The sequence below is a fragment of the Burkholderia aenigmatica genome (genome assembly GCF_902499175.1).
Lineage (GTDB): Bacteria > Pseudomonadota > Gammaproteobacteria > Burkholderiales > Burkholderiaceae > Burkholderia > Burkholderia aenigmatica.
Window position 1 is genome coordinate 1 of sequence record NZ_CABVQC010000042.1, and the last position, 55,573, is coordinate 55,573.

The window sequence follows — 55,573 nt, forward strand, 5'->3', positions numbered from 1 at the left end:
TCCTGCTGACGGCCCGCGCTGTGCACGCCCGCGCGCTGCCATTCGTCGCCGAGCTTCGTGGCCATCGCGGCCAGCGAATCGTTCCATGCCGACAGGCGCTCTTCGTCGCGCGCAGCCAGTTGCGTCTGCAAGCCCGTGTGCGACTCGCGGATCGTCGACAGCAGATCGTTCGAGCGTTGTTCGAAGGTCGACGCCTGTGCCGTGAGGTCACGCGTCGTGTGTGCGAGTGCGTCGCAGATGTCCTGCTGACGGCCCGCGCTGTGCACGCCCGCGCGTTGCCATTCGTCGCCGAGCTTCGCCGCCATCGCCGCGAGCGAGTCGTGCCATGCGGTGAGGCGCTGTTCGTCGCGCGCCGCCAGGTCGGTCTGCAGCCCCGCGTGCGACTCGCGCATCGCGGCAAGCGTCGCGCCCGAATGGCGTTCGAACGTCGCGGCGGCCTCGCCCAGCGCGCGCGCATGCTGGCCGGCCAGCGTCTCGCCGACCTGCTCCTGGCGCGACAACGCATCGCGCCATGCGTCCGACAGGCGGCTTTCAGTCGATTCGAGGCGCGTCGCCACGCCGTCGAGCAGATCCGTCGAACGCTGCGTGAACGTGTCGGTGAACTGGCCGAGCGTCGTCTGCAGCTGCTGCGCGACGGCATCGCCCGCGCGGCGCTGTTCGTCGAGCGCGCGGTTCCAGACGGCCGTCACGTTGCCGGTGGTCTTCTCGAAGCCGTCCGTCAGCCCGTCGAGCTGACGCTGCACGGCGCCAGTCACGGTGTCGCGCAACGCGGCCATCTCCTGCGCGAGCCCCGTCATCGTCGCGGCGACGACCGGCTGCAGCGCGGCACCCGCCACGCGCGCGCTTTCGACGGCGCTTTCCTTCAGCGCGTCGCCAACATTCGACGCAAGGCCCGCATACGCGCGCTCGGTCCGCTCAAAAAACGCCTGCTGGCTTTCGATCTGGCGATCGTGCAGCGCGACGCTGCGCGCCTCGAGCGTCGTCATCATCGTCTGCAGCCGGTCGACCAGCGCCGGCATCACGTCAGCCTGGCGCTGCAGCAGCCGGAACGATTCGTCGCGCTGGTGCGCGGACGAATGCACGCGCAACGTCGTCGCGATCTTCGCGTCGAGCTGCTGGGCCGCGTCGATCCGTTCGCGGCGCACGAGCGCGGACAGCAGCCCGAGCATCGCGGACGTCGCGACGCCGGCGATCGACGTGCCGAACGCGAACCCGAGGCCCTTCACCGGCGCGATCAGCGACGCGCGGATCGCGTCGAGATCGGTCGCGCTTTCGAGCGCGGCGCCCGTGCCCTTCAGCGTGACGACCATCCCGAGCAGCGTGCCGAGCATGCCGAGCAGCACGAGCAGGCCGACGAGGTAAGGCGTGAGCGACGGGCCCGGCAGCGCGACGCGCGCGCCTTCGACCCGCGCACGCACCGCGCTGCGCAGGCCCGGGTGCAGCGCGTCGAGCCACGTGTCGAGCTTCGCGGGCGGCTCGGTGAGGCCGGCGACCGCGCGCGACAGCGTCGCGGTGGCCTGCCGGTAGCGCAGCAGCTCCCATGCGCCGGCGACATAGCACGCGGCAATCAGCAGCGTGACGGCCGACGCCAGCGGGTTCGACGCGACATAGCCGACGCCGATCCAGCCCACAGCGAGCAGACCGGCGACGAAGACAACGAGATCAAGGCGAATTCTGGACATAGCGTGTTGATTAGCTGGTGCGAAGGGCCGCGAGCAGCCCGTCTACCGTTTGAAACCGGACTTCGAGTTCGGCAAGCAGGATGCTTTGCATCTCGTCGCGAAACGTATCGAGCCATGCGCCGGGCACGATCGCCGCAACGGCCGTGCCGTCGGCCACCACCGCGCCGTCATAGGCCGGGGTGGCTGCGGCAGCGGATTCGGCGGCAGCGGCAGCGGATTCGGCATCGGCCAGCGCCTGCCGCTCCGCGTCGCGCAGCCGCCCGAAACGCGTGCCGAGCAGCGCGGGGATGGCCGACAGCAGGCTGCGCTCGCGCGCGCCGAGTACGCGCTCCATGATCGCGTCGAGCGTCGCGAGCCGCGCCATCCCGGACGAGCGCGCGGTGACCGCGACCCGCAGGCGGCCACGCAACTGGCCGATCGCCGTTTCCATGTCCTGCTGCAGGGACAGGTAACGCTGGCGGAAGTCCGCGAAATCGGCCGTGTCGGCGCCTGGCGGCGGCGGATCGCCGGGCCGGCGCCGCGCACGCGGCCGGTTGGTGGCCGTGATCGCCTGCGCGAGCTCGTGGCGCACGCGCGCGAAGTCGCGCTCCGCGTCGTAGCCGCGCACGCCGGCCGCGACGCCGGGCGGGCTCGCGTTCAGCGCGGACGACAGCGTGATCGCGTCGGTCCAGCCGAGCCACTGGCTCAGCCGGTCGGACAGCGTCTGCCGGGATTCCGCGACGTCGGCATCGGCCAGGCGCGCGAGCAGCCGGACGAGCGTCGGTCCGCTCAGCGCCGGGCGCGGAGGTGCTTGCACCATGCTGCAAACCGTCAAAAAAGGCAGCAGTTTACACGTCGCCGGGAGGTCGGCCGCCAGAATCGGGGAAGCGGCGCCGTTCGGTGCGGCGCGCAACATACGCGAACGCCCGCCGCGCAAGGCTTGGCGGGCGACCGGGGGCTGCCGCGGCGACGGTCCTGCCGCACCCTTGCCCTCGCCCTTGCCCTCGCCCTTGCCCTTGCCCTTGCCCTTGCCCTTGCCCTTGCCCTCGCCCTTGCCCTCGCCCTCGCCCTCGCCCTCGCCCTCGCCCTCGCCCTCGCCCTCGCCCTCGCCCTCGCCCTCGCCCTCGCCCTCGCCCGCAGCAGTGTCGCCCGCCGATCGCGAATATCCTCCGACGATACCTGCCGCGTTGCGCTACCATCGCAGCACCCGTCGAGCCACGCGTGCCGGCCGCGGGCTGCGCCGCCGAGACCGGGCGCCACCGACCCACAACGACAACAGACGGGCCCGTCCCGACCGCCTACGATGCTTGCCAATCTCGTCACGCGCCTGCGCGACCGTTTCGGCAAACCGCCGACCCCGCGGGCTTTCGCCGAACGTCTGATCGCCGCGCTGCACGCATCGGGCGACACACGCACCTGGCGCCACGAGGACGAGAAGGGCTGTCTCGTCCAGTCGGATGCCCCGTCGAACATCATCAACCTGAACAATCTGTTCCGCGACTACGCGGCCGCGAAGCCGTCCGAACGGGACACCGTGCTGAAGCGCCAGGCGAACGCGATGATGCAGCACGAGATCCCGGCGGATTTCGCCGCCGCGCGCGCCAGGCTGCGCCCCGTGATCCGCAGCGCGGCCGAACGCTGCGTGACCGCGCTGCAAACGGCCGGGCAGTTCGGCATCACGGAGCTGGCGTTCCGGCCGCTGTGCGAGAACATCGAGATCGGCATCGCGTACGACGGCGAGTTCAACATCGCGCGCCTGCCGACCGCGACGCTCGACCAATGGGGCGTCTCGTTCGACGACACATGCGACATCGCGATCGACAACCTGCGGGCCGCATCGTCGAAGCCATGGGCCGCGCTGCCGAACGGGGTATTCCTGTCGCAATTCGACGACTCCTACGACGCGGCGCGGCTGCTGCTGACCGACCTGCTCCACCGGCAGCCGATCGCCGGCGCGCCGGTCGTGATGGCACCGAACCGAGCGGTGCTGCTGCTCACCGGCGACCGCAATCCGGCCGGGCTCGCCGCCATGGTCGACCTTGCCGAACAGGCGCAGGCGCAGCCGCGCCCGCTACCGCCGCTGATGCTGCGCTGGGACGGCGCCGCCTGGCGGCGCTTCGTGCCGGAAGGGCTCGAATCGAAACTCCACGCGCTGCGCATCGGCGAGCTCGCGGGCGACTACCAGGATCAGCGGATGCTGCTCAACGACCTGCATGAGCGCGACGGCACCGACATCTTCGTGGCGACCTACTCGGTATACAAGCGCCAGGACGGCAGCCTGTTCAGCATCGGCGTGTGGAGCGACGGCGTGCCGTCCCTGCTGCCCGAGACGGATATCGTCGCGCTCCATCGCGCGTCGACCGGACAGTCGGCCTACGTGCCGATGGCCGAGTTGCTGCGCACGTGCGGCGACCTGATGACGGCCACCGGGCATCACCCGGTGCGGTATGAAGTGAAGGAATTTCCGGACGACACGCGGTTCGCGGCGCTGCTGGAGCGGTTCAGCGAAGCCTGATGCCGATGCGCGTACGCGCGGTGCGCGCCAGCAGCCAGCCACGGGAATGGCCGGCCGCCGTGCAATGCAGATCGGGAATGGAAGCGGTCAGATCCCCGCTTTCGGCGCGTTCAGGATCAATCGCAACCCGAGCAGCGTGATCGCGCCGGCCGCGACGCGGTCGACCCACTTCTTCGCGCGCAGGTAAAGCTCGCGCGGCCGGCGCGTGGAAAAGCACAGCGCGACGATCGTGTACCAGCCGAACTCGACGCCGAACACGAGCGGCGGCAGCGCCAGATAGCACCACAGCGGCGGATGCTGCGGGAGCAGCGCCGCGAAGATGCTGCCGTACCAGATCGCCGTCTTCGGGTTGCTGAGCTGGGTCGTGAGGCCCGTCCAGAACGACTTGCGCGCGCTGCCTTCGGCCATCGCCTGCGGATCGTCCATCGCGATCGGCCGGTCGGCGCCGCGCCAGATCTTCGACGCCATGTAGATCAGGTACGCGCCGCCCGCCACCTTGAGGCCCACGTACAGCCATTCGACCGCCTGCAGCAGCGTATAGAGCCCGGCCAGCGCGACGCCGCCGAACACGATGCCGCCGATGCCCATGCCGAGCGCGGTGGCCAGCCCGTCGCGGCGCGACAGCCCGATCGAATTGCGGGCAACCAGCACGAAGCTCGGGCCCGGAATCATCGCGCCGAGAAACAGCGCAGCCAGGATGGCGAGTACGGCAGCCGATGCAGTCATCGAAGTCTCCTTGTTGAGCGACGCCGAATCGCCGACGCCTGCGCGTCGTTTCCGACGGTCGAGCCGCTGATTCTGGCACGCTTCGCGCATGGCCGAAAGCCGCCTTGCGCTGCTATGCTGGCCCTCTTTCCCGTCATTCGCGCAGCCACCCATGATCGAGATCCGCGCCGCCCGTCGCGTTCAATCCGATGCCGGGCACCGAATTTCTCGGGCGGGATCGGTCGGTAGCCCCGCGCGCTCGGCACCCCCTTCCTCCTTTCGACCGGACACCCCGTCATGCGCGTTTCCCGACTGCCCTTCGTGCTCCTCCCGCTGCTCGCCGCGTTGTCGCTCGACGCCCGCGCCGGCGACCTGCCGAAATCGATCGCCGCGCAATTGCCCGCCTGCTACCAGCCGCTGCTCGCGCAGGCCGGGCCGGATCTCGACAACGGGCGGCACAGCTTTCTCGTGGTCGTGCATCGGGCGGTTGATACTCGCGAGCAGCCGTCGCCGCGTCCGTTGCTGATCTTCGAGGAACAACCGGATCACGCGTTCCGGCTCGTCGCGCGCAACGACCAGGTCGTGCTGCGCGCGAACGAAGGCGGCCAGTGCGACCCGTTCGATCCCGAAGATGCCGCCGACAACGGCTTTGCCGTAAAAGGCCGCTATTTCACCGTGCAGAACTTCGTCGCGTGCGGGCAGCACTGGAGCGACTACGTGACGTTCCGCTACGACTCGCACACGCACGGGTGGCTATTTTCGAACCGGATCGTCACCGAATCGTTTCCGCTCGACGACCAGCCCGACCACGTCACCGTCACGCGCGCCGACGCGCACCGGCCGGTGTCGTTCAGTCAGTGGCAACGCAAGGACTGACGCGGCCGGGGCAACGCGACGCGACCGGTTGCATCGCACGCCGGCCGGTGCGGGCACGACCCGACGCCGTCATACCCCGCTTCAGCCGCCCTGCCCGCACTCGCGAGCGCAGGCCAACAGGGCTACCATAGGCGCTCGCCGTCGCGCGACCGTGCGCCGGCATCGCACGCGGCTCGCCCGCACGCGTTCCCTCGCTGCACCCGCACAGGAGGACGTCATGACGCAACACTTCGACGCGATCGTCATCGGCACCGGGCAGGCCGGGCCGCCACTCGCCGCGCGGCTGTCCGCCGCCGGGATGAAGGTCGCGATCATCGAGCGCGGCCGCTTCGGCGGCACCTGCGTGAACACCGGCTGCATTCCGACCAAGACGCTGATCGCGAGCGCATACGCCGCGCAGCTCGCGCGACGCGCCGGCGAATACGGCGTGTCGGTCGGCCCCGTCACCGTCGACATGAAAGCCGTGAAGGCGCGCAAGGACCAGATCTCCGGCCGCTCGAACCACGGCGTCGAGCAATGGGTGCGCGGCCTCGCGAACACGACCGTGTTTCAGGGGCACGCCCGGTTCGAGCGCGCCGATGCGGTGCGCGTGGGCGACGCACTGCTCGAAGCGGAACGCATCTTCATCAACGTCGGCGGGCGCGCACAGGTGCCGGCCATGCCGGGCCTCGACTCGGTGTCGTACCTGACCAACTCGACGATGATGGACGTCGACTTCCTGCCCGAGCATCTCGTGATCGTCGGCGGCAGCTATGTCGGGCTCGAATTCGGCCAGATGTATCGCCGCTTCGGGTCGCGGGTCACGATCGTCGAGAAGGGCGAGCGCCTGATCCGCCGCGAGGACGAGGACGTGTCGCAGGCCGTGCGCGAGATTCTCGAAAACGAAGGGATCGACGTGCAGCTCGATGCGACCTGCCTGAGCGCACGGCGCGACGGCGACGGCATCGCGGTCGGCCTCGACTGCGCGGGCGGCGGCCGCGAGGTCGCGGGCTCGCACCTGCTGCTCGCGGTCGGACGCGTGCCGAACACCGACGATCTCGGGCTCGACCGTGCGGGCGTCGCGATCGACGCACGCGGCTATATCGAGGTCGACGAGCAGTTGCGCACCAACGTGCCCGGCATCTGGGCGCTCGGCGACTGCAACGGGCGCGGCGCGTTCACGCACACCGCGTACAACGACTACGAAATCGTCGCGGCCAACCTGCTCGACGGCGATCCGCGCAAGGTGTCCGACCGCATCACCGCGTACGCGATGTATATCGATCCGCCGCTCGGCCGCGTCGGCATGACGCTCGCGGAAGCGAAGCAGACGGGCCGCCGGCTGCTCGTCGGCACGCGCCCGATGACGCGCGTCGGCCGCGCGGTGGAAAAAGGCGAGAGCCAGGGTTTCATGAAGGTGATCGTCGACGCGGACAGCCATGCGATCCTCGGCGCGTCGATCCTCGGCGTGACGGGCGACGAAGTCGTGCACGGGATGCTCGACGTGATGGCCGCGGGTGCGCCGTACACGACGATCAGCCGCGCGATGCACATCCACCCGACGGTGTCGGAGCTCGTGCCGACGCTGCTGCAGGATCTGCATCCGGTGGAATGACGCGCGGCCCGCATGGGTGTCATGCGGGCCGCGGGCGTGCCTGTCGTCAGCGACGGCACGCCCCCCAACCGCCCGCTCAGCCTTCGAAATACCGCGGCCGGTCGATATCGGCCAGCAGCCCCGGCTGCGTCGGCGCCCAGTCGAGCGATGCACGCGTGCGCGCGCTCGTTGCGGGCGCATCCATCCCCGCGAACATCGCGAACCAGCCGAAGTGTTCGCCGGCTTCAGCCGCCGTTTTCGCGACGACCGGCACGTTCAGCCGCCGGCCGATCACGTCCGCAATGTCGCGGAACCGCACGCCCGTATCGTCGACCGCGTGATAGCGCGCGCCGGCCGCACCGCGTTCGACCGCGAGCCGGTACACACGCGCCGCATCGAGCCGGTGCACGGCCGGCCAGCGGTTGTCGCCCTCGCCGAGATAGGCCGATGCGCCCTTCTCCCGCGCGAATGCAATCAGGCGCGGCACGAAGCCGTGATCGCCGTCGCCGTGCACGGACGGCGGCAGACGCACGACCGACGCGTGCACGCCGCGCGCTTCCAGCGCGACCGCGGTCGCTTCGGACGCGCGCGGATAGGCCGACGACACCGGCACGTGCGGATCGTCTTCCGTCGCCGCGCGTCCGGGTGCGACGAGCGCGAGCCCCGACGTGACGACCAGCGGCCGCGCCGAGCCCGCGAGCGCCGCACCGATCGTCTCGATCGCGCGACGATCGAGCTCGCAGTTCTGCGCGAAGCGCGAGAAGTCGTGATTGAATCCCGTATGGATCACCGCATCGGCGGCTTCGGCGCCGCGCGTGAGGCTGTCGAGATCCTCCAGCGACCCGCGAAGGACGTCGGCGCCAGCCGCCGCGACCGACTCGGCGGCCGCATCGGACCGCGCAAGGCCGAGCACCGAGTGCCCGGCGGCAACGAGTTCGGCCACGACGGCCGAGCCGACGAACCCCGACGCTCCAGTAACAAAGACACGCATGTTCAACCCCTCCGGATGGCATGGAGGCTTACTATCTGTCGACCGCCGCGCACGGTGAAGTCGTGACGGTTTACCGGTAAACGAACTAACAGGCTATGCCAGACGCCCCCGACAACCTGCTCGGCGCGTACCTGCGGGACCGCCGCGAGAAACTCGACCCGGCCGCGCTCGGGCTGCCGGCCACGCGCCGCCGCACGCCGGGCCTGCGGCGCGAGGAAGTCGCGCAGCGCGCGCACGTGAGCACCGCGTGGTACACGTGGCTCGAACAGGGGCGCGGCGGCGCGCCGTCGGCCGACGTGCTCGACCGGCTCGCCCGCGCGCTGCTGCTGAACGACGCCGAGCGCGAGCACCTGTTCCTGATCGGCCTCGGCCACCTGCCGGAAGTGCGCTATCACGCGACCGACCATGTGTCGCCGCGCGTGCAGCACGTGCTCGATTCGCTCGAGGCGAGCCCCGCGATCGTGCGCTCGTCGACGTGGGACGTCGTCGCGTGGAACGACGCGGCGGCCGCGACGCTGACCGACTACACGACGCTGCCGCCGGAACGGCGCAACATCCTGCGGCTCATCTTCGTCGATCCGCACGTGCGCGGCGTGCAGGCGAACTGGGCGCGCGTCGCGCGGTTCGCGGTGGGCGCGTTTCGCGCCGACGTCGCGCGCGGCGGCGCGACGCAGGCCGTGCAGGCGTTCGTCGACGAGATGCGCGCGACGAGCGCCGAGTTCGACGCGCTGTGGCGCGACCACGATGTCCGCTCGCACGAAGAAGGGACCAAGGAGCTCCACCATCCCGCAGTCGGGCGAATCGCACTCGAATACTCGGCGTTCGCGGTGAGCGGCCGGCCCGACCAGACGCTCGTGATCTTTACGCCGGAAACGGCGGCCGATCGCGCGCTGGTCCGGACGCTGGTGGCCGCACGCGAGCAAGCCCGGGCCGAGCAGATACCCGTCGCATGACGGTGCGCGTTTCGTCTGACAAACGCGCCGTCGCGCGGTATCGTCCGCCGCCGCCGGCCGCCCCCCTCCGTCCCCGTCGCCCCGTGCGAACCCATCGCATTCCGCACTGATTCCCAGTCGAATATTTAATTTTCACCTGGCGTAGCGCGCGCTTACCCTTTCGGCATCGCATCACAGGGCCACCGGCCCCTCCCTGGAGCATCCCGATGTCCGAACCCGGCACCGCGCAAGCCGTCCACCGCCCGCATGCGGCTTCCGTGTCCTATGACGCGCTCGCGCTGCTGGTGCTGACCGGCCTCAACCTGCGCCCGTTCCTGACCGCCTTCGGCCCCGTGCTCGACGTCGTGCGCGCCGACACGGGCCTCGGCTTTCGCGCGGCCGCGCTGCTGACCACGCTGCCGTTCGTGCTGATGGGTGTCGTCGCCGGGATCGGCGTCGGGCTCGCGCGGCGCGTCGGCGAGCAGCGCGCGCTGACCGTCGCGCTGGCGCTGATCGCGGCCGGCTGCACGGCGCGCCTGTGGACCGGCGGCAGCGCGGGCCTGATCGCGACCGCGATCGTCGCGGGTGCCGGCGTCGCCGTGGTCCAGGCGCTCGTGCCCGGCCTCGCGAAGCGCTGGTTCGTCGACCGGCTGCCGCTCGCGATGGGCCTCTATTCGGCCGCGCTGGTCGGCGGCGGCGCCTTCGGCGCGGTCGCGAGCCCGTGGCTCGCCGCGCACGGCGGCTGGCATCTGTCGCTCGCCGTGTGGGCCGTGCCCGCGCTCGTCACGCTCGCACTGTGGCGCGCGAAGGCACCGCGCGACGCCGTGCACGCAACGGCCGTGTCGGCGCCGATCCTCGCGTTCGCCCGCATTCCGCGCGCGTGGCAGCTCGCGCTGTTCTTCGGGCTCAGCAACAGCGGCTACGCCAGCCTCGTCGCGTGGCTGCCCGCGTTCTACCGCAGCATCGGGATGAGTCCGCAAGCGAGCGGCAACCTGCTCGCGTGGATGGCGCTGTTCCAGGCGACCGGCGCGCTCGCGATGCCGATGCTCGCGAAGCGTTCGCCCGACCGCCGCGCCGTGCTGTGGCTCACGCTCGCACTGCAGGCGGCCGGCTTCGCCGGGTTCGCGACGCTGCCCGCAATCGCGCCGTGGCTGTGGGTCGCGAGCGTCGGCCTCGGTCTCGGCGGCTTCTTCTCGATGAGCTTGATCGTCACGCTCGACCACCTGCCCGATGCGCGGCTCGCAGGCGCGCTCGCCGCGTTCGTGCAGGGCATCGGCTTCCTGACCGTCGCGGCGAGCCCCTGGCTGATCGGCTGGCTGCGCGACACGGGCGGCGGCTTCGCGATCGCGTGGTGGATGCATCTCGGCGTGATCGCCGCGATGGCCACGCTGAACACCGCGTTTTCGCCTGCCGGCTACCGGCACAGCATGGCGCGCATCACCGGCGCCGCCCGCTAACGCTCCCTTTCGAATCCGGACTTTTCGCCGGCAGCTTCCGGCGCACAGTCCAGCCGCCCGCGTATGGCCGGGCGCGGGTAGTCACGCCCGACGGCCGCTGATTCGCATTACGACCAACCACATCGATCGAAGATCGAAAATCAAAAATGGAGACAGTCATGAAAAAGCTCGTTCTGGCCGTTGCGCTCGCGCTGACGGCTAGCGTCGCCGCCGCGAAGGATCCGGCGGTCCTGCGCCTCGGCGTCGACCCCAGCTATGCGCCGTTCGAATCGCTCGCGCCCGACGGCAAGCTCGTCGGCTTCGACATCGATCTCGGCAACGCGATCTGCGAACGGATGAAGGTGCGCTGCGTGTGGGTCGAGAACGCATTCGACGGGATGATCCCGGCGCTGAAGGCGCGCAAGTTCGACGGCGTGCTGTCGTCGATGAGCGTGACCGAGAAGCGCCTCGCGCAGATCGCGTTCACGGACAAGATCAACAACGTGCCGCCCCGGCTCGTCGCGCGGCGCGGCGCGAACCTGCAGCCGACGCCCGAATCGCTGCAGGGCAAGAGCGTCGGCGTCGAGCAGGGTTCGACGCAGGAGACGTATGCGCGCACGTACTGGGAGCCGAAGGGCGTGGTCGTCCGCACGTACCAGACGCAGGATCTCGTCTACCAGGACCTGCTGTCGGGGCGGCTCGACGCATCGCTGCAATCGTCGGTGCAGGCCGACCTCGGTTTCCTGAAAACGCCGAAGGGGGCGAACTTCGAATTCGCCGGGCCGCCGCTGCATGACCCGAAGACGCTCGGCGTGGGTTCGGCGATCGGCATGCGCAAGGATGACGACGCGCTGCGTACGCAGATCAACCAGGCGCTTGCGAGCCTGATCCAGGACGGGACGTACCAGCGGATCGCGAAGAAGTATTTCTCGTTCGATATCTACAACTGACGGACGAAAGCGGAAAACGCGAAGGGGCGTCGTGCGCGAATGCACGACGCCCCTTCTTCACTTTCTCGACTTGTCGACGCCGATCGTCAGGCGGCTTTTTCGTAGGACAAACGGCGCGCCGGCAATCCGTGCTCGCGATACGAAGCCATCCCGCACGGCGGGCCTAACCGTTCGTACTTCGATTTCCTAAACTGTTTGGAGGAGTTCACGATCCGCTGTCTCGCAGCGTCCCCACTGCCGGATCGCGCACAGGATCGGTCCCGGGAGAAAACACGATGCGAACGCGCTGCCTTGTTGCCGGATTCATCGGATCCGGCCTCCTTCTATGCGGCTGCACGCCCCCCATCGGTCAGCAAGCCGCTTCCGCACGAGCACCGCTGGAATATGTGCAGGCCGCCGACCAGTACACGATCCCCGTACCGCTCGCCCCGGCCGTCAAAGCCGGCAATCTTCTGTTCGTTTCGGGCATTCCCGCTTATGACCGGAACGGCAAGCTCGCCGTCGGCGACTTCAGCCGACAGATGAATCAGGCGATGGAGAACGTCACGGGCATCCTCAAGGCCGCGGGCACGGGATGGGATCGCGTGGTGAAGGTGGACGTGATGCTGGTGCGGCGTGAAGACTTCAAGGAGATGAACCGCATTTACGCGGGATACTTCCAGGCCGGGAAATTCCCGGCCCGAAGTACCGCTATCGTGGCGTCATTGCCGAATCCGGACTTCCTCGTGGAAATCGACTGTATCGCCGTACTGGACAAGCGATGACACATGTCGCGAACGATCGCGACATGCACGGGCTGTCAGCATCGAATGGGGTGACTATGCCGCTCGCTGCAACAGGTCGGTGGCGAACGACTTCGCGTGCGCGACGGCTTCCTGTTCGTCGCCGAATACACCGAGCTGATCCCAGTGCTCTTCGGCCGCGTACGTTCCTCTCACGGCGAGCGCCCGCTGAACGCTCAACTGCGCCGCGTATTGGCCATCCTCCAGCGGTCGAGCCGTCGCAACGACCTTATGCGGAGGGCTGGCTCGCTCCGGCTGAACCAGCTCGACAGCGCCGCCGGCCCCGTCGACATGCATCAACTCGTTCCTGGCTTTGCAGTCCGGGCAGTAGAAGCACCAGCCCCCGTCCTCTTGATGGGGCCTGACCTGCCCACGCGCGAGCACGGCGCGGCATTCAACGTTTTCGCAGATGAACGGCATGGCAGTCTCCGAAGTTATTTGTCGGAAATCCTAGCATGTCCGTCGGCGGTCAACCACCGGCATCCGCATGAATGCAGTGCGGGTGATCAAGGTCGAGCGCAAAAGCCCTTTGCACGCCGCGCACGCAGGTCAACCAGACGATCGCAAACCTCTCGTCACCCGGGATAAACTGTCTGCCCGACCGACGAACCGAACCCTCCTCCATGTTGATCCGCGTTGCCACCCTGTCCGATGCCATCCCGCTTGCCGAACTGAAGCGCGACACGTTTCGCGAAACCTTTCTGCACGACGGATTCGGCATCGACTACCCGCCGAATGATCTGGCTGCGTACGAGGCCGCGACCTACTCGGTCGAAACGATCACGGGCCAGCTCAACGATCCCGAGTGTCGCACGTGGGTCGCCGAAAGCGACGACGGCCAGCTGGTGGGGTATGCACAAGCGGGGCCGTGCAAGCTCCCGCACCCGGAAGTCGCCGACGGTTCGGGCGAGATCCATCAGATCTACCTTCGGCGGGGAACGCAAGGGACCGGCGCCGGGCGCGCCTTGTTCGACACCGCACTGGACTATCTGGCGACGGAACGCCCCGGCCCGATCTGGCTCGGCGTGTGGTCGGGCAACGCGAAGGCCATCGCCTTCTATGAGAAGGCCGGTTTCCAGCGCGTCGGCACGTACGATTTCAAGGTCGGCGACGCGACCGATCTGGAATTCATCTACCGCCGCGACGCCACGGATGAACCAGCCGCCGCCATTGGCGCATCGCGACCGATCGGGTTATCTTGAATTTATGCAGCTCAATCTGATTCCCGTCGCGAGCACGATTACAACGACGACCATCGGCAACGGTGGGTCGTCCGGGATGCGCACGCGGTAAGGTAATCTTCGCAGCTGCATGTCAACAGGGCCCCGCCGGCAGACGACGGGGCTCGTTGCGTTTACCGCGCCTCGCTTTTCCGGCATCACGTCACATCAGCGAGGAGTCGCCATGAACGAAGTCGATCATCAAGACCGGAGCAACGAAGACGAGGTGCTGCTCGTCATCTCGATCCAGACCCGGCCCGGAAAGCGTCACGAGCAGATTGCCGCGTATGAACACCTCGCGCCCGTCGTTCGGGCGGAACCGGGGTGTCTTCAGTACGACCTTCATCCCGTCGCCGGCGACGAGAACCGGTTCGTGCTGATCGAGCGCTGGGCGTCGGCGGCGGCGCTGGCCGCTCACGATGCGACGCCGCATATGATCGCCAACGATGCACGCAGCCCGGGATTCAGGGCGGCACCGGCGACGGTGGTGCGGTTGATGCCCGAGAGCGTCGCATAGGCGGAAACGGGTTCGTCGCGGATGTCCGGGGGCGCATTGCATTTTCCCGTGTTCGGCCGTGAAGGGCCGTTCGCGTGTTCATGCCGAGCGCCCCCGGCCGGACGAACAACGGCCCTTCGGTGCGTGGCGTTCGAATCTCGCCGCGCCCCGGAAGATCAGGTGTACCCGGATGTGGTCAGGAAGGATCGGCGCATCCTCAGCGACTGCGCGGATAAGGCGCTGGCGTCATGCGCGGATCGTCGGCGGGCATGTCGACACCCAGCAAGGACAGCAGCGGTGCGTCAAAGCAATGTTGCGGGAAGAAGTGATTGAAATAGGCGACGTCCTCGCGTCGGTCCGCCCTCTCGAACATGGCTTCGATCGGCCCCCAATAGTATTGCCAGGACAGCCGGTCCATCTCGCGCTGTCGATCGCCCGGAAGCGCATCGTTCGCCATCGTGGTCAGCCCGTCGTGCGTGAATCGATAGACGCGCCAGAACCCGTCGCTCAGGAAATTCGGCGCACTCGGCGAGAACGCGACATAGTCCGCGCCGACTTCATCCCGATACCCTGCAATGCGGGCCAATGCCTGAAAGGACGGGACGCCGGCCATGCTGTCCGGATCGCGTAGTTCAAGCTGATACAAATAGAACAGCGTCTCCGTGGCTTCGTCATACCGGATCACCAGCTTGTTGCCGGGATGGTGATACCACCCGGTCGCCGGATCCACGAACCCGCCATGACTGTCTGGCTGCAGCCCCGGCTTCCTGCCCAGGATGCATCGAACATCGTCGATCAGTGCATCACCCCAGTCGGCATAGAACTGGTTCAGCCGTGTCTTGCCGATCGATACAGCAGCATAGATGCCTACCGGCTCCATGTGTTTGCTCCGTCAACGTTGGCCCAAATCATCACCGCCCTCGCCGATTGCGGCCTTCAGGCCGACTGGATCCGGGATGGTCATGTGTTCCGGATGTCGGCTGCGTCGCGGCAGGAAACGTGTCGTGGCGTCGAACCGCGCGACTGGACCACGCTCTGTCGGTCGTGAAGAAAGTAAGCCGACAATCGCGTTCGACGCCGGGCCCGGGCAGTCTTCCGAAGCGGTGCCGCCGTGCGTGGGACCGCGTTGCCCTTCGCGCACGCTTGCGATCCACGTCAGCCGACGAGGCTCGCCAGATCATCCCACGCAAAGACGAGATTGTGCGACTGCCAGACCGGCCCCGAGTCGACATACTCGCCGATCTGCCGCCCGTTCAGCGATCGATAAAACGCGATCGCGGGCGCGTTTTCCCGGACGACGCTCAACGCGGCGCCCCGATACTTCGCGTTGGTCAAATGAATCGCGAGCCGCGACAGCAACAGGCGGCCGATGCCGCGACGCTTGAAATCGGAATCGACATACAGCGACCTGATCGCGCCGCGACCACCGTATTCGGGTTTCGACGATCCGCCGGCGGCGCCCATGCCGACTATCCTGCCTGCCGTCTCCGCCACGAGCACGATCAGCGTGCGGTCATCGGCGGACAGCTTGCGCGTCCACATCTTGCGTCGATAGGGCACGTCGAGGATCGCATACGCGTGTGGCGGCGCCAGATTCCGATAGGTATGCCGCCATGACCTGACGTGAAATTCGGCGACCGCCTGCACATCGTCGAGACCGGTCGATCGGATGGCTATTTCATTCATCGGGCATGCTCCCGGGCAGAGCCGCCACGCTGGGGGCGGCAGACCGACGCATTGTCGATGATCCGGGCGACGTTGTCGAACGGACGGGCCGCCCCTGTCGACCCGCCACCGCACCATTGCTTCGGCCAGCCCGTTCGGGCGCCGATGGCGACCGATGCATGACGGGCCGTCAATCGGCCGGCGTCACTTGTAGTTGAACGCGTCCGGGTGGTTCTCGAGGCTGCCCGTCAGTGCCGCATACAGGATCGTCCGTCCGTCGATCGATTCGCTACCGCCGCCGATATTGAGCCATGTCAGCTTCTCGGCGCCCTCCTTCGGACCTGCGACGGACAGCACACCGTACATGACCTTCTTCTGCGGGTCGTACAGCACCGCGATGCGCTCCGATCCGCAGTCGTGCGGCTTGCAGGCCGTCATCACGTAGACGTCGTGCCCGCCGAACACGACGGTGGATCCCGGAGATTCGGTGCCGCGCGTCACCCATGCCGGCACCGCGTGACCTTTCTTCATCGCGGCGAACGCTTCGCTCGCCGCGCGATCACCAGGGATTGTGCTCATCGTCCATGTTTTCGCCGGTGAGGGGCCCGCGGCCCATGCGGCCTGGACGAGGATCAGTGCGGCAGCGGCGAGAGGAATCCTGACGTTCACTTGTACATACTCCTGTCAATGTGGCGATTCATTAGTCGTCGCACCACCGAAAAGAGTTCGTCCCGTCGTGTCAACTTTTGTCAATCAGTAGTGGCTGCGCCCCCACAGCGTCTTCGGCTCGTCGAGCAGGTGACGCAACCCGCCGCGCTCGATCGTGATCGCCGCGACTTCGTTCACCCGTTCGAGAATCGCCTCCTCATCGACCGACAACACGCGCCGCTCCTCCATCAGCACCCTTCCGCCGACCATCGTCATGCACACGTCGGCCGCATTCGCGAAACACGTCACGCGATACACGGGCATGTTCATCGGCATCATGTGCGGCCGGAACAGGTCGACGAGGATGAGGTCGGCAAGCTTGCCGGCTTCGAGCGAACCGACCTCGTGATCGACCGACAGCGCCTTCGCCGCGTCGATCGTCACCATCTCCAGCACCTTGCCGTGCGGCAGCACGTCCGGATCGCGGAAATGCCGGCGGTGGTAATGCATGCATTGCCACATGTGGCGGAACATGTCGTAGCCGCGATCGGGTGCCGCGCCGTCCGACGCGATCGCCACCGTCACGCCCGCATCGATCAGCTCGGGCACCGGGCAGCGCCCGATGATCGACATGATCGCGCTCGGGTTGTGGACGATCGCGGTGCCCGTCTCGACGCACGCCGCGATGTCGTCGTCGGTCAGGTCGATGCTGTGCGACATGAACGACGTCGGGCCGAGCAAGCCGAGCTCGCGATGCGCGAACGCGAGCGTGCCCGCGCGGTGGCCGTCCTGCGTGAAGGTCAGCCCGTGCCCGCGCGCCAGTGCGCCGTAGCGCGCGGCCTGGTCGCGAAAATCGCGCTCGTACTGCGCGAGTTCGGGATCGTGCTCGGGCCCGTACACGGGCAGCGTGAGCGCGATGCGGATCCGGCCGTCGGCGTCACCGTGGCATTCGTCGATAATGCGTTCGCACACGTCGTACATCGTGTCGAAATCGATGTCACGCGTGTCGCTGCCGTCCGGCGTGTGGCGCGTGTACGCACGCGGCGCGGGCGGACGCGACGGGCCGACCGCGACGATCGAACGCGTGCCGGTGCGCACCACCGCATCGCAATGACGCCGTGCATAGACCGGATCGTCGACGCGCATGATCGAATTGCCGCCGCCGAGCAACGACACGCCCGTCGTCACGCCGGCCTTCAACCGTTCGAGCGCCGCGAGATGCGATTCGGTTTCCCAGAACGCCTCGTCCGACGCGCGCGTGTAGATCGTCTCGGCCGCGGCCGACCATGCGTCGCCATCCGCGCCGCCGATCGTGCGCAGCATCGCGTGGCCCGCGTGCGCATGCGCATCGATCAGGCCCGGCAGCACGGCCTTGCGGCGTGCGTCGATCGTGCGCGCGGCGCGGTAACGGGTCTGCAGTTCATCGGTGCCGCCCACGGCGACGATACGATCGCCCTTCACGGCGACCGCGCCGTTCTCGATCACGCGCCGCTGCGGGTCCATCGTGATCACGCAGCCATGCGCGATCAGCGTGTCGATCGCTTCGCGGTTGTCCGCCCGGTTGTCCTCGGTAGTCATCGCACAGTGTCCTGTTGTCGTTCGATTGATGGTGTTGCCGCCCGATAGCCCGGCGGCCCGGCCGCGGCGTCATGCAGAAAAGCCGTCACGCGGAACCGACCGGCGCCGCGACCCGGGCCTTCAGCTTGCGCTGCCCCGCGCTGATCGCGATGAACACCACCGCATTCACCGCGAGCGCGACGAGCCCGGGGTTGATCGACGTCAGCGTATTCGACGCGCCGGGGAACAGCGACGCGAGCGTCACGCCATAGTAGTTCGTCATCGCGATCACGATCGCACCGGCTGCAATGCCCGCGAATGCGCCTTCGCGCGTGCCGAACGGTCGCTTCAGGAAGCTCGATGCGAGCATCGGCACGAGCTGCGTGAGCAGGCTCGACGAGAAGATCGCGAGCGTGACGAAGGTCGCGCCGCCGCGCAGCACGAAGTAGACCACCACCAGCGTGAAGATCGGCAGCGCGATTCGCGCGACGCGCGTCACCTCGCGGTCGGTCGCGTTCGGCGCGAAGCCTTCGCGGTAGATGTTGCGCGCGATCGTCGTCGACGCGTTCAGCATGATCAGCGAACCCGGCACCAGCGCGGTCAGCAGGCCCGTGCCGCCGACGATGCCGACGAACCACGCCGGGAACGTCTGCTTCACGAGCCGCAGCAGCGCGAGATCGGTCTGCGCGCCTTCGAGCCCGTGCACAGTCATCACGGCCGCGAAACCGACCAGGAACAGGAACGCGATCAGCACCTGGTACAGCGGCATCAGGATCACGTTGCGGCGCAGCGCGCGCTCGTCCTTCGCGACGTAGATCGCCGTGAAGCCGTGCGGATACAGGTAATAGCCGAGCGACGTGAGCAGGATCGTCGAGTTGTACCAGCTCAGGTTGAAGCCATGTTCCGGCATCCGAAGCAGTTCCGGATGCACGGCGTCGATCTTCGCGAACATCGCACCGAGGCCACCGTAGTAGTGGATCGGCAGGTACAGGCCGAGGAAGATCGCGATGCCGAGGATCAGCACGTCCTTGACGATCGCGATGTTCGCCGAGCCGTGAATGCCCGACACGACCATGTAGACGGCCATCAGCGTCGCGGCGATCCAGATCGCGGCCGCTTGCGGGATCAGCCCGTACGACATCTCCGACACGATCACGCCAAGCCCGCGCAGCTGAATCATCAGCAGCGACACCATCGCGAACACCGCGACGACCGACACCAGCACGCCGATCGCGCGGCTGTCGTACTTCGACGCGAAGTAGTCGGCGAACGACACGAGCCCGCGCGCTTTCGCGTGGCGCCAGATCGCGGGCAGCATCCAGTAGCCGATCACGCACGCGAGACAGCCGTACGTCAGGATGTAGAACGCGGGCACGCCCTTGCTGTAGGTCCAGCCGCTCGCGCCGAGGAACGAGAACGTCGAGAACGCCTCGCCGGCCATCAGCAGGAACGTCAGCAGCGAACCGAAGCCGCGCCCGCCGACCGCCCACTGCTCGAGCGTGAGCTTGCGGCCGCGGCGCGCCATCACGCCAATGGCGAGCGCGAACACGGCGAACGCCACGATGATGATGATCGAAGCGTTCATCGCGCGTCTCCCGGGCGGCCGTCGCGTGCTGCGTCGCGTTCGTCGAGACGGAACAGGATCGCGAGGATCGCGGCGGTTGCCGCCATCCAGATCAGGTTCCACACGAGCAGGAACGGCAAGCCGAACAGCAGCGGCCGCGCCTCGGCGAGCGAGCCGCCGGCATACATCCCGACGAACGGCAACGCCGCCAGCAACAGTTTGAGTTTCATGAGTGTCTCCTCCGGAAGACGCGCGAACGCGTCAGAACATCAGAACTTCTGGCGGATGCCGACCACCACCGCCACCTGCGACGTCGTCGACGACGCGCTGTCGGTGCCGTCGATCCACGCCTGGCCGACACCCGACGACGCCTTCTGGTAGAAGCCGTTCACGTACACGTCGGTGCGCTTGGACAGCAGGTACTGCACGCCGGCCGATACCTGGTGGTAGTGGCCGCTGTCGCTGCCGCGCGCGACCTGCGTATAGGTGTAGCCGGCCGCGGCCATCAGCGCTGGCGTCACCATGTAGCGCAGGCTGCCTTCATAGTTGTTGAAGCGCAGCGCGCCACCCGTTGCCTGCCCGAAGTTCGAGCCCGTATAGAGCAGGCCGAGCGTCGCCGGCCCGATCGCGTAGCTGCCGCCCGCGCCCCAGATCTGCTGGCGGATCGCGTTCCCGAGGCGCGCACCGAACAGCGATGCCGACGCCGGATAGTAGTTGTCCGAAGCCACAGCACCGGTCGCGCTGACCGCCGGATGGTTCACGCGCGCATACGCGGCCCCCGCGTTGAGCGGCCCGTTCGCGTACGTGACGCCGGCGCTCCAGCTGTTGTCGTTCGCGAAGCCGGTCGAGTTCGAGAAGCCGTACACGAGGTTCGCCTGCAGGCCCGCGATCGTCGGCGACACGTACTTCACCGCGTTGTTGGTACGGAACGTGTTGTTGATGTCGTCGTTGTCGAACGGGTGCGTCGAGTACTGCGCGAGGAAGCTGCTCATCTGCAGCGAGCCGAGGATGTCCTGCACCGAGTTGTACTGGCGACCAAGCGTCACCGCGCCCCAGTTCACGCCGCTCAGGCCGACCCACGCCGAACGCCCGAACATCCGGCCACCCTGCCCGAGCGCGCCGTTCGCGACGTTGAAGCCGTTCTCGAGGCGGAAGTTCGCCTTCAGGCCACCGCCGAGATCCTCGGTGCCGATCAAGCCCCAGCGCGGGCCCGATTCGTTGCCGCCCGTGAATTGCCACAATGCATGGCCCTTCGCGTTGTTCGTGTAGGTCACGCCCGCGTCGACGATCCCGTACAGCGTCACCGTCGACTGCGCGTGCGCGGCGCCGGCGAACAGCATGGCGACCGCCGCGCCCACGCCTGCGGCGCCCGTTTTCCCACCCTTCATTCGCACCATCTCCGTCTCCTCCTCTCCAAACCTGTTTATCGATGTGTTGTGTTTTTTTTTGATCTTGCCCATACGCGCCGATCGGCTTGTCTAGACAGTGGCTCGATGGTATCCAGCCGCAACCGCATCAAGAAATGAAATGTTCAACTGGGCGACAGTTGAAAATCGAATAGCGGGAAGATGAGCAGGGACGGTGTGCCCCTGCAAGAGAAACGAAAGCGCGCGAGTCCACTGGACGCGGGGCGTTTTGATCGGACGTGAATGGCCTGCGTAAGCAAGCTGACGAAACGGCGACGGGCGATGTGCCGATGTGGTTTTCCCTGACAGCCCGTGCATCGCACTCTCGCAGTGCGAAGTGAGCCCGATAGCCGACGCGATCGAGGAGCGGCGGCGCAACGCCGCCCCGCTCGTCGGGCACCCCCAGTTGCGGCGCGCTAGCGCAGCCGGTCGGCAACGGCGCGCGCCACCATGCTCAACGCATCGCCGCATTCGAGCGCCGCGCGTGGCCGTGTCGCTTCGCCGTGCGCGTCGAGCGCGCGCGGTGCGAAGTCCGGCGACGACGAGAATTTCACGATCGTCAGCGCGTGCTTCGGATCGACGAGGATCGACTGGCCGAACCGCCCCGCAGCCGCGAACGAACCGTCGCCATCGTTCACCTGGTACCAGTAGTCACGATACGCATAGCCGTCCTTGCCCGCGATCACGTTGCCCTTCGCGAACAGCGCCGCGTTGTGTGCGGGCTGCAGTGCCGCCCGAATCGTCGCGGCGGGCAGCGTGCCACGTGCGCCGCCGAGCCCCGTGCGCACGCGCTCGGCAAAACGCGCGGCATCGCGCAACGTCGTGTAGAGCCCGCCGCTCGCCATCGCCATCGCGTTGCGGTCGACGACGACGTACGCATCGTCTTCCGCGAAATCGCGCCACAACCACCGCTCGACCAGCGCACTCCACGACTGCCCCGTCGCGCGCTGCATCGCCCACGCAACGGCTTCCGGCGAACCGTTCTGATAGAACCACGTGCTGCCGGGCGCCACGTCCGGTACACGCTGCACGGTCAGCAGGAAGTCGGCGATGCTGGCCGGCGCGCCTTCACGGTGCGGCACCAGCCCGACCGCGCCGAACAGGCCGAGATCGGGCGGGACGCCCGGCGTGTACGCGGTCGGCACTTCCATGTCCAGGTTCTGCTGCAGCGTCGCGCTGCCGAACGGTGTGTCGGTAAGTTCCGGCACCGTGCGCGCAAGCGGCGCGCCTGCGTCGAGCACGCCGGATTCGATCATCTGCGCGGCCAGCAGGCCCGTCACCGATTTCGTCATCGACGCCCACGCGTGCGGCTGGTCGGGCCGGAAACCGTCGAAGTAGCGCTCGTAGACGATCCGGCCGCGCTGCACGACGATGAATCCGTCCGTATGCGTTGCGCGCAGGTATGCGTCGAGCGGTAGCGTCTCGCCGCCGATCGTCACGGGCAGCGTGTCGAGGCCGGATGCCGGCTGCTCGGGCAACGGCATCGGCATGGCCGCGTGCCGGATCCCGGCCGTCGGCGCGAGCAGCCGCGTATTGCCCAACGCCCAGCGCAGGCGCGCAGGCGTGAATGCGTTCGCCTTGTTGACGACCTGGTCGGCCGATGGCGGAAAGCCTTGCATCATGCCGGGTGTGACGGCGTCGGGTGCAGCGTGCGCGATCGTGGCGAGCGCGAGCCCGCCGGCCAGTACGAAGGTGTCGGCCAGCCGGCGAGTGCGCCGGGTCGCGGTAAAGCGTCGATGAATTCGCATCGAATCATGTCTCGTAGTGGAAAGAAAGCGCCTTTGTGCCCGGCGATCAAGGCTGCTGGCCATCGATGCGCAGCAGGTTCGATACCGACACGACCCCGTCGACGCGCCGCGCAACCGCCGCCGCGAGATTCACCTGGTTCGTATCGGTGACCGAGCCGCTGAGCGTCACGCTGCCGTTGCGCACCCGCACGAGGATGCGCGTGACGTTGAGGTTTTTCGTGCGCGCGAGCGCCGTGCTGACGCGGCGTTTCAGCTTGCGGTCGGCCGCCTTGCGTTGTGCCGGCGACAGGTCGGCTGACGCCGGCACCTGCGCCGATGCCTGCACGGCCGCGTCCGCCGATGCCGGGATCGCCGTGCTCGCGGCATCGGGTTGCGCGTGGGCGGCGACGGTCCAGCATGCCGCCGTCAGCAGCGCCGCAGCCAGTCGGGATGAAGTACGCATGATCGAATCACACTCCTGAAAAATCGTTGAAAAAACTCAGAACTGCGTCATCAGCCCGATCGACACACCGGTCGTCGCGCTCGCACCGCGCCGCAGGTTCAGCGCCGCGATCGTCGCCGGATCGCGCATATACGCGCCGGTCATCCCGTTGCGATCGACCTCGACATACAGCTCGGTGCGCTTCGACAGGAAGTACTCGGCGATCGCGTAGGTCGTCAGCTTGTGACCGTCCGCGCCCGACACGTTGCCGAGATTGCGCGCGCGGTCGTAGAACGCGGCCGCGCTCAGCTGCACCGACGGCAGCGGCTGCACGACGACACCGAACGACGGGATATCGTCGCGCCGCGACGGCGCGCCGGCCTTGTTCGCGCGCACGTTCAGCGACGCATAGCTCAGGTAGAAGCGCGCACGGCCGAGCTGCAGCGTGCCGCCCGCCTGGATCGTCTGCGCCGACTGCGAGCCGTCCGGGCTGTATGTCTTCGCATACGACACGCCACCCATCAGGTCCGAATACGTGTACATCGCGGCCGTCGAATAGCTGGTGCCCGCATGCGAGCTGCCCGCGACGCCGCCGGGCGAATAGTTCGCACCGAACCGCAGGCCGCCTGCCTGCCCGAGATACTTGATCGTGTTGTTGAAGCGCGAGTCGAGCGTGAAGAAGTTGCCGTCGAACAGCACGCCCGGCTCGACCGCGAGCGATTGCCCGCGCCCGCCGAGCGGATCGAGCGCAATGCCGAGGTCTTCCGCGACGTTGAACTGGCGGCCGAGCGTCAGGCGGCCGAAATCGCCGGCCAGGCCGACATACGCGGCCTGCGAAAACAGCGTGCCGGACGTTTTCAGCGCACCGGTGCCGCTGTTGAACGCGCCGTCGAGCACGAACAGCGCCTTCAGCCCGCCGCCCAGATCCTCCTTGCCGCGAATACCAAACTCGTTGCCCGCGATGATGTTGTTGTTGAACCCGACCTGGCTGCCGCCCGGCAGCCCGTTGACCCAGCGCACGCCGCCGCCGATCCGGCCGAACAGCGTCACGCTCGACTGCGCATGCGCACTCCCCCACAGCGCGCCGATCAGCGCCACCGCGATCATCTTCTTCATGTCTCCTCCTGCCGCGTCGTCGCGCGGCGTATCGTGGTACTGCTTCCCGTCGAAAGGCGCCGCGGCCCGGCTGGCGGGCCGTACGCCGAATGCGATGCAACAGGTCCGGCGGCGCTAGCGGCCGCACGCGCCGACCGGCGGTACGGGGCGCGCCGTCTCGCCCGCGAGGCGCCGCAGCGAGCGCTGCGGATCGAGGCACCAGGCGCCGAGCACGCCGCAGGCGATCAGCACGACGCCGCACACGACGCTCGCCTGCTCGAAACCGCGCGCCACCGACGCGCCGCTCGCCTCGATCAGCATCCCGGTGACGACCGGTGCGCCGAGGCCCGCGAGCGACGCGAAGCCGTTGCTGAGCGCGAGCACGCCGCCACGCTGCGCGTCCGGCGTCACCTCGGCGAGCATCGCCGGGCCGATCGAATACATCGTCAGCGTCAGGCCGCTGCCAAGCGTGAGCAGCACGAGCTTTGCCGCGCGCGGCACCTCCGCGATCGGCAGCATGGCCAGCATCGCGCCGGCGATGGCGAGCGTGACGGCGATGAACGTGCCGCGCCCGTGACGCGACGGCATGCCGCGCGCGAGCAGCGTCTGCGACAGCCATGCCAGTGCGAGACTGAGCGGCGACGTGACCGCGACGAACAGCGCGAACATGCGCCCCGCCTCGTGCGGCCCGAAGCCGAGCCCGAGCTGCAGGTAGGTCGGCATCCACGTGAGCGTCATCGCGAGAATCCAGTTCGCCGCGAAATGGCCGAGGAAGTTGCCGAGCACCGTGCGATCGGTCAGCAGCCTCCCGTACGGCACGCGCTCGCCGCCGGCCGCGCGCGGGCCGCGCGACAGCGTGCCCTCCTCGCCGACTATGGCCCACGCGATGCACCACACGGCCCCGAGCAGCGCCAGCACCGCGAAGTTCGCGCGCCAGCCCCAGTGCGACGTGACGACCGGAATCGCGAGCCCCGCGATCAGCAGGCCGAGCGCGCTGCCCTGGTGCAGCAGCGCGACCGGGAGATTGCGCCGCGTATCGGGAAACCATTTGTAGATCGCATGCGTCGCGACCGGCGACGCGGGCCCTTCGCCGATGCCGAGCAGCACACGGCACGCGATAACGACCCAGATCGAACTCGCGGCGAGCATCGGCAGTTGCAGCAGCGCCCATGCGGCCGCCATCGCGAACAGCAGCCATTTCGCGGGCCAGCGGTTCGCGGCGATGCCGCCTGCGACCGCCGCGACCGCGAACAGCCAGTTGAGGCTGCCGCCGATCACGCCGAACTGCGTCGGGCTCAGATGCAGGTCGCGCATCATCGGCACCGACACGAGGCCGAGCACGACCTTGTCGAGAAAATTCACCAGCATCATCAGCGCGAGCATCGTCGCGATGGACCACGCCCGTCCGGGGCGGTACTGCGCACCATTCGTCATGGCTGTCTCCTGTCTATTTATCGTGGGCGGCCAGTGGCGTCGCGCTATCCGCCGCCGTGCTCGCCGGGCGCCGGTACACGGTCGTCGCCGTCCGGCAGGCCAAGCGAGAATTTCACCGGGAAGCGCACCGCGAGCGACCGGTCGGCCGCCACCTCGCGGGCGACGCCGCGGGCGCGCACGTGCGGATCGTCGAACACCGCGCCCGCGGCGGGCACGCGCGACACCGGCAACCCGAGGGCGCCGAGCACGCGCATCCAGTCGTCCTGCGTGCGCGTCGCGAAAGTCGCGCGCAACAGCGCGCCAAGCGCGTGCCGGTGCTGCTGCCGGCCCGCGCGCTGTGCGAAACGCGGTTCGCGCAGCGCCGGATACGCGTCGCCGAGCGCATCCGCGAACGCGGCCCAGAACTTGTCCTCGAGCGTCGCAAGCACGATGTGCCGGCCGTCGGCAGTCTCGAACAGGTCGTTGTCGGGCATCACCCAGCGTGCCGCGTCGCGCGTATCGCGGCCGGTGCGCAGCGCCCACGCGGCCGGTGCGGTCCACGCGAATATCGCGTCGTGGATCGACACGTCGAGATGCTGGCCGCGCCCGCTCGCGCGCGCGCTCATCACGGCGACCGCCAGCGCAAGCGCGGCGTGCAGCGCAGCGGCGTGATCGGCCAGGCGCACGCGCGGCCGCGCGACGGTATCGTGCAGTTGCGCGGGCACCGACCAGTAACCGGCGTCGGCCAGGAAGTTCAGGTCGTGGCCGGGACGGTTCGCATACGGGCCGTCCTGCCCGTAGCCGGTGATCGAGCACAGCACGATGCGCGGGTTCGTGTGCGCCAGCACGTCGTAGCCGAGCCCGAGCCGAGCCATCACGCCGGGCCGGTTGCCTTCGACCACCGCATCGGCATCGCGCACGAGATCGAGAAAGCGTGCGCGGCCGTCCGGCGTCTTCAGGTCGAGCACGATCGAGCGCTTGCCGCGATTGAACTGCGCAAACGTGTCGGCGCCGAACTGCCGCAACGCGTCGCCGCCCGGCGGCTCGACCTTGATCACGTCGGCGCCGAGCTGGCGCAGCAACGCACACGCATGCGGGCCGGGCAGCAGTTGGCCGGCATCGACGATCCGCACGCCGCGCAGGCACGACCAGGCCGGCGCGTCGCCATCGGCGGCGGGCCATGCGTCGCGTGCGTCATCGCGGGCCGTCATGCACCGCCCCCCGCGCCGGCCGGTTCGAGAATCGCCTTCGCGATCGTATTGCGCTGGATCTCGCTGGTACCGGTCAGGATCCGGAACATCCGCAGCTTGCGGAACGTCTGCTCGACCGGATGGCCGCGCGTGACGCCGACGTTGCCGTGGATCTGCACGGCCTTGTCCGCGACCTCGAAGCAGCGCTCCGACACGTACAGCTTGCATGCGGCCGCCGTCATCCGCAGGTCGGCGCCTGAATCGGCGAGCGCGGCCGTATGCGCGATCATGCTTTCGCATGCCCACAGCGCGGCGGCCATGTCGGCCAGCATGTGCTGGATCGCCTGGAACCGCGCGATCGGGCCACCGAACTGCCGGCGCGTGCGCGCGTAATCGAGCGACGCCCGATACGCCGACATTGCGAGGCCGAGCATCGTCGGGCAATGCAGCAGCCGGTTCACGTTGATGCGCGACATGCCGAGCCGGAAGCCGTTGCCGAGCCCGCCGAACACGTTCTCGCGCGGCACGCGCACGTCGACGAAGCGGATGTCCGCGTCGATGTGCTGGCCGGACATCGGCACGTACTCGTGCTCGACGGTCACGCCGGGCAGGTCGAGATCGACCAGCACGGCCGTGATCTGCGGCGGCGTCGCGGACGCATCGGTCACGCACATCACGATCGCGAAATCGGCGAACGGGGCGCCACTGATGTAATGCTTCGTGCCGTTGATCACGAGCGCATCGCCGTCCTCGACCGCCGTGGTGCGGATGCTCATCGCGTCCGAGCCCGAGTGTGGCTCGGTCAGTGCGAAGCACGTCGATTTCTCGCCGCGCATCACCGGCTTGAAATAGCGATCGAGCTGCGCGGGCGTCGCGTACTTCAGCATGTTGCCGACGCGCGGCGGCCCGCCGAGTTCGCCGAGCACGTGCGGCGCGAGCGCCGCGCCGCACGCGGCGAGGTCGGCCTTCAGCGCGCACACCTCGGCGATCGACAGCCCCTGCCCGCCGATCTCGACGGGCAGGCTCGCGGTATAGAAGCCGAGCGCGGCCGAGCGTTGCCAGACGCGGCGCAGCACGTCGCGCGGCCATACATCCTCGGAGTCGAGCTGCAGCTCGCGCTCGATCGGACGCAGTTCGTCGTCGACGAAGCGCAGCACGGCCGCGCGCAGCGCGACGAATTCAGGGCGTTGCAGATGATCGAACATGACGGGCTCCTTCAGTTGACGCGGCGCGCGACACCGCGCCAGTACTGCTCGCGCACGAGCTTGCGGGCGATCTTGCCGTTCGCGTTCTTCGGCAGCTCGGCGACGAAATCGATGGAGCGCGGCAGCTTGTAGTCGGCGAGCTGCGCGCGGCAGTGCGCGACGAGATCGTTCGCCTGCGCATCACGGCCGGCACGCAGCACGACCACCGCCTTGACGGCCTCGCCCCACTTGTCGTCGGGCACGCCGACCACGCAGGCCTCGAGCACGCCTTCGTGCCGGTAAAGCGCCGCTTCGACTTCGGTCGGATACACGTTGAAGCCGCCCGAGATGATCATGTCGTGCTTGCGGTCGACCAGATAGATGAAGCCTTCGCGATCGGTGCGCGCGAGGTCGCCCGTGTGCAGCCACCCGTCGACCAGCACCTCGCGCGTCAACTCCGGCGCGTTCCAGTAGCCCTGGAACACGTCCGCGCCGCGAATCACGATCTCGCCGATCGCGTCGCCTTCGACTTCGCGCCCGTCGGCATCGACCACACGCACCTCGGTTTCGCCGAGCGGCCGGCCGCACGACGCGAGACGCTCGCGGTCGTGCAGCAGCGCGTGCGCATGGTCGGCGATGCCGAACCGCGTGACGCCGGATGTCGATTCGCTCGCGCCATAGCCTTGCGACAGCACGGGGCCGATGCGCGCCCACGCTTCCTCGATGCGCGCCGGCGCCATCGGCGCCGCGCCGTAGCCGAGTACCTTCAGGCTGCGCAGGTCGGCCTGCGCGAGCTCGGGCGCGTTCAACAGCATGTTGACCATCGCCGGCACCATGAACGTGTGCGTGATGCGCTGACGCGCGACGTCGGCGAGGAAATGCGCGGGCTCGAACGCGTCGAACAGCACGAGCGTGGCGCCGCAGAACAGGTACGGCTGCATCAGCATCCCGGACGCATGCGTGATCGGGCCGATCAGCGCGAGCCGGTCGCCGGGCTGCGCGGGGCGGTCCATCCCCAGCACGATCTTGCGCAGCGACGCGAGCCGGTTGCCGTAGCTCTGCATCGCGGCCTTGATGCGCCCCGTCGAGCCGGACGAGAAATGCAGCACGGCAAGATCGTCCGGCGCCGGCAGGTAGTCGGGCGGTGTCTCGCCGCCCTTGGCAAGCAGCATTTCGTAGTCGAGATAGCCGGACACCGCGCCGCCGATCGATACGAACCGCTCGACCGACGCGAAGCCCGGCGAATCGGGCGTGTAATCCGTGTAGCCGCGCCCGCCGATGAACGCGGCGGGCGCGCAGTTGCCGACGACGTCGGCGGCCTCGGCCGCCGTGAAGCGCGGATTCAGCGCGGCTTTCACGAGGCCAGCCTTGTACAGCGCGCATTCGATCTCGACGAGCTCGATGCAGTTGCGCGCCTGCACGGCGATGCGTGTGCCGGGCGCGAAGCCGAGGCCGCGCAGCGCATTCGCGAGCCTGGTCGAGCGCTCGTCGAGCTGACGGTAGGTGACGACGCGGTCGCGGTGGATCACGGCGGGCTGGCTGCCCCAGTAACGGGCCGCGCGCCGCAGGAAGTAGGCGAAGCTCAAAACGATTCTCCTGGTCGAACAGTGCCGCCAGTCTGTAAGATGCCCAGGCATCACCACAATGCATCACCGGATATAAAGTCATAACCGACAGGAATCCCCCGATGGACACGCGCGATCTGGAGTACCTGCTGGCCGTGGAGCGGCACGGCAGCATCGGCAAGGCTGCGGAGGCGCTGGGGCTGTCGCAGCCGGCGCTCACGAAAGCCGTGCAGCGGCTGGAAGCGCAAGTCGGCGTGACGCTGTTCGAGCGCACCGCGAACGGGATGACGCCGACACCGGCCGGCGCACGCTTCGTCGCGCGCGCGCAGCGGATCGCGCTCGAGTTCGATGACGCGATGCAGGAGATGCGCGCGATTCGCGGCGGCGAACAGGGCGTGGTGCGGATCGGCTACTCGCCGACCGTGCCCAATGCGTTCGTGCTCGGTGCGTGCCGGCAGTTGATCCGCGAACGGCCGGCCGCGCGACTGCGGTTGCGCTGTCGGCTCGCGCGCGAACTGCTCGACCTGCTCTCGGCCGGCGAGCTCGATCTGGTGGTGGCGCCCGAGCCGCAGGAGCCGGACGCCGCGCTCGCAACCATCGCGCTGTTCGACGACCGGCTGACGGTGCTCGCCGACGCCGCGCACCCGCTGCAACGCAAGCGCGGGCTGACGCTCGCCGATCTCGCCGATCAGGAATGGCTGCTGCCGGAAGCGACGATTCCCGTGCGGCACCGGATCGACGACGCGTTCCGCGCACGCGACCTACCGGCGCCGCGTCTGCGCATCGAGACCGACTTCGGCAATACGTCGCTGCTGCAGCTGTTGCGCGGCACGCCGCTGCTGTGCGTTGGCGGCATGGATGCGCTCGACCAGATAACCGGATTACGCGCGCTCGACCTGCGGGCCGGCGAGCTCGAACTCGACCGGCGCATCGGCGCCATGCACCGGGCGGGCGCGTACGTGCCGCCGCTGGCGCAGCGGATGATCGCGCTGCTGCGGGAAAGCGTGGAATAGGCGCGGGGAAGCGCCGCGACCATCATCAGCCGGAGTGATGACCCTCCCCTTTTTCTGCGGATTTGACCGGGGGCACGGTGCCGACAACACTAGCCCGCAGTGCTGCAAAGACGGCACGCGCCCGCCTCCCCTTCAGAGTCCGCCATGGTCCCGACCGACACCGTGCAATTCCCGAGCGCCGCCCGGCCGCTCGCCGACCGGCAGCTGCGCCGGATCGTCATCGCTTCCGTCGCCGGCAACGCGATGGAGTGGTACGACTTCTTCGTGTACGGCACGGCCGCGGCGCTCGTGTTCGGCCATGTGTTCTTCCCGCCCGGCGCGTCGCCGCTCGCAGGCAGCCTCGCCGCGTTCGCGGCCTTCGCGCTAGGCTTCGTCGCGCGGCCGCTGGGCGGAATCGTGTTCGGCCACGTCGGCGATCGTTACGGGCGCAAGGCGTCGCTCGTGTGGACGCTGCTGATCATGGGCGCGTCGACCTTCGCGATCGGCCTGCTGCCGACCTATGCGCAGGTCGGCGTGTGGGCGCCGGCCGCGCTCGTCGCGCTGCGCCTGCTGCAAGGCATCGCGTCCGGCGGCGAATGGGGCGGCGGCGTGCTGATGATCAGCGAAAACGCACCGCCGGAACAGCGTGGCTACTACGCCGCGTGGAGCCAGCTCGGCGTGGGCGGCGGCTTCGTGCTGTCGTCGGCCGCGTTTCTCGCCGCGCAGGCGCTGCCCGACGACGCGTTCCGCACGTGGGGCTGGCGGCTGCCGTTCCTCGCGAGCATCGTCATCTTCGCGATCGGCATCTATATCCGCCGCCATCTGCCGGAAAGCCGCGACTTCGAGCAGGCCGGCAAGCGCGGCGCGCACACGCATCTGCCGATCGTCGAATGCGTCCGTCGCCACCCGAAGGAAATCCTGCTCGCGATGGGGCTGCGCGTGGCCGAGAACGGCGGCGCGTACATCTTCCTCGCGTTCTCGCTCGTCTACGGCAAGTACGTCGGCATTCCGAACGGTGTGATGCTGACCGGCGTGATGATCGCGATGATCGTCGAGATGGGCGCGATGCTCGCGTGGGGCCGGCTGTCCGACCGGATCGGCCGCAAGCCCGTGTACCTGATCGGCGCGCTGAGCCTCGTCGCGTGCGCGTTCCCGTTCTTCTGGCTGCTCGACACACGCGTGACGCCGCTCGTGTGGCTCGCGCTCACGGTCGGTACGGCGGTGAGTCACGGCGCGATGATCGGCACGCTGCCCGCGCTCGTCGGCGAGCTGTTCAGCACCGAGGTGCGTTACTCGGGCGTCGCGCTCGGGCATGAAGTCGCATCGATCTTCGCGGGCGGGATGTCGCCGCTGATCGCAACGGCGCTGCTCGCGCACTATCACGCGTCGTGGCCCGTGTCGCTGTTCCTCATCGCGCTCGGCCTCGTGACCGTCGCGACGCTGTGCGTGATGCGCGAGACGCGCACCGCCCCGGCCGCCGACTCGCGCGGCGAGGCGGCATGAGCGCGCGGCCCGTGCCGGCCGCCACGCCCGTGCCTTTGCCGACGGGCGAGCGCCCCGCCGGTTCACAGTGCCACGTGCGCGCTTTCATGGCACCGCAAGCTCACGCGCCTGCGACGTCCGGGCTACGCGTCCGGGTTGCGCCGCGCGCCGTCGAACACCGGCGCCAGCCCGAGATGATCGAGCAGCCGCGCGAATTCGCCGAGCCGCTGCCGCATGTACGCGGGCACATCCACGTTCGCATAGTCGTGGAAGCCGGTCCCCGTGCGCACGCCGTCGCGCCCGGTTTCCATGTTGCGTACGACGCTCGCGGCCGGTGCGAAGCGCGGGCCGATCTCGCCGGCGAGATACTTCGACGCGTAGTACAGGATGTCGCAGCCGCCCCAGTCGATGAATTCGAGCAGCCCGAGCACCGCGAAACGCGGGCCGAAGCCGGTGCGGATGGCCGTGTCGATGTCCTCCGCGCTCGCGACACCTTCCTCGACCATCCGCGCTGCCTCGTTCATCGCGAGCGCCTGGATGCGCGGCACGATGTAGCCGGGCGCCGGCCCGCAGATCACCGGCTTCTTGCCGACGCGTTCGAGCAGCGCGGCAAGCGCGCCGACCACCGACTGGTCGGTCGCATCGCTACGGCTGATCTCGACGAGCGGCATCAGCAGCGCGGGATTCAGCCAGTGCGCGTTCAGCATCCGCTCCGGATGCGCGACATGGCGCTGCAATTCGGTGACGACGAACGTCGACGTGGTCGACGCAATCGTTGCGCGCGCATCGACATGCTCGCCGAGCCAGCGCAGCGCGTCGGCCTTCGCATCGAGCACTTCGGGCAGCGCCTCGAACACGACGGCTGCATCGCGCACGGCCTCCGCCGCACCTTCCCGCGAGACGAGCGCGATGCGCGCGACGACCGCATCGGCCTGCGCGGCATCGATACGGCCGAGCGCGACCTGCGCGTGCAGCGGCCTGGCGATCTCGTCGCGCGTGCGATCGTCGAACTCGCTTTGGCCAGCCGCATCGCGCCGCTTGAAGTCGATCAGCGTCACGTCGAGGCCCGCGAACGCGAATACAAGCGCGATCCCCTGCCCCATGCGCCCTGCGCCGAGCACGTGCACGCGCGTCACTTCGGCGACCGCGCTCATGCCGCGCCTCCAACGACTCCCTTGTCGAGCAGCACACGCATCGCATCCTTCGACAGCGCCGCGATCCCGAGCCGCTCCAGCGTGCGCCCTTCCGCATACAGGTCGCGCATCGAGACCGCACTTGCGATGCTCAGCAGCCCCTGCGCGACCGGCGTCGGCACACCGGCCCAGCGCCCGCACGACACGATGAACGACAGCCCGAGCCGGGTGTCCTCGAGCATGTAGCGATGGGTGCGCAGATCGATCTTCTCGCGCCAGTCGCCGCTATCGGTCAGCTTGCCGTGCGCGCCGCGCCCGTACATCCATTCGTCGCCTTCGGCCGCGTAGTGATCCGCGAGCGGAAAATGCGGCGCGCGGTAGCCGAGCGCTTCGCGCACCGCGATGCGTTCGGCGTCGAGCGCGTTCGTCACGCGACGGATCGACGGCTGCGTGCCTTCGTTGTGGATGTCCCATGCGTCGAAGTGTTCGAGCGGTCCGGCGTTCATCAGGATCAGCGGCGGATGGATCACGGGCCCCGCGTTCATCAACGCGCCCGACAACGCATCCTCGACCGGCTCGACCGACGGATAGCCCGCGCGCAACACGTCGAACGCCCAACCGGCGGCATTCGCCGGAAACATGCCGGTCGGCAAGCGCGTCGCGTAGGCACTGATCACGACGTCGTTGTCGCCATGCTTGCGCACCAGGTACGGCAACGTGCCCGTCTCGGCGAATGCGACGCGCGAACGGTTGCCGGCGTCGGCCGCCGCCTGCGCGAACACGAAGCTGCCGAACGTGCCTGGCGGCAGGAATACGACCTGGCCGTCCTCCAGCAACGGCGCGACCTGCGCGGCGAGCGCGTCGTGCGACGTGGCGGGCAGCGGCACCACGACGAGTTGCGCGCCGCGCAGTGCGGCCGCGAGATCGCCGGTCAGGCGGATCGCACCCGGCGCATCGCCGAGCGGCACCGTGCGCTTGCCGCGATAGTCGGTCACGTTCAGCACGCCGAGTTCGCGCAGCCGCGCATGCGGCTCGCGGTCGCGCCGCCACCACGTCACGTCATGGCCCTTCTCGAGCAGGTCGATGGCCGCCGCATGGCAGCCGTGGCCGCCGCCCAGAACACATACCTTCATCGTCTTCTCCCGGTGATTGAGTGTTGTCGAGACTACGCGGCGGCCCCCGCCGCGTCGCTTCAAAACGCGCAACGGCACGCCCGTTCGCGCAACGCAATCGCGGCGATGCGCCTGCCGCCGCGCCCCTGCATCCGCTACGAGGTCCGTGAATGGATATCGCCCTGTCCCGCCATGCGCCGAACCGGCTCGGCACGCTGCACGCCCCCGACGAAGTCGAACGCGCGGTCGCGCACCGGCTCGGGCCGCACCGGATGGCCTCGCGCGGCCGCGATCCGTTTCATGCGGAGCTGTACGAGGTGCCGCTGCATCACGGCGCGCTGCTCGAACTCTGCTACGGCCGCGAAACGCGCATCGATTTCGGCGGCGATACCGATCACTTCCTGTTCCGGCTGACGCTTGCGGGTGCCTGCGAGCTGCAGGCCGGCAGCGTCGTCGCGCGCGCCGGCCCCGGCGAGCTGACCGTGTCGTCGCCCGCACTCGCGAGCCGCCTGAGCACGAGCCCCGATTGCCGCAACCTCGTGCTGCGGCTCGAACGCGGCGCGCTCGAACGCAAGCTGCAGGACATGCTGCAGGCCACGCTCACGCGGCCGCTGCAGTTCGATCTCGCGGCCGGCGGCGCCGGCGCGGGCGCCGCGCTGCTGCTGCCGACCTTCGAGTACCTGTGCCGGCTCGGGGCGCAGCCGGGCATCGGCACGGCCGCGACGACCTTCGGCGCCGACCTCACCGCGTGGCTGATGTCGCTGCTGCTCACGCACCTGCCGCATTCGTACAGCGATGCGCTCGCGCGCGGCACGCCGCCCTTGCCGGCCCACGTGCGTCGCGCGTGCGATCACGTCGAGGCGCACCTCGGCGAACCGCTCGCACTCGCCGCGCTCGCGGCGGTCGCGGGCGTCGCGCCACGCACGCTGCAGCACGCTTTTCGTGCGTTCCTGCACACCACGCCGGCCGCCTACGTGCGCGAACGCCGGCTCGCCGCCGTGCACACGGCGCTGCAACGCGGCGACGCGCGCAGCGTGACCGACGTGCTGATCGCGCACGGCATCCATGGCTTCGGCCATTTCGCGAAGGCGTATGCGCGGCGTTACGGCCACGCGCCTTCCGTCACCGCGAGGCAACCCCGATGACGCACTCCGCAACCGGCCGCCCGGCGGCCCCGGCCCGCGTCGAATCCGCGCCGCACGACGGCGACCCGTCCGAACTGCGCGTGCAGGATCTCGATCTCAACTTGCTGAAGACGTTTCGCGCGGTCTACGAGGAGCGGCACGTCGGCCGCGCGGCGCTGCGGCTCGGTGTCACGCAGCCGTCCGTCAGCTATGCGCTCGGCCGGCTGCGGCTGATGTTCCGCGACGCGCTGTTCGTGCGCACCGGCACCGGCGTCGAGCCGACGCCGCGCGCGCAGCGGCTCGCGCTATCTGTCGACAAGGCGCTCGCGATCCTGCAGGACGTGCTCGACGAAGGCTCGCGCTTCACGCCCGACAGCACGCAGCGCGTGTTCCGCCTGCACATGAGCGATTTCGCGGCGAGCGCGTTCCTGCCGACGCTGCTCGCCGAATTCGCCCGTCGCGCGCCGGGTGCGGTGATCGAGACGCTGCACGTCGACGAATGCCAGCTCAACGTCGCGCTCGAATCGGGGCGCATCGACTTCGCTCTCGGGCATTTCGCCGACGCGTCGAGCCATTTCCAGCGCGCCGCGCTGCTGCACGAGCGCTGCGTGCTGCTGATGCCGCGCCGCACCGCGCAGCGCGTCGCGCTGCCCGACGACTACGTGCTCGATGGCGAAGCGCCCGACGCGCTGCGTTTCGTCGCGGTCACGTCGCATCCGCAATCGATGCAGCTGCTGGAGCGGCACGGGCTGATGCCGCGCGTGCGCGCGGCGTTACCCGATTTCATGGTGGTGCCCGCGTTGCTGCAGGACGGCGACTACGCGCTGATCCTGCCGGAGACGATCGCGATCACGTTTGCGGCGCGGCAGCCGTGCACGCTGTACGAGATCGCCGGCGCAAGCGAATGGGCGGTCAACGCGTACTGGCACCGGCGCTTCGACGCCGACCCCGGCCATCGCTGGCTGCGCGCGCTGCTGCTCGAACTGTTCAACATCGGCGAGCTGGCGCCGTTCGACGCATGGCTCGCGCCGCAGCCGCCCGCCTGCGCATAACGACGCGAACGCCGCGAGCGGCGCACGCAGCGCGAGCGGGCACCGGCGCGGGCCGGTCAGAACGCCGTGAGGATGCCCGCGACGATCGAGCTGGCGGTCGCGCCCGGCTTCGCGACCGCGACGCCGCCACCGGCCGCGCCGTTGACGACGAAGCGCGCATGCGCGCCGTTGCGCACCATCGCGGCGCCCGTGTACAACACCGTGCGCTTCGACAGCGGATAGTCGAAGCGGATGCCATACGAATCGGCGTTGCCGTCGCTGTCCGCGACCTTGCGGTAATGGCCGACGCTCAGCAGCAGCGACGCACGCCCGATCGGCACCGTCGCGCTCAGCTCCATGATGTCGCTGTGCGGATACGCGCTCTGGCTGTCGATCGCGGTCGCGACGTCGGGGCCGCCGCGATGGCGCATGTACAGCGCGGCCACCTTCACGACGCTGAAATCGTACGAAATCGCGCCCAGCGTGTAGTTGCCGTTCGCGGCCGGGCTCGAGTCGCCGAGCGCGGACGCGGCCACCGGGCTGAACTTCTGCTGCATGTAGTCGACGTCGACCGACAGGCCGCCACGCACGTAGTTGAGCCCCGCGCCGTAGGTATCGCCGAGCGTCGCCGGCTGTCCGGCCGCGCCATTGGTACCGCGCGCGGCCATCGCCCGCAGCATGAAGCCCGCGTAGCGTGGCGACGTATAGCGCATCGAGTTGCGCACGCGCAGGAACGCGGGCCCGACGAAGTTGTTGGTCGCGTTACCCCACGCGAGCCCCGCGCCGAGGCCCGGCAGGCTGTACGTGACGAGCGTCGTGTGCAGGATCGTGTAGAGCTCGCCGAACTGCACGCCGCCGAACGGCCCCGTGATGCCGACCCACGCCTCGCGGCCGAACAGTGCGCTGCTGTTCGACAGCGCACCGCTGCCCGCATTGAAGCCGTCTTCCAGCTTGAAGATCGTCGCGTAGCCGCCGCCGAGATCCTCGACGCCCCTCAGCCCCCACTGCGACGCCCACAGGTTGCCGCTGCCCATGCGCGTCACGTGGTTCGGCCCGGCGTTCGCGTATTCGATCGCGGTGTCGATGCGGCCGTAGAGCGTCACGCTCGATTGTGCGAAGGCGGGCAGCGCCGCGCAGGCAAGCAGCGCGGCAAGCGGTACGGCAAGCCGGTCGGCCCGCCCGTTCGGTTGGTTCATCGTCGTCGTCCCGTAGAGTTTCCGGCGCCTGTCGGCCTCGCGCCGCGTGGAGTGAAGCGCGTTCGCCGCGAAGGGCCAACGCTGCCGATCAAAACCGGGCCGAGTCTAGGAACGACAATTTCGGACGTCGACGCAATGCGCTCTATAACGCTTATAGATGCGCCGCATGATGCGTGCGCGCCCCGCCACAAGCGCACCGCGCGGCGGCCGGCGCGCGCGCCCCTGGTGTTTTCTTTATCCGGGTCGGTAAATGCCCGTGTGGCGCGGCTGTCACTCCGGCTATGGCGGCCGAAATTGGCCGACTACGCTGCGTCTCCGACACGTGCCCCCCGCACGCTTTCGCGCCGCGACGGCGCCCGGCCCGCAAGGCCGCCGCCGCGCGTTTCCACCGCCCGCTCCTGGAGAATCCGCATGTCCGCATCCACGGCCCGCGCTGCCGACGGCAAGCGCTATACGTACGAATGGTATGTCGTCGTCATCTGCATGCTCGCGTACATCTTTTCGTTCGTCGACCGCCAGGTCCTCGTGCTGATGATCGAGCCGATCAAGCGCGACCTGCACCTGTCCGATACGCAGTTCAGCCTGCTGAACGGCTTTGCGTTCTCGCTGTTCTATGCGGTGATGGGGCTGCCCGTCGCGTATCTCGCCGATCGCTACGCACGCCCGCGGATCATCTCGCTCGGCATTGCGCTGTGGAGCGTCGCGACCGCCGCGTGCGGGCTCAGCCAGCATTTCGCGCAGATGTTCATCGCACGGATGGGCGTCGGCGTCGGCGAGGCCGCGCTGTCGCCCGGCGCGTATTCGATGCTCGCCGACTACTTCCCGAAGGAGAAGCTCGGGCGCGCGATCGCCGTGTATTCGCTCGGCTCGTTCATCGGCGGCGGCATCGCGTTCCTGATCGGCGGCTACGTGATCGCGCTGCTCAAGCATGCGAGCGCATTCACGCTGCCGGTGGTCGGGCAGGTGCATGCGTGGCAGGTCACGTTCCTGATCGTCGGGCTGCCCGGGCTGCTGGTCGCCCTGCTGTTCGCCGCGACCGTGCGCGACCCGCAGCGCAAGGGGCTCGCGCAGGATCGCTCGGGCGCCGTGCGGCGCGTGTCGATGCGCGATTCGCTGCGCTTCGTCGGCACGCATCGCGCGACCTTCACGTGCCACTACCTCGGCTTCTCGTTTTACGCGATGACGCTGTACTGCCTGCTGAGCTGGACGCCCGCGTTCTATATCCGCCACTTCGGGATGACGGCCGTCGAAGCCGGCTACACGCTCGGCATCGTGCTGCTGGTGGCGAACACGGCCGGCGTGTTCTGCGGCGGCTGGCTCAACGACTGGCTGCTGCGGCGCGGCCGCCACGATGCACCGATGCGTGCCGGCGCGATCGGCGCCGCGTGCATGGTGATCCCCGCGACGCTGTTCACGCAGCTCGACTCGCTGCCCGCGTCGCTTGCAATGCTCGTCGTCGCGATGTTCTTCGCGTCGTTCCCGATGCCGACGTCGACCGCCGCGATGCAGACGCTCGCGCCGAACCAGATGCGCGCGCAGATCTCCGCGCTGTTCCTGCTCGTGTCGAACCTGATCGCGCTCGGGATCGGCACGACCGTCGTCGCGCTGTTCACCGATCGCGTGTTCGGCGCGCCGGCGGCGGTCGGCCATTCGATGTCGATCGTCAACGTCGCGGCGGCCACGCTCGCCGCACTGCTGCTCGCCGCAGGGTGCCGGCACTATCGCCGCAGCCTCGATCGCGAACGTGGCCATGCGTCGGCAGCGGCACCGCAGGCGGCCGAAGCGGGCAATCCGATCGCCGCGCGCTGAACGTCGAGCGCATTCCGTCGCCCGACCATCATCCATCCCACTGATTCAGGCATCGCTTTTTAATCGATTTGATTTATGCGATGCCCATCCCTATTCTCGATCGCATGACGGCGCGGTGTCTGCCGCGCCGCGTTTCCCCTACCCCACGGATTTCCCCATGCAAGCGAACCGCCACCAAGTCCGGATCGACGCGCTGATCGACGCGGCGCAGGACATCCGCTGTTTCCGGGTTTCGCGCGTCGACGGCCAGCCGTTCGACGCATACGAACCGGGCGCCCATATCGATGTGACCGCGCCGTCCGGCATCACGCGGCAGTACTCGCTGTGCGGCAACCCCGACGAACGCGGCAGCTACCTGTTCGCGGTGAAGAAGGAAGCGCAGTCGCGCGGCGGCTCGCGTTCGCTGCACGACGACGTGCAGGTCGGCGCCGAGCTGTCGATCGGCGCGCCGCGCAACCTGTTTCGTCTGACGGATGACGCGAGCGAGCACGTGCTGATCGCGGCCGGCATCGGCATCACGCCGCTGCTGTCGATGGCGTATGCGCTGCACCAGCGCGGCGCGCGTTACCGGCTGCACTATTTCGCCCGCAGCCGCGAGCATGCGGCCTTCGTCGACGAACTGTCGGCCGAGCCGTTCGCGTCGCACGTGACGTTCCACTACGGCATCGAGCCCGACGCGCTCGCGGCCGAGCTGGGCCGCTGCGTCGAATCGGTCGACGCGCACGCCCACGTCTATACGTGCGGCCCGGGGCCGTTCATGGATGCGGTCGTCGCGGCAGCCGCGACGCGCTTGCCCGACGATTCGATCCATCTCGAACGCTTCGCGGTGGAACCGGCCGCCGCCGATGCGGGCGCCGGCCCGGCCGACGGCTTCGAAGTGCGTCTGCAGCGCAGCGGACAATCGGTACGCGTCACGCCCGACACGTCGATCGTCGACGCGCTCGCGCGCATCGGCATCGAGGTCGACACGTCATGCGGCGAAGGCGTGTGCGGCACCTGCATGGTGCCTGTGATCGACGGCGAGCCCGATCATCGCGATCACTGTCTCAGCAAGGCCGAGCGCGCGAGCAACACGGTGATCTGCTGCTGCGTGTCGCGTGCGCGTTCGGCGGTGCTCGTTCTGGATCTCTGATCACTGATTCGCGCGGCACGAGCAACGCCCGTTCAGGACGTCTCGCGCCGTCGAATGGCTCGACACACGCGGCCAGCAACGCGCACCTCCGCGCATTGCCCTCCGCCTCATGGGTCACGCGTCGTCGAAACGACCGACGAGCTCGGCCAGCATCGTGCGCATCCCGCGCGTTGCCTTCGTCCCCATCGGTCACGCATCGTCGAACCGCTCGACGAACTCGATCAGCAGCGTGCGCATCCATGCGTTGCCCTCACCTCGTGGGGCCACGAGTCGCCCAATCGCTCGCCGATCTCGGCCGACAACGCGCGCACCTACGCATTGCCCTCCGCCTCATGGATCACGCGTCATCGAACCGCTCGACGAGTTCGACCAGCAGCGTGCGCATCCACGCGTTGCCCTCGTCCTCATGGAAATGCTCGTGCCAGTGCATCGTCACCGGCGCGGGCGGCAACGTGACGGGCAGGTCATACAGGCGAAACGCATTGTCGCGGTTCAGGATCTGCGCGAGCCGCTTCGGCAGCGTCGCATAGAGATCGGTGACCGACAGCACGCTCGGCAGCGCGACGAAGTGCGGCACTTCGAGCGCGATGTTGCGGCCCACGCCCTGCGTGCGCAGCGCATCGTCGAGCGCGTGGTGGCTGTGCTCGACCGACTTCACGTTGACGTGCGCCGCGCGCACGAACTGGTCGAGGCTCAGCGCGGCGCCGCTCGGCAACCCGCGCCGGCGGCCCGTCATGCACACATAGGTTTCCTCGAACAGCACCTGGTGGCGCGTGCGCGGCATCAGTTCCGGCAGGTTGCCGATCGCGAAATCCAGCCGGCTCGCACGCAGCGCTTCCTCGATCTCCTCCACCGGCAGCGGCTGCACGCTCAGCGTCACGCGCGGCGCGCGCTCGCGCAGCGCCTGGCAGATCGCCGGCAGGTACGCCATCTCGCCCGCATCCGACAGCGACAGCCGGAACGTGCGCGTGCTGGTGGCCGGATCGAAGCGCTCCGCGTAGCGCAGCGCCACGCGCACCATGTCGAGCGCCTTGCCGACGATGCCCGCGAGCTCGAGCGCGACCGGCGTCGGCTGCATGCCCGAGCGCGTACGCACGAACAGCGGATCGTCGAACAGCGTGCGCAACCGGCCGAGCGAATAGCTGACGGCCGGCTGCGACAGCGCGAGCCGCTCGCCGGCCTTCGTCAGGCTGCGTTCCTCGACGATCGCCTGGAATACGCGCAACAGGTTCAGATCGAGATGATCGACCGATGTCATCGGAGCCTCCATCATTTGCCGTATTTATTGATTAACCAATTTTAGATCAATTTGACGGATATATGGCGGAAGACGAGACTGAGTCCTCAATGCCGCGCGCGACGCGGCCCGATTTCGCGACTCTTTCCCCCACACGACGATGAGCGACATTTCCTACCAGACGATCGACACCAGCGCGCTGCACGGTCTCGCGCAACCCGACCGCATCGCACCCGCGATGTATCACGATCCCGCGCTGTTCGAAGCCGAGCTCGACCGCATCTTCTACCGCACCTGGATCTGGGTCGCGCACGAAAGCGAGCTGCCGAACCCGGGCGACTTCATCACGACGACGATCGGCCGCCAGCCGGTGATCGTCGTGCGCGACAAGACCGGCGAGATCAACGTGCTGCAGAACCGCTGCCGCCATCGCGGCGCGACCGTATGCGAATCGCACAAGGGCAACGCGAAGGGCTTCACGTGCCCGTATCACAGCTGGTCGTACGCACTCGACGGCACACTGCGCGCGCTGCCGTACGGCGACGGCTACGAAGGCGTGTGCGAGAAAGGCGACCTGCCGCTCGTGAAGCTGCGCGTCGGCGTGTACCAGGGGCTGATCTTCGCGAGCTTCAACGACGACATCGAATCGCTCGAGGATTTCCTCGGCGGTGCGAAGCCGTGGATCGACCTGTTCATGAAACAGGGCGCCGGCTACCCGATCAAGGCGAACGGCGAGCACAAGTTCAAGTTCAAGGGCAACTGGAAGATCCAGCTCGAGAACACGACCGACCTCTATCACTTCCCGGTCGTGCACAAGTCGTGGATGAAGTCGATCGACGACGAGACGGCCGCCGCGATCACGAGCTTCATGACGAGCGAGGACGCGTTCTGCCGCGGGCTCGGCAACGGCCACAGCCTCGCGGTGCTGATGCCCGAGCTGATCGACCTCGACGAAGACGACGGTGCGCCGCTGCCCGAGCGCTTCGCGCCGCTCGCGGCGAAGCTCGCCGAGCGCCACACGCCGGAACAAGTGCGTCGCATCGTGCGCTCGCTGATGGGCGTCGGCTTCAACCTGAACCTGTTCCCGAACCTCGCGCTGTCGATGGCGTTCTTCCGCGTGCTGCGGCCGATCTCCGCGAACGAAACCGAGATCCGCCACGTCGCGCTCGCGATGGACGGCGGCCCCGACGAAGCGAACCGCGAGCGGTTGCGCATTCACGAGCACTTCCAGGGCCCGTTCGGCTTCGGCAGCCCCGACGACGCAGAAGCGTGGGAACGCGTCCAACGCGGCGCGCACGCGGGCCCCGACGTGCCGATCCTCGTGAATCGCGGGCTGAACCGCGAGACGACCGCCGCGAACGGCGAAAAGACCGCGCATGCGACCGACGAGACCGGCATGCGCGAGGCCTACCAGCAATGGCGCAAGATGATGGAGCAACAATAATGGACGACCGCAACGCCCTCTTTTCCGAGCAGACCTTCGCCCGCGCGGTCGAATTCGTGTGGCGCGAAGCCGAGATGCTCGACCGCCGCGACTATCGCGCATGGCTCGACCTGTGGGAGCCGGCCGGCCATTACGTGGTGCCGATCGATCCCGACGCGACCGACTTCGCCGCGACGCTGAACTACGTGTTCGACGACCAGGACATGCGCGAGAAGCGCGTGCAGCGGATGGTGTCCGGCTATTCGGCGTCGGCGACCGACGCAGCGCGCACGGTGCGCACCGTGTCGCGCTTCACGCTGGAAAGCGGCAGCGCCGACACCGTCGAACTGAAATCGGCGCAGGTCGTCGTCGCGTACAAGCGCGGCGTCGCGACGCTGTTCGCGGCCGACGTTACGCACAGGCTGCACGTCGACGCCGACGGCGAGATGCGGATCGCCGAAAAGGTCGTGCGCCTGATCGACTCGACCGAAGCGCTCAGCGCAATCGGCTTCCTGCTGTAAGCCACGGCCGGTTCACCTTCACCGCTGCAAGCGCAAAGGTGAACCGGTCACCTTCACCTTTCCGGACGACCATGCCCACACTCGAAGTTTTCCTGCCGGCCGGCCATGACGATGCCCGCAAGGCCGAACTGATTGCCCGGCTGACCGGTGCGACCGTCGATTCGATCGGCGCACCGATCGAATCGGTGCGCGTGCTGCTGACCGAATTGCCCGCGACACACATCGGCCTCGGCGGCCGCAGCGCCGCGGACGGCGCACCGCCGTCGCTGCCCGTGATCGTCGCGATCCTGATCGCCGGCCGCACCGATGAACAGAAGCGCGCGCTGATCGCCGCGCTGTCCGACGCCGGCGCGAACGTGCTCGATGCACCGCTGCAGGCCACGCGCGTGATCATCAAGGACATTCCGAACACCGACTTCGGCATCGGCGGCCAGACCGCGCGGGCGCTGGGGCGCTGATCGTGCGCCGCGCGTCGCTGCCCGGCCGTGACGCGACGCAGCGGCTACACGCGCGCGCCGGCGAGCGGCAGCGTCACGCGGCAATCGAGCCCGCCGCCGTCGGCCGGGCTCGCGCCGATCCGGCCGCCGTGGCGCGTCACGATGCTCTTGCACAGCGACAGCCCGATTCCGTTGCCGCCAGCCTTCGACGACGAGAAGCCGTCGAACAGCCGGTCGTGCGCGCCGGCCGCGATGCCCGGGCCGTTGTCGATCGCACGCAGCTCCGCATGCCCGGCCACGTTCGCAGTGCCGAGCGTCAGCGTGCGCGGCACACGTTCGCAACCGGCGAACGCCTCGATCGCATTGAACGCGAGATTCAGGATCACCTGCCCGATCAGCACACGCTCGCAGCGGATCGGCAGCGGCGCATCGGCCTGCACGATCGCAACCGTCACGCCAGCCTCCTTCGCGCGCAGCTCGATGAAATACGCGACGTCCGCAAGGATGTCGCGCAGGTCGGCGAGCGCGACGACCGGCTCGCGCTTCACGATGAACTCGCGCACGCTCTTGATGATCAGCGCCGCATGCTCGGCCTGACGGTCCGCGCTGCGCAGCCCCCAGATCGCGTCGTCGATCGCGCCGCGCCCGTTCAACCGCTGCACCGCGCCCTCGATGAAATTGCGCACGGCCGCGAGCGGCTGGCTCAGCTCGTGCGCGATCACGCTCGCCATCTCGCCCATCGCGTTGTAACGGCCCGCGTGTTCGAGCATGCGTGCTTCGGCGCGGCGGGCGTCCTCGATCGCGACTTCGTCGCTCACGTCGCGGAACTGCACGAGCAGCCCGTCGAGATCGTCCTCGATCTCGACCTGCCGGCACAGGATGCGCAGCCAGCACGTCGAGCCATCGCGCCGCACGATCCGGTAGCGCTGCGGCGCGGATGGATACGCGGACGGCGCATCGCGCAGTTGCGCGACGAGCCGGTCGCGATCGGCCTCGGAGCAATAGTCGAGCACCTCGCCGAGCGCTTCGTCGGGCGCGAGCCCGAGCACGCGGCGGCCCGACTCGCTGATGAACTGCACGCCGCCGTGCGGCGTGACGACCGCAATGCCTTCGTCGAGATCCTGCATGAACTCGCGCAGCCGCGCCTCGTAGCGGCGCAGTTGCTGGCGCACCGCCTCTTCCGCGCTGATGTCGCGGAACTGCACCATCACGACGTCGCGCCCGCGCAGCGGCACGTAGGTGGCGGTCGCCTCGGACAGCATGTCGACACCCGTGCGCGACCGGTAGCACCACTCGTACACCTGCGGCCCGTCGACGAGCGCGCGATCCCACGCACTCACCGCGATCTCGCGCTGGTATTTCGGTTCGGGGCGCGTCATGTCCGGCGCCTTCAGCGGCAGCAGTTCCTCGACGGAAAAACCGAGCGCGATGCACGCGGCGCGGTTCGCCCACACGATTGCCTTGGTATGCGCGTCGTGCAGCAGCACGCAGGTCGTCAGCGCGTCGAGCAGCCGGTGAAAATCGTCTTCGTCGGGGAAACTCATGATCGGCTTCGGATGAGGCCGCGCGGCATCGCGCGACCGGAAACCCAACATAGCACCGGCGCGCGCCGCCCGCATCTGAAGATTTCTTTAGTGCGGCACGGAACGTCACCAGTCGCACGGCCCAACGCACCAATTGCTGCGCGTTTTCGGCGTTTCTAGACTGGTTGCATCGTCGTGTCGCATTCCGCGCGGCATGCATGCCATCCCGAATTCGAACCCCAATCCGCCCCAGGAGACAGCCATGCCCCACGCCGCCCTCGCCCTCGACTCCGCATCGAGCGCCCCCCACGCGGCCAGCGAACCGGCCACCCGGCTGTCGCCGCTCGACGCCGTGATCGAGACCGTCGCCGCGCGCCGCGAAGAATTCGACCGCCTGTCGCACGTGCCGCGCGACGTGATCGCGCTGTTCAAGCAGGCCGGCATCTATCGCGCGGGCACGCCGCGCCGCTTCGGCGGCGATGCGCTCGCGCCGACCGCGTTCCTCGACATGATCGAACGGATCGCGACCGCCGACGGTTCGGCCGCGTGGGTCGCGAGCTTCGGCTCCGCGAACGTCTATCTGGCTGCGCTGCCGCTCGAGACCCAGGCCGAGCTGTATGCGAGCGGCCCCGACCAGGTGTTCGCGGGCGGCCTGTTTCCGGTGCAGCCGGCCCAGCCCGCGCCGGGCGGCTGGCGCGTGAACGGCACGTGGAAATTCGCGAGCGGCTGCAAGGGCGCCGACTGGCTCGGCGTCGGCATCGCCGTGCCGGGCGCACAGGACGCCGCGCCGAACAAGCCGCGCACGGCCGTGTTTCGCGCCGACCAGGTCGAGATCGTCGAGAACTGGAGCGTGGTCGGCATGCAGGGCACCGGCAGCCACGACCTGCGCGTCGACGACCGCTTCGTGCCTGAAGCATGGACCTTCGTGCGCGGCGGCGAGCCGACCGTCGACGAGCCGCTGTACCGCTACCCGACCGTCGCGTACGCGGCGCAGGTGCTCGCCGTCGTGAACCTCGGCCTCGCGCGCGCGGCGCTCGACGTCGTGAACCGGATGTCGGGCGGCCGGCAGACGACGACCGGCGCACCGCGTCTCGCCGATCGCGCGTACTACCGCATCGAACTCGCGAAAGCCGAGGCGCAACTGCGCTCGGCGCGCGCGTTCTTCTACGACGCGACCGACGGCGTGTGGCAATCGATCCTCGCCGGCAACCCGGTGACGCCCGACCAGGTCAGCCTGCTGCGGCTCGCGGCCACGCAGATCGCACGCGAAGGCGCGAGCGTCGTCGAACGCGCGTACCGCCTCGGCGGCACGGCGGCGATCTACCGCACGCACCCGCTGCAGCGGCTGCTGCGCGATGCCATGGTCGTCACGCAACACGCGTTTCTCGGCGAAGGCAACTTCGACGGCGCGGGCGCGGTATTTACCGGCGTCACGCCGTTTCCCGGCTATCTGTAACCTGCGTCAACCGACGCTTTTTTGAACACGCATGGAGCCGATGCCGAAGCGCCCTCGCCGGCCGGCTCATGCGACCGATCGATTCCTCTGGAGAACCTCACATGTCCGATTCGAATCCGCTGCCGCTGCGCGTCCTGTTCTGCTGCGGCGTGTCGCAAAACTTCTTCGACCTGCCGCGCGAGAAGATCGGTGAAGTGTGGCAGGCATACGGCGCGATGCTCGCGGCCGTCGAAGCGATGCCCGGCGTGCGCGTGCTCGGCGTGATGGACGACGACCGCCTCGTGGTCGGCCAGGCCGACGGCGCGCCGTGGACCTTCTACATCATGGCCGACGTCGCCGACTTCGACACGACGGTCGCCGTGTGCAACCTGTACCGCACGACGCCGGTCGGCGAATACAACCTGTGGCGCTACGGCAAGATCGAAGCGCGCGTCGGCCGCGCGCTGACGGTGCCGCCGGCCGCGAAGCCCGCCGCATGAGGCGCGCGATGACCGACCTGTCTCCCGGCCTGATCGATGCGCTCGCACAGCGCCTGGCAGCGCTCGACGCCGAGCGCGCGGTGCGTGTAACGATCACGCGCTACATGGCGCTGTGCGACGTGCCCGAGGATGCCGGCGACGGCCCGTCGCTCGCCGAGCTGTTCACCGCCGATGCCGTGTGGGAAGGCATCGGCCCGCAGTACGCGCACAAGTTCGGCCGCCTCGAAGGCACGGCCGCGATCATCGCGATGCTGGGCCGCTACCTGCCGCCCGATCCGCATTTCTCGGCCAACCTGCATTTCCTGACTTCGGAGTCGATCGAGATCGGCGCCGGCAACGCGAGCGCGCGCGGCCGCTGGATCATGCTGCAGGCGTCGCGCTATGCCGACGGCACGGCGGAGCTGATCGCCGCGCGGCTGACCGTCGATTTCGCGCCAGCTGGCGACGGTTCGACCTGGCTGATCCACCACTTCCGCACCGAACGCGTGCTCGACGGCCCGTGGCCGCTCGCTGCCGCGCCGCGGTCCTGATTCCCGATGCTTTCCAACGCTTGCTCACGATACCGACCATGACAGGCTTCATCGACACCTTTACGCTCGGCGGCCCCGGCCCCACGATCGCGATCAAGGACACGATCGACATCGCGGGCCATCCGACCCGCGCGGCGAGCCGCGCGCTCGCCGATGCACCGCCGGCGGAGCAACACGCGGACGTCGTCCGCCTGCTGCTCGACGCCGGCTGGCAGATCGCCGGCAAGGCGAACATGCACGAGCTCGCGTTCGGCATGACCGGCATCAACGACTACACGGGCACGCCCGTCAATCCGCAGGACGCGACGCGCATTCCGGGCGGCTCGTCGAGCGGTTCCGCATCGCTCGTCGGGCTCGGCACGGTCGACGCGGCGCTCGGCACCGACACGGGCGGCTCGATCCGCGGGCCGGCCGCCTGCTGCGGCGTGGCCGGGCTGAAGCCGACGTTCGGCCGCGTGTCGCGGCGCGGCGTCGCCCCGGCCGTCACCACGCTCGATTGCGTCGGGCCGTTCGCCCGCGAGATCCGCACGCTGGTCGCGGTGATGGCCGCGATCGCGCCGGGCTTCGATCGCGCGCAAGCGGCGGCCTCTGCCACGGGTTGCACGGTCGCGCACATCACGGTCGACGCCGATCCGGCGATCGCCGCCGCGCTCGACGCGGCGGTGCGCACGTCGGGCCTGCGTTCGCACGCGGTCGTGCTCGACGAAATGCCCGCGTCATTCGCGGCGGGGCTCACCGTGATCAACGCGGAAACGTCACGCGCGTTCGGCCATCTGGTCGCGACCGGCCAGCTCGGCGCCGATCTCGATGCGCGCTTGCGCACGGCCGCCACGACGACACCTGCCGCCCTCGCGGAAGCCGAAGCCGTCCGCGCGCGCTTCACCGCGCAGGTCGACGCCGCGCTCGAACACGCGGACGTGCTTGTGCTGCCGACGCTGCCCGCGCTGCCGATCACGCTGCAGCAGGCGCGCGACGGCGTATCGGTGATCGCGATGTCGTCGCTGATCCGGCCGTTCAACCTGAGCGGCCATCCGGCGCTCAGCCTGCCGCTGCCGCTGGCCGGTTCGCCGCTGAAGGCCGGCCTGCAGATCGTCGGACGCAAGGGCGCGGACGAGCAGGTCTGCGCAATCGCGGCACACTTCGAAGCGGCACTCGCCGCATGAATCACGATGCGGGCGCGGCGGCACGCTGCATGCGCCCGCGAACCAGGGAAATACGCACCATGTCAGACCGAGTCGTCCTCGTCACCGGCGCCGCGCGCGGGCTCGGCGCCGTCATCGCCGAACGCTTTCATGCGGCCGGCTACCGCGTCGCGCTGGCCGATATCGCCGCCGACGCCATTCAGGCGCATGCGCGCGAACTCGACCCGAGCGGCGAACGTACGATCGCGCTACCGCTCGACGTCACGTCGAAACGCGATTTCGAAGCCGCGCGCGATGCGCTCGTCGCGCGCTGGGGCACGGTCGACGTGCTCGTGAACAACGCGGGCGCATCGAAGGTCGTGCCCGCGATGGAGATCACGGCCGAGCAGTTCGACCAGGTGATCGACGTGAACCTGCGCAGCGTGCTGTTCGGCTGTCAGGTGTTCGGCCAGTTCTTCGCGACACGCGGCGCGGGCCGTATCGTCAACATCGCGTCGCTCGCCGGGCAGAACGGCGGCTCTGCAACGGGCGCGCACTACGCGGCCGCGAAAGGCGGCACGCTGACGCTGACCAAGGTGTTCGCGCGCGACCTCGCCGCGCAAGGCGTGACCGTCAACGCGATCTCGCCGGGCCCGCTCGATCTGCCGATCGTCTATGAAAGCGTCGCGCCGGAGAAGCTGCGCCAGGTGCTCGCGAGCCTGCCGGGCGGCAAGCTCGGCTCGGCCAGTTTCGTTGCGGATGCCGCCGTGCTGCTCGCGTCGGGCGACGCGCATTTCGCGAACGGCGCGTGCTGGGACATCAACGGCGGGTTGTACATGCGCTGAGCGTCGAGCGCTGCGTGCAGCGCTTCGCCGAAGCGCCGGCGAGGCCCTATCGCGACGACTCGCCGTCGTCGCCCCACACGACCATCACGTCGCGCACGAGCGCGGCGATCGACGTCGCGCCGAGCTTCTCCTTGATGCTCGCGCGATGCACGTCGACGGTCTTCACGCTGATCGACAGATCCGACGCGATCTGCTTGCTGCCCTTGCCGTCCACCACGCCGCGCAGCACTTCCTTCTCGCGCGCGGTCAGCGCATCGAGCCGCTGGCGCAGCTCGCGGTGACGCTGGCTGACCGCATGCCGCTGCTGCGCGAGCCGCAGCGCGCGTTGCACGCGCTCGAGCATCTGCTGCGAGTTGTACGGCTTCTCGACGAAATCGATCGCGCCGTTCTGCAGCGCACGCACGGACATCGGAATATCGCCGTGTCCGCTGACGAAGATCACCGGCAGTGTCGCGCCGCGTGCGTTCAGTTCCGCCTGCACGTCGAAGCCGCTCTTCTCCGGCATCCGGACGTCGAGCACCAGGCACGCCGGCAGGTTCACGTCGAAGCGCGCGAGAAAATCGGTGGCGTTCGCGAACCCTTCGGACGCGATGCCGACCGATTCGAGCAGCCACGCGAGCGACGTCCGCATGCCGTTGTCGTCGTCGACGATGTATACGATCGGTGCGGGTGACGTCATCGCGGGTGTCTCACTGAATATCGGTATGGGTATCGCACGCGCCGCATACGGGGCCGGTTGCCGGCTCGTCGCGCGCGTCGTTCGCTGGGGGTGTGCGGCACATCATAACGAGCCGAAAACCCGCTGAAAACCCCTTCACGGGCCGCACGGACGTGCAATCTCGATTTTTTTCGCGCGCCGCGCCGCGCATCTAGGTAGAACCTTTAGACGCGTTGGCGAGAACGCCATCTCCATCGTCAATCGTGCGAATGGTCGCCGGCATTTTCGCGACGTACGCTTGGATCATCGTCGGCGATCCGGCGCTGCACCGGCAGCGCCGCACGACCGCCGCTTTCGTCCACTCAGGAGCGCCCATGCCTTCCACGACCGATATCCAGCGACCGGCTCGCGTCGAACCGACCGACGCGCAGAAGGCCTTCCGCCAGGCAATGGCCCACCTCGGCGCGGCCGTCAACGTGATCACCACCGCCGGGCCGCACGGCCGCTGCGGGATCACCGCGAGCGCCGTGTGCTCCGTCACCGACACGCCGCCGACACTGCTCGTGTGCCTCAACCGGTCGAGCGCGATGCGTGCAACGTTCGAACGCAACCGCCATGTCTGCATCAACGTGCTGCCAGCCGAACACGAGCAACTTGCGCGGCATTTCGCGGGGCTCACCGACCTGTCGATGGAACGGCGCTTCGATCTGCCGGTGTGGGATCGCGGCGAGCAGGACGTGCCCGTGCTGCGCGACGCGCTCGCGAGCCTGCAGGGCACGATCGCCGACATGAAGGAAGTCGGCTCGCATTCGGTGATGTTCATCGAGGCGACGTCGATCCGCGTACGCGACGACGGCGACAGCCTGATCTACTTCAGCCGTGCGTTTCATCGCGTGTCGCGCACGGCCTGCGTGCGGTGAATGGCGCGTGTCGCGCGTGACTACGCGGCGGCCCGCAACGCGCGCTGCCCGGCCGCAAGCGCGGCGCCCGCGAACAGCGTCAGCGCCGAATACACGAGCCCGCGCGCGAGCCCCGCGCTGTCCGACACCCAGCCGATCGCGACCGGCCCGGCGATCTGCCCGAACGCAAAGACCGTCGTGAACGCGCTGATCCCTTTCGCCCAGCCGTCGGGCGGCAGGTTGTGGCGCACGAAGGCCGTCGTCGACGCGACGGCCGACAGGAACGTCGCGCCGAACAGCACGCCCGACGCAAATGCGGCCACCGGATGCACGAATACCGCCGGCATCAGCGTCGCGATGCCGAGCAGCGCGTTGAGCACCGCGAGCGCCTGGCCGCCGCGCGTCCGGTCGAGCAGCCCCGACCACAGCCGCGCCGACACGACGGTCGCGACGCCGAGCATCACGTAGAACGCGGCGACCACCGTGCCGCTCATCCCCGCGCCGCGCAGCAGCGCGACGATGAACGTCATGTAGCCGATGTAGCCCACGCCGAACAGGCCGTAGCCGGCCAGCGCGAGTGCGAAGCGCACGGGGCTCGCGGTCGCGGCCGGCACCGCGCCGTCGCGCGGTGCGGTCGGTGCCGCATGTACGCGCTCGATGCAGCGCGCGGCCGACACGGCCACTGCCGAGAACAGCACGCACGCGCACGCGAGCGCGAACCACGCGGGCTGCCAGCCATGGACACCCTGCGTCAGCGTGGCCGGCACGAGCAGTGACGATGCGACGATGCCCCATCCCGTGCCGCCGTAGTAGAGCCCGAGCAGCAGCCCTGCATCGCGCGGCGACGCCGACGCGAGCCGCGCGGCCAGCACGCCGCCGCTGATGAAGATCAGTGCGCTGCCGACGCCGGTCGCGAGCCGCTGCACGAGCAGCGCGTGCATGCCGGAGGTGACCCCGCACGCGGCCATCAGCAACGCGGTCAGCACGCATCCGGCCGCCAGCAGCGAGCCCGCTCGCCAGCGCCGCGACAGCAACGGAAACGCGAGTGCACCGACCAGGTAGCCGGCCGCGTTCGCGGTGTTCAGCGCGCCGGCCTGCTCGAATGTCCAGCCGAGATCGGCCTTCATCGGCGGCAGCAGCAGCGCGTACGAAAAGCGCGCGAGGCCGAGCGCGATCGCGCTGCCGAGCGACAGGCCGATCGCGAGCCGCCACGCGGCCATGCGATCGGGGTCACGGTCGGGATAGGTGCTGGTCGCGCCGGGGTCCGGCCGCGACGGGCCGGCATGCTCCGGTTGCGGCGCTGCGCGCATCGCGTGTCTCCTTGGTCGTTCGAAGCCGCGGCAAGTCGTGACGGCGGAACCTGTGTTCCGCACGCGGCAATCCCGACTGTCGAGGCTTCCGATTCTGTCGAACGATCATACTTGAGCCGTCGCAGGCGAGCATGCGCTGGCAACCGGAACCCGGCCGCAGCAGCCGGATCGTCCATGCCTCGCCCGCTGCCAACCATCGCGGGTGCACGTCGGCCACCTGCCCGCGCTACCCCCGCAATCCCGTCATGAAGGCGGTGAACAACGCACGTCCCTCGGGCCATTCCGCCAATCCCGCCTCCGTATTCAGATGGCCACGCGGGCCGAGCTGCAACGGCGTCGCACCACGCTCGCTTGCCCACGCAATGCCGCGCCCGGACGGGTCGTACCCGTCATCCGAACTGGCGATCGCCAGCACCGGCACGTCACCGAAATCGCCATCCGGCACATTCGCAAATGCGTTGGCCGCGGCCGGAAAACGCGGGCCGCCCGGATCGGGCACCGCAACGAGCCATGCGCCGCGCGCGACGCGCGTCGACGCCGCACGCCAGTGCGCGAACAGCAGGCAACCCAGCGAATGACAGATCAACACCGGCGGCGTCGCGGCTTGCGCAACGGCTTCATCGAGCGCCGCCATCCAGTCACGCAGGTCGGGCGCATCCCATGACGCAGGCGCCATGCGGATGGCGCCCGGAAGTGCAGCCTCCCAGTGGCTCTGCCAATGATCCGGTCCCGAGTTGCCGATCCCCGGCACGATCACGATCGTCTGGTCCATCTCCGTCTCCATGAATAAGCGAGCTCGCAGTCTGGCCTGCCGGATACCGGCCGGGAATGGCAAATCATCGGATATTGAGACAATATGCCGATGAATCAACGGAGCGGGAACGCGGACATGTCGAACGGAGAGCTCGATCGCCTGGATCTTTCGATCCTCGAGGCGCTACAGGAAAATGCGCGGATGCCGCTGTCCGAAGTGGGCCGGCGCATCGGGCTGTCGCAGCCGGCCACGTCGGAGCGCGTCAAGCGCCTGGAAGAGCGCGGCATCATCGCGGGCTACGGCGCACGAATCGATCCGGCCGCGCTGGGGTTGGGAATGATGGCCATCATCCGGTTGAAGACGACGCACGAACACATCAAGCCTGCGCTACGCGCATTCGCCGAGATGCCGCACGTGATCGAGGTCCACCGGATGACCGGTGAGGATTGCTTCCTGCTGAAGGTCCTGGTGCCGACACCGGGACAACTGGAAACCATCGTCGATGCGATTGCCCGCTTCGGCGCGGTCACGACGTCGCTGGTGCTGCGGTCCGAGCCGGCCAAGCCACTCGGCAAGGCGCTGCTCGGTTGACGCGGGCAGCGGGCCTCGGGCCGCCAACGCGCCGCCGATGACCGGCGACGCGTTCGCGCGCAGGCACGCTTGCTCGCCGCGAACGACACCGCTCGCGACGATCTCGGCGATTGAATTCCCAATGAAAAATCGCCGCATGCAATGCGTCGATTCCGATTCGTGTCACTGAAAAAATGACATCGAATCCGTCATGCGCTTTATCCGTGTTTTACGGCACGCGACCCGCCAATCTCCCGTGTTTAGCACGCCTCGGCTAAAAACCTTGCAACGCATTGCATTCACCAATTCGTCGGACTAATATCAACGCCACTCGCCCGGCATTCACGAAATGCCTGATGAGGAGTGGCAAATGTTTAGCCGCGCTTTCATGTTGAATCGCTCATGTTCACCACAGGAGAATTGACATGCAGGACACCCAGCAGATCGAATTGCTTGACTGGATGCAGGAAGACACGCACCCCGAGGCCGTCGACATGATGGTCGAGGACGCCGTGGTGCCGTTCGGCACCGCGCTCTGGCCGGTCTGAGCGGGCCACCCGTTCTCGCGGAAGGGCCGCGGCCCTTCCGCCGTTTCCGGAGACACGCATGCTGAACCTGCACCGTGCGCTGGGCTTCCACCCCGCGCTGCGCGACAAGCTGGCGCGCGGCGAGTCGGGAAAACTGCTGGTCGGCCATGACACCCGCAACCGCGACATTGCGTTGCGCGCGTTTTCCACCCTGCCCGACTCGCTCGACGCCACGCCCCTCTGCCTCGAAAGCACCCCGCCCGCCGACATCGCCGCCGCGCTCGATCGCGCCGATTTGTTCGTGCTGCTGTACGACTCGTCGTGCCTGCCGACGCCGTCGCCGAGCGGGCCGCCGTTCCTCGCCGCGATCCGCCCCGCGATCGTCGAGCACTGGAGCAAGTCGGTGCTGTTCAAGGATTACGGCCCGCATCTCGACGAAGCATTCGCCGAATCGCTCGACGACATCGCGGCACGCAACGGCCGGCTGATCGACGCGGCCGCGCGCGCATCGCGGATCCGCTTCATCGACGAAACCGGCAACACGCTGGCGGGCTCGCTCGCGCCGGATCAGAAATGGACGAGCGTGGATGGAATGGGCAACCTCGACGTCGTACCCGGCGAGATCGCAACACACGTCACCGATCTCAACGGCTCGGTCGTGTTCAGCGGCACGTTTCTC

At 68.6% G+C, this 55,573-nt stretch carries 54 protein-coding genes (1 of these 54 cut by a window edge); 27 read left to right on the forward strand and 27 right to left on the reverse strand.

What is annotated here, in order from left to right; genetic code table 11:
• On the reverse strand, nt 1-1,682 hold a 1,682-nt coding region (locus BDO18943_RS26290; RefSeq protein ID WP_175024637.1), incomplete at its 3' end, for a DUF802 domain-containing protein.
• A 10-nt stretch (nt 1,683-1,692) separates the two neighbouring features.
• Nucleotides 1,693-2,481 carry a DUF3348 domain-containing protein gene (locus BDO18943_RS26295; RefSeq protein ID WP_175024638.1) on the reverse strand — a complete coding sequence of 263 codons (789 nt, stop codon included), beginning with the start codon at nt 2,479-2,481 and terminating at the stop codon, nt 1,693-1,695.
• Nucleotides 2,482-2,964: 483 nt separating this feature from the next.
• Here BDO18943_RS26295 and BDO18943_RS26300 point away from each other — a divergent pair, with 483 nt between their 5' ends.
• On the forward strand, nt 2,965-4,176 hold the full coding sequence (locus tag BDO18943_RS26300) for a hypothetical protein (RefSeq protein ID WP_175024639.1): 1,212 nt from the start codon (nt 2,965-2,967) through the stop codon (nt 4,174-4,176).
• A gap of 87 nt (nt 4,177-4,263) precedes the next feature.
• On the opposite strand, the gene BDO18943_RS26305 is transcribed toward BDO18943_RS26300, so the two are convergent.
• Complete coding sequence (locus tag BDO18943_RS26305; RefSeq protein ID WP_175024640.1) at nt 4,264-4,902, reverse strand: LysE family translocator; 639 nt, start codon at nt 4,900-4,902, stop codon at nt 4,264-4,266.
• Between the two features lie 276 nt (nt 4,903-5,178).
• Between BDO18943_RS26305 and BDO18943_RS26310 the strand changes: the two genes are divergently transcribed.
• Nucleotides 5,179-5,757, forward strand: a complete 579-nt coding sequence (locus BDO18943_RS26310; protein WP_175024641.1) for a hypothetical protein — start codon at nt 5,179-5,181, stop codon at nt 5,755-5,757.
• 217 nt (nt 5,758-5,974) lie between these two features.
• On the forward strand, nt 5,975-7,351 hold the full coding sequence (locus BDO18943_RS26315) for an FAD-containing oxidoreductase (RefSeq protein WP_175024642.1): 1,377 nt from the start codon (nt 5,975-5,977) through the stop codon (nt 7,349-7,351).
• Between the two features lie 76 nt (nt 7,352-7,427).
• On the opposite strand, the gene BDO18943_RS26320 is transcribed toward BDO18943_RS26315, so the two are convergent.
• On the reverse strand, nt 7,428-8,321 hold the full coding sequence (locus tag BDO18943_RS26320; protein WP_089453587.1) for an SDR family oxidoreductase: 894 nt from the start codon (nt 8,319-8,321) through the stop codon (nt 7,428-7,430).
• A gap of 95 nt (nt 8,322-8,416) precedes the next feature.
• Between BDO18943_RS26320 and BDO18943_RS26325 the strand changes: the two genes are divergently transcribed.
• The 4 genes from BDO18943_RS26325 to BDO18943_RS26340 all read left to right on the forward strand — a co-directional run bounded on the left by BDO18943_RS26325 (nt 8,417) and on the right by BDO18943_RS26340 (nt 12,403).
• Nucleotides 8,417-9,274 (forward strand): helix-turn-helix transcriptional regulator, encoded by an 858-nt coding sequence (locus BDO18943_RS26325; protein WP_175024643.1) that lies wholly within the window; start codon nt 8,417-8,419, stop codon nt 9,272-9,274.
• A 206-nt stretch (nt 9,275-9,480) separates the two neighbouring features.
• Nucleotides 9,481-10,710, forward strand: a complete 1,230-nt coding sequence (locus tag BDO18943_RS26330; RefSeq protein WP_175024644.1) for a cyanate transporter — start codon at nt 9,481-9,483, stop codon at nt 10,708-10,710.
• A 158-nt stretch (nt 10,711-10,868) separates the two neighbouring features.
• Nucleotides 10,869-11,639, forward strand: a complete 771-nt coding sequence (locus BDO18943_RS26335) for an ABC transporter substrate-binding protein (RefSeq protein WP_175024645.1) — start codon at nt 10,869-10,871, stop codon at nt 11,637-11,639.
• A gap of 275 nt (nt 11,640-11,914) precedes the next feature.
• Nucleotides 11,915-12,403: a RidA family protein gene (locus BDO18943_RS26340; RefSeq protein ID WP_175024646.1), complete on the forward strand. Its 489-nt coding sequence runs from the start codon at nt 11,915-11,917 to the stop codon at nt 12,401-12,403.
• A 54-nt stretch (nt 12,404-12,457) separates the two neighbouring features.
• On the opposite strand, the gene BDO18943_RS26345 is transcribed toward BDO18943_RS26340, so the two are convergent.
• Nucleotides 12,458-12,841, reverse strand: coding sequence for a hypothetical protein (locus BDO18943_RS26345; protein ID WP_175024647.1), 384 nt, complete (start codon nt 12,839-12,841; stop codon nt 12,458-12,460).
• 203 nt (nt 12,842-13,044) lie between these two features.
• Between BDO18943_RS26345 and BDO18943_RS26350 the strand changes: the two genes are divergently transcribed.
• On the forward strand, nt 13,045-13,623 hold the full coding sequence (locus BDO18943_RS26350; RefSeq protein WP_175024648.1) for a GNAT family N-acetyltransferase: 579 nt from the start codon (nt 13,045-13,047) through the stop codon (nt 13,621-13,623).
• Nucleotides 13,624-13,825: 202 nt separating this feature from the next.
• Nucleotides 13,826-14,158: a putative quinol monooxygenase gene (locus BDO18943_RS26355; protein WP_175024649.1), complete on the forward strand. Its 333-nt coding sequence runs from the start codon at nt 13,826-13,828 to the stop codon at nt 14,156-14,158.
• Between the two features lie 196 nt (nt 14,159-14,354).
• Here BDO18943_RS26355 and BDO18943_RS26360 read toward each other — a convergent pair whose 3' ends face one another.
• The 14 genes from BDO18943_RS26360 to BDO18943_RS26425 form a co-directional block, all read right to left on the reverse strand.
• Nucleotides 14,355-15,017: a hypothetical protein gene (locus tag BDO18943_RS26360; RefSeq protein ID WP_175024650.1), complete on the reverse strand. Its 663-nt coding sequence runs from the start codon at nt 15,015-15,017 to the stop codon at nt 14,355-14,357.
• Between the two features lie 275 nt (nt 15,018-15,292).
• The gene (locus BDO18943_RS26365) at nt 15,293-15,823 is read right to left on the reverse strand and encodes a GNAT family N-acetyltransferase (protein WP_175024651.1); all 531 of its coding nucleotides are present in this window, start codon (nt 15,821-15,823) and stop codon (nt 15,293-15,295) included.
• Nucleotides 15,824-16,006: 183 nt separating this feature from the next.
• Nucleotides 16,007-16,381: an Ivy family C-type lysozyme inhibitor gene (locus tag BDO18943_RS26370; RefSeq protein ID WP_235996195.1), complete on the reverse strand. Its 375-nt coding sequence runs from the start codon at nt 16,379-16,381 to the stop codon at nt 16,007-16,009.
• A gap of 174 nt (nt 16,382-16,555) precedes the next feature.
• Nucleotides 16,556-18,028 (reverse strand): amidohydrolase family protein, encoded by a 1,473-nt coding sequence (locus BDO18943_RS26375; protein ID WP_175024653.1) that lies wholly within the window; start codon nt 18,026-18,028, stop codon nt 16,556-16,558.
• A gap of 85 nt (nt 18,029-18,113) precedes the next feature.
• Complete coding sequence (locus tag BDO18943_RS26380; RefSeq protein ID WP_175024654.1) at nt 18,114-19,592, reverse strand: sodium:solute symporter family protein; 1,479 nt, start codon at nt 19,590-19,592, stop codon at nt 18,114-18,116.
• Nucleotides 19,589-19,801: a DUF3311 domain-containing protein gene (locus BDO18943_RS26385; RefSeq protein WP_175024655.1), complete on the reverse strand. Its 213-nt coding sequence runs from the start codon at nt 19,799-19,801 to the stop codon at nt 19,589-19,591. Before BDO18943_RS26385 ends, BDO18943_RS26380 begins: the two co-directional genes overlap by 4 nt.
• A 39-nt stretch (nt 19,802-19,840) precedes the next feature.
• On the reverse strand, nt 19,841-20,968 hold the full coding sequence (locus tag BDO18943_RS26390) for a porin (protein ID WP_374101832.1): 1,128 nt from the start codon (nt 20,966-20,968) through the stop codon (nt 19,841-19,843).
• A 425-nt stretch (nt 20,969-21,393) separates the two neighbouring features.
• Nucleotides 21,394-22,725 (reverse strand): serine hydrolase domain-containing protein, encoded by a 1,332-nt coding sequence (locus BDO18943_RS26395; RefSeq protein WP_175024656.1) that lies wholly within the window; start codon nt 22,723-22,725, stop codon nt 21,394-21,396.
• A 46-nt stretch (nt 22,726-22,771) separates the two neighbouring features.
• Nucleotides 22,772-23,167 carry a BON domain-containing protein gene (locus BDO18943_RS26400; RefSeq protein ID WP_175024657.1) on the reverse strand — a complete coding sequence of 132 codons (396 nt, stop codon included), beginning with the start codon at nt 23,165-23,167 and terminating at the stop codon, nt 22,772-22,774.
• A gap of 36 nt (nt 23,168-23,203) precedes the next feature.
• Entirely contained in the window at nt 23,204-24,262 is a 1,059-nt protein-coding gene (locus tag BDO18943_RS26405) for a porin (protein WP_175024658.1), read from the reverse strand.
• Between the two features lie 114 nt (nt 24,263-24,376).
• Complete coding sequence (locus tag BDO18943_RS26410; protein WP_175024659.1) at nt 24,377-25,675, reverse strand: MFS transporter; 1,299 nt, start codon at nt 25,673-25,675, stop codon at nt 24,377-24,379.
• 44 nt (nt 25,676-25,719) lie between these two features.
• Nucleotides 25,720-26,865: a CaiB/BaiF CoA transferase family protein gene (locus BDO18943_RS26415; protein ID WP_175024660.1), complete on the reverse strand. Its 1,146-nt coding sequence runs from the start codon at nt 26,863-26,865 to the stop codon at nt 25,720-25,722.
• Nucleotides 26,862-28,049: an acyl-CoA dehydrogenase family protein gene (locus BDO18943_RS26420; protein WP_175024661.1), complete on the reverse strand. Its 1,188-nt coding sequence runs from the start codon at nt 28,047-28,049 to the stop codon at nt 26,862-26,864. Before BDO18943_RS26420 ends, BDO18943_RS26415 begins: the two co-directional genes overlap by 4 nt.
• 11 nt (nt 28,050-28,060) lie before the next feature.
• The gene (locus BDO18943_RS26425) at nt 28,061-29,614 is read right to left on the reverse strand and encodes an AMP-binding protein (RefSeq protein ID WP_175024662.1); all 1,554 of its coding nucleotides are present in this window, start codon (nt 29,612-29,614) and stop codon (nt 28,061-28,063) included.
• A gap of 101 nt (nt 29,615-29,715) precedes the next feature.
• Between BDO18943_RS26425 and BDO18943_RS26430 the strand changes: the two genes are divergently transcribed.
• Both BDO18943_RS26430 and BDO18943_RS26435 read left to right on the forward strand, forming a co-directional pair.
• Nucleotides 29,716-30,606, forward strand: a complete 891-nt coding sequence (locus BDO18943_RS26430) for a LysR family transcriptional regulator (RefSeq protein ID WP_175024663.1) — start codon at nt 29,716-29,718, stop codon at nt 30,604-30,606.
• Nucleotides 30,607-30,750: 144 nt separating this feature from the next.
• Nucleotides 30,751-32,088, forward strand: a complete 1,338-nt coding sequence (locus BDO18943_RS26435) for an MFS transporter (protein WP_175024664.1) — start codon at nt 30,751-30,753, stop codon at nt 32,086-32,088.
• A 122-nt stretch (nt 32,089-32,210) separates the two neighbouring features.
• On the opposite strand, the gene BDO18943_RS26440 is transcribed toward BDO18943_RS26435, so the two are convergent.
• On the reverse strand, nt 32,211-33,221 hold the full coding sequence (locus BDO18943_RS26440; RefSeq protein WP_175024665.1) for a 3-hydroxybutyryl-CoA dehydrogenase: 1,011 nt from the start codon (nt 33,219-33,221) through the stop codon (nt 32,211-32,213).
• On the reverse strand, nt 33,218-34,333 hold the full coding sequence (locus tag BDO18943_RS26445; protein ID WP_175024666.1) for an NAD/NADP-dependent octopine/nopaline dehydrogenase family protein: 1,116 nt from the start codon (nt 34,331-34,333) through the stop codon (nt 33,218-33,220). Before BDO18943_RS26445 ends, BDO18943_RS26440 begins: the two co-directional genes overlap by 4 nt.
• 149 nt (nt 34,334-34,482) lie before the next feature.
• Between BDO18943_RS26445 and BDO18943_RS26450 the strand changes: the two genes are divergently transcribed.
• A complete protein-coding gene (locus BDO18943_RS26450; protein WP_175024667.1) occupies nt 34,483-35,457 on the forward strand; it encodes an AraC family transcriptional regulator in 975 nt (324 codons plus the stop codon).
• On the forward strand, nt 35,454-36,488 hold the full coding sequence (locus BDO18943_RS26455; protein WP_175024668.1) for a LysR family transcriptional regulator: 1,035 nt from the start codon (nt 35,454-35,456) through the stop codon (nt 36,486-36,488). Before BDO18943_RS26450 ends, BDO18943_RS26455 begins: the two co-directional genes overlap by 4 nt.
• A gap of 56 nt (nt 36,489-36,544) precedes the next feature.
• Here the strand turns inward: BDO18943_RS26455 and BDO18943_RS26460 are convergent, their stop codons facing one another.
• On the reverse strand, nt 36,545-37,663 hold the full coding sequence (locus BDO18943_RS26460; RefSeq protein ID WP_175024669.1) for a porin: 1,119 nt from the start codon (nt 37,661-37,663) through the stop codon (nt 36,545-36,547).
• 411 nt (nt 37,664-38,074) lie between these two features.
• Here BDO18943_RS26460 and BDO18943_RS26465 point away from each other — a divergent pair, with 411 nt between their 5' ends.
• Nucleotides 38,075-39,472 carry a spinster family MFS transporter gene (locus BDO18943_RS26465; RefSeq protein WP_175024670.1) on the forward strand — a complete coding sequence of 466 codons (1,398 nt, stop codon included), beginning with the start codon at nt 38,075-38,077 and terminating at the stop codon, nt 39,470-39,472.
• Nucleotides 39,473-39,629: 157 nt separating this feature from the next.
• Nucleotides 39,630-40,604, forward strand: coding sequence for a PDR/VanB family oxidoreductase (locus BDO18943_RS26470; protein ID WP_175024671.1), 975 nt, complete (start codon nt 39,630-39,632; stop codon nt 40,602-40,604).
• A gap of 337 nt (nt 40,605-40,941) precedes the next feature.
• Here the strand turns inward: BDO18943_RS26470 and BDO18943_RS26475 are convergent, their stop codons facing one another.
• Entirely contained in the window at nt 40,942-41,862 is a 921-nt protein-coding gene (locus BDO18943_RS26475; RefSeq protein WP_043178263.1) for a LysR family transcriptional regulator, read from the reverse strand.
• A 139-nt stretch (nt 41,863-42,001) separates the two neighbouring features.
• Here BDO18943_RS26475 and BDO18943_RS26480 point away from each other — a divergent pair, with 139 nt between their 5' ends.
• The 3 genes from BDO18943_RS26480 (at nt 42,002) to BDO18943_RS26490 (ending at nt 44,243) form a co-directional block, all read left to right on the forward strand.
• Entirely contained in the window at nt 42,002-43,285 is a 1,284-nt protein-coding gene (locus BDO18943_RS26480) for an aromatic ring-hydroxylating oxygenase subunit alpha (protein ID WP_175024672.1), read from the forward strand.
• Nucleotides 43,282-43,785, forward strand: coding sequence for an aromatic-ring-hydroxylating dioxygenase subunit beta (locus BDO18943_RS26485; protein WP_175024704.1), 504 nt, complete (start codon nt 43,282-43,284; stop codon nt 43,783-43,785). The genes BDO18943_RS26480 and BDO18943_RS26485 overlap by 4 nt, the downstream gene beginning before the upstream one ends.
• 71 nt (nt 43,786-43,856) lie before the next feature.
• Entirely contained in the window at nt 43,857-44,243 is a 387-nt protein-coding gene (locus tag BDO18943_RS26490; RefSeq protein WP_175024673.1) for a 2-hydroxymuconate tautomerase family protein, read from the forward strand.
• A 44-nt stretch (nt 44,244-44,287) separates the two neighbouring features.
• Here BDO18943_RS26490 and BDO18943_RS26495 read toward each other — a convergent pair whose 3' ends face one another.
• Nucleotides 44,288-45,841 (reverse strand): sensor histidine kinase, encoded by a 1,554-nt coding sequence (locus tag BDO18943_RS26495; protein WP_175024674.1) that lies wholly within the window; start codon nt 45,839-45,841, stop codon nt 44,288-44,290.
• A gap of 166 nt (nt 45,842-46,007) precedes the next feature.
• Between BDO18943_RS26495 and BDO18943_RS26500 the strand changes: the two genes are divergently transcribed.
• The 5 genes from BDO18943_RS26500 to BDO18943_RS26520 all read left to right on the forward strand — a co-directional run bounded on the left by BDO18943_RS26500 (nt 46,008) and on the right by BDO18943_RS26520 (nt 50,176).
• Entirely contained in the window at nt 46,008-47,201 is a 1,194-nt protein-coding gene (locus BDO18943_RS26500) for an acyl-CoA dehydrogenase family protein (protein WP_175024675.1), read from the forward strand.
• Nucleotides 47,202-47,302: 101 nt separating this feature from the next.
• The gene (locus BDO18943_RS26505) at nt 47,303-47,680 is read left to right on the forward strand and encodes a hypothetical protein (RefSeq protein ID WP_011356094.1); all 378 of its coding nucleotides are present in this window, start codon (nt 47,303-47,305) and stop codon (nt 47,678-47,680) included.
• A gap of 8 nt (nt 47,681-47,688) precedes the next feature.
• On the forward strand, nt 47,689-48,210 hold the full coding sequence (locus BDO18943_RS26510; protein WP_175024676.1) for a nuclear transport factor 2 family protein: 522 nt from the start codon (nt 47,689-47,691) through the stop codon (nt 48,208-48,210).
• A gap of 38 nt (nt 48,211-48,248) precedes the next feature.
• Nucleotides 48,249-49,373, forward strand: a complete 1,125-nt coding sequence (locus BDO18943_RS26515; protein WP_175024677.1) for an amidase — start codon at nt 48,249-48,251, stop codon at nt 49,371-49,373.
• 59 nt (nt 49,374-49,432) lie between these two features.
• Entirely contained in the window at nt 49,433-50,176 is a 744-nt protein-coding gene (locus BDO18943_RS26520) for an SDR family NAD(P)-dependent oxidoreductase (protein ID WP_175024678.1), read from the forward strand.
• A 46-nt stretch (nt 50,177-50,222) separates the two neighbouring features.
• Here the strand turns inward: BDO18943_RS26520 and BDO18943_RS26525 are convergent, their stop codons facing one another.
• A complete protein-coding gene (locus BDO18943_RS26525; protein ID WP_043178278.1) occupies nt 50,223-50,855 on the reverse strand; it encodes a response regulator transcription factor in 633 nt (210 codons plus the stop codon).
• A gap of 353 nt (nt 50,856-51,208) precedes the next feature.
• Between BDO18943_RS26525 and hpaC the strand changes: the two genes are divergently transcribed.
• Nucleotides 51,209-51,754, forward strand: a complete 546-nt coding sequence (hpaC, locus tag BDO18943_RS26530; RefSeq protein ID WP_175024679.1) for a 4-hydroxyphenylacetate 3-monooxygenase, reductase component — start codon at nt 51,209-51,211, stop codon at nt 51,752-51,754.
• Between the two features lie 20 nt (nt 51,755-51,774).
• Here hpaC and BDO18943_RS26535 read toward each other — a convergent pair whose 3' ends face one another.
• Both BDO18943_RS26535 and BDO18943_RS26540 read right to left on the reverse strand, forming a co-directional pair.
• A complete protein-coding gene (locus BDO18943_RS26535) occupies nt 51,775-53,043 on the reverse strand; it encodes a YbfB/YjiJ family MFS transporter (RefSeq protein WP_175024680.1) in 1,269 nt (422 codons plus the stop codon).
• Between the two features lie 226 nt (nt 53,044-53,269).
• Entirely contained in the window at nt 53,270-53,815 is a 546-nt protein-coding gene (locus BDO18943_RS26540; RefSeq protein ID WP_175024705.1) for an RBBP9/YdeN family alpha/beta hydrolase, read from the reverse strand.
• Between the two features lie 117 nt (nt 53,816-53,932).
• On the opposite strand from BDO18943_RS26540, the gene BDO18943_RS26545 reads away from it, so the two are divergent.
• The 3 genes from BDO18943_RS26545 to BDO18943_RS26550 all read left to right on the forward strand — a co-directional run.
• Nucleotides 53,933-54,388, forward strand: coding sequence for an Lrp/AsnC family transcriptional regulator (locus BDO18943_RS26545; protein WP_175024681.1), 456 nt, complete (start codon nt 53,933-53,935; stop codon nt 54,386-54,388).
• 404 nt (nt 54,389-54,792) lie between these two features.
• Complete coding sequence (locus tag BDO18943_RS42995) at nt 54,793-54,915, forward strand: hypothetical protein (RefSeq protein ID WP_006766865.1); 123 nt, start codon at nt 54,793-54,795, stop codon at nt 54,913-54,915.
• Nucleotides 54,916-54,973: 58 nt separating this feature from the next.
• Nucleotides 54,974-55,573 carry the 5' portion of a leucyl aminopeptidase gene (locus BDO18943_RS26550; protein WP_175024682.1) on the forward strand. It continues 354 nt past the right edge of the window, so 600 of the gene's 954 nt are visible here — the first part of the coding sequence; it begins with the start codon at nt 54,974-54,976; its stop codon lies off the right edge, out of view.

Excerpts from the sequence above, each read along its gene's own strand:
- BDO18943_RS26295 (WP_175024638.1), bottom strand. The coding sequence starts at position 2,481 with ATGGTGCAAGCACCTCCGCGCCCGGCGCTGAGCGGACCGACGCTCGTC.
- BDO18943_RS26300 (WP_175024639.1), top strand. The coding sequence starts at position 2,965 with ATGCTTGCCAATCTCGTCACGCGCCTGCGCGACCGTTTCGGCAAACCG.
- BDO18943_RS26305 (WP_175024640.1), bottom strand. The coding sequence starts at position 4,902 with ATGACTGCATCGGCTGCCGTACTCGCCATCCTGGCTGCGCTGTTTCTC.
- BDO18943_RS26310 (WP_175024641.1), top strand. The coding sequence starts at position 5,179 with ATGCGCGTTTCCCGACTGCCCTTCGTGCTCCTCCCGCTGCTCGCCGCG.
- BDO18943_RS26315 (WP_175024642.1), top strand. The coding sequence starts at position 5,975 with ATGACGCAACACTTCGACGCGATCGTCATCGGCACCGGGCAGGCCGGG.
- BDO18943_RS26320 (WP_089453587.1), bottom strand. The coding sequence starts at position 8,321 with ATGCGTGTCTTTGTTACTGGAGCGTCGGGGTTCGTCGGCTCGGCCGTC.
- BDO18943_RS26325 (WP_175024643.1), top strand. The coding sequence starts at position 8,417 with ATGCCAGACGCCCCCGACAACCTGCTCGGCGCGTACCTGCGGGACCGC.
- BDO18943_RS26330 (WP_175024644.1), top strand. The coding sequence starts at position 9,481 with ATGTCCGAACCCGGCACCGCGCAAGCCGTCCACCGCCCGCATGCGGCT.
- BDO18943_RS26335 (WP_175024645.1), top strand. The coding sequence starts at position 10,869 with ATGAAAAAGCTCGTTCTGGCCGTTGCGCTCGCGCTGACGGCTAGCGTC.
- BDO18943_RS26340 (WP_175024646.1), top strand. The coding sequence starts at position 11,915 with ATGCGAACGCGCTGCCTTGTTGCCGGATTCATCGGATCCGGCCTCCTT.
- BDO18943_RS26345 (WP_175024647.1), bottom strand. The coding sequence starts at position 12,841 with ATGCCGTTCATCTGCGAAAACGTTGAATGCCGCGCCGTGCTCGCGCGT.
- BDO18943_RS26350 (WP_175024648.1), top strand. The coding sequence starts at position 13,045 with ATGTTGATCCGCGTTGCCACCCTGTCCGATGCCATCCCGCTTGCCGAA.
- BDO18943_RS26355 (WP_175024649.1), top strand. The coding sequence starts at position 13,826 with ATGAACGAAGTCGATCATCAAGACCGGAGCAACGAAGACGAGGTGCTG.
- BDO18943_RS26360 (WP_175024650.1), bottom strand. The coding sequence starts at position 15,017 with ATGGAGCCGGTAGGCATCTATGCTGCTGTATCGATCGGCAAGACACGG.
- BDO18943_RS26365 (WP_175024651.1), bottom strand. The coding sequence starts at position 15,823 with ATGAATGAAATAGCCATCCGATCGACCGGTCTCGACGATGTGCAGGCG.
- BDO18943_RS26370 (WP_235996195.1), bottom strand. The coding sequence starts at position 16,381 with ATGAGCACAATCCCTGGTGATCGCGCGGCGAGCGAAGCGTTCGCCGCG.
- BDO18943_RS26375 (WP_175024653.1), bottom strand. The coding sequence starts at position 18,028 with ATGACTACCGAGGACAACCGGGCGGACAACCGCGAAGCGATCGACACG.
- BDO18943_RS26380 (WP_175024654.1), bottom strand. The coding sequence starts at position 19,592 with ATGAACGCTTCGATCATCATCATCGTGGCGTTCGCCGTGTTCGCGCTC.
- BDO18943_RS26385 (WP_175024655.1), bottom strand. The coding sequence starts at position 19,801 with ATGAAACTCAAACTGTTGCTGGCGGCGTTGCCGTTCGTCGGGATGTAT.
- BDO18943_RS26390 (WP_374101832.1), bottom strand. The coding sequence starts at position 20,968 with ATGGTGCGAATGAAGGGTGGGAAAACGGGCGCCGCAGGCGTGGGCGCG.
- BDO18943_RS26395 (WP_175024656.1), bottom strand. The coding sequence starts at position 22,725 with ATGCGAATTCATCGACGCTTTACCGCGACCCGGCGCACTCGCCGGCTG.
- BDO18943_RS26400 (WP_175024657.1), bottom strand. The coding sequence starts at position 23,167 with ATGCGTACTTCATCCCGACTGGCTGCGGCGCTGCTGACGGCGGCATGC.
- BDO18943_RS26405 (WP_175024658.1), bottom strand. The coding sequence starts at position 24,262 with ATGAAGAAGATGATCGCGGTGGCGCTGATCGGCGCGCTGTGGGGGAGT.
- BDO18943_RS26410 (WP_175024659.1), bottom strand. The coding sequence starts at position 25,675 with ATGACGAATGGTGCGCAGTACCGCCCCGGACGGGCGTGGTCCATCGCG.
- BDO18943_RS26415 (WP_175024660.1), bottom strand. The coding sequence starts at position 26,865 with ATGACGGCCCGCGATGACGCACGCGACGCATGGCCCGCCGCCGATGGC.
- BDO18943_RS26420 (WP_175024661.1), bottom strand. The coding sequence starts at position 28,049 with ATGTTCGATCATCTGCAACGCCCTGAATTCGTCGCGCTGCGCGCGGCC.
- BDO18943_RS26430 (WP_175024663.1), top strand. The coding sequence starts at position 29,716 with ATGGACACGCGCGATCTGGAGTACCTGCTGGCCGTGGAGCGGCACGGC.
- BDO18943_RS26435 (WP_175024664.1), top strand. The coding sequence starts at position 30,751 with ATGGTCCCGACCGACACCGTGCAATTCCCGAGCGCCGCCCGGCCGCTC.
- BDO18943_RS26440 (WP_175024665.1), bottom strand. The coding sequence starts at position 33,221 with ATGAGCGCGGTCGCCGAAGTGACGCGCGTGCACGTGCTCGGCGCAGGG.
- BDO18943_RS26445 (WP_175024666.1), bottom strand. The coding sequence starts at position 34,333 with ATGAAGGTATGTGTTCTGGGCGGCGGCCACGGCTGCCATGCGGCGGCC.
- BDO18943_RS26450 (WP_175024667.1), top strand. The coding sequence starts at position 34,483 with ATGGATATCGCCCTGTCCCGCCATGCGCCGAACCGGCTCGGCACGCTG.
- BDO18943_RS26455 (WP_175024668.1), top strand. The coding sequence starts at position 35,454 with ATGACGCACTCCGCAACCGGCCGCCCGGCGGCCCCGGCCCGCGTCGAA.
- BDO18943_RS26460 (WP_175024669.1), bottom strand. The coding sequence starts at position 37,663 with ATGAACCAACCGAACGGGCGGGCCGACCGGCTTGCCGTACCGCTTGCC.
- BDO18943_RS26465 (WP_175024670.1), top strand. The coding sequence starts at position 38,075 with ATGTCCGCATCCACGGCCCGCGCTGCCGACGGCAAGCGCTATACGTAC.
- BDO18943_RS26470 (WP_175024671.1), top strand. The coding sequence starts at position 39,630 with ATGCAAGCGAACCGCCACCAAGTCCGGATCGACGCGCTGATCGACGCG.
- BDO18943_RS26475 (WP_043178263.1), bottom strand. The coding sequence starts at position 41,862 with ATGACATCGGTCGATCATCTCGATCTGAACCTGTTGCGCGTATTCCAG.
- BDO18943_RS26480 (WP_175024672.1), top strand. The coding sequence starts at position 42,002 with ATGAGCGACATTTCCTACCAGACGATCGACACCAGCGCGCTGCACGGT.
- BDO18943_RS26490 (WP_175024673.1), top strand. The coding sequence starts at position 43,857 with ATGCCCACACTCGAAGTTTTCCTGCCGGCCGGCCATGACGATGCCCGC.
- BDO18943_RS26495 (WP_175024674.1), bottom strand. The coding sequence starts at position 45,841 with ATGCGGGCGGCGCGCGCCGGTGCTATGTTGGGTTTCCGGTCGCGCGAT.
- BDO18943_RS26500 (WP_175024675.1), top strand. The coding sequence starts at position 46,008 with ATGCCCCACGCCGCCCTCGCCCTCGACTCCGCATCGAGCGCCCCCCAC.
- BDO18943_RS26505 (WP_011356094.1), top strand. The coding sequence starts at position 47,303 with ATGTCCGATTCGAATCCGCTGCCGCTGCGCGTCCTGTTCTGCTGCGGC.
- BDO18943_RS26510 (WP_175024676.1), top strand. The coding sequence starts at position 47,689 with ATGACCGACCTGTCTCCCGGCCTGATCGATGCGCTCGCACAGCGCCTG.
- BDO18943_RS26515 (WP_175024677.1), top strand. The coding sequence starts at position 48,249 with ATGACAGGCTTCATCGACACCTTTACGCTCGGCGGCCCCGGCCCCACG.
- BDO18943_RS26520 (WP_175024678.1), top strand. The coding sequence starts at position 49,433 with ATGTCAGACCGAGTCGTCCTCGTCACCGGCGCCGCGCGCGGGCTCGGC.
- BDO18943_RS26525 (WP_043178278.1), bottom strand. The coding sequence starts at position 50,855 with ATGACGTCACCCGCACCGATCGTATACATCGTCGACGACGACAACGGC.
- hpaC (WP_175024679.1), top strand. The coding sequence starts at position 51,209 with ATGCCTTCCACGACCGATATCCAGCGACCGGCTCGCGTCGAACCGACC.
- BDO18943_RS26535 (WP_175024680.1), bottom strand. The coding sequence starts at position 53,043 with ATGCGCGCAGCGCCGCAACCGGAGCATGCCGGCCCGTCGCGGCCGGAC.
- BDO18943_RS26540 (WP_175024705.1), bottom strand. The coding sequence starts at position 53,815 with ATGGACCAGACGATCGTGATCGTGCCGGGGATCGGCAACTCGGGACCG.
- BDO18943_RS26545 (WP_175024681.1), top strand. The coding sequence starts at position 53,933 with ATGTCGAACGGAGAGCTCGATCGCCTGGATCTTTCGATCCTCGAGGCG.
- BDO18943_RS42995 (WP_006766865.1), top strand. The coding sequence starts at position 54,793 with ATGCAGGACACCCAGCAGATCGAATTGCTTGACTGGATGCAGGAAGAC.